The organism is Aliiroseovarius crassostreae (assembly GCF_049803815.1).
GTDB lineage: Bacteria > Pseudomonadota > Alphaproteobacteria > Rhodobacterales > Rhodobacteraceae > Aliiroseovarius > Aliiroseovarius crassostreae_A.
On the sequence record NZ_JBNAGI010000010.1, the window covers coordinates 1 to 52852 of the forward strand.

The 52852-nt window shown below is 59.0% G+C and carries 48 protein-coding genes; 22 read left to right on the top strand and 26 right to left on the bottom strand.

What is annotated here, in order from left to right; genetic code table 11:
• Window positions 1-190 precede the first annotated feature (190 nt).
• Together ACP15V_RS17215 and ACP15V_RS17220 are read right to left on the bottom strand one after the other, a co-directional pair.
• The gene (locus tag ACP15V_RS17215) at window positions 191-1297 is read right to left on the bottom strand and encodes a CaiB/BaiF CoA transferase family protein (protein ID WP_424944950.1); all 1107 of its coding nucleotides are present in this window, start codon (window positions 1295-1297) and stop codon (window positions 191-193) included.
• A gap of 9 nt (window positions 1298-1306) precedes the next feature.
• On the bottom strand, window positions 1307-1888 hold the full coding sequence (locus tag ACP15V_RS17220) for a cupin domain-containing protein (RefSeq protein WP_424944951.1): 582 nt from the start codon (window positions 1886-1888) through the stop codon (window positions 1307-1309).
• Between the two features lie 189 nt (window positions 1889-2077).
• Between ACP15V_RS17220 and gabT the strand changes: the two genes are divergently transcribed.
• The 6 genes from gabT to ACP15V_RS17250 all read left to right on the top strand — a co-directional run bounded on the left by gabT (window position 2078) and on the right by ACP15V_RS17250 (window position 11452).
• Entirely contained in the window at window positions 2078-3373 is a 1296-nt protein-coding gene (gene gabT, locus ACP15V_RS17225) for a 4-aminobutyrate--2-oxoglutarate transaminase (RefSeq protein ID WP_424944952.1), read from the top strand.
• Window positions 3374-3396: 23 nt separating this feature from the next.
• Window positions 3397-4611 carry an acyl-CoA dehydrogenase gene (locus ACP15V_RS17230; RefSeq protein ID WP_424944953.1) on the top strand — a complete coding sequence of 405 codons (1215 nt, stop codon included), beginning with the start codon at window positions 3397-3399 and terminating at the stop codon, window positions 4609-4611.
• A 159-nt stretch (window positions 4612-4770) separates the two neighbouring features.
• Window positions 4771-6216: an aldehyde dehydrogenase family protein gene (locus tag ACP15V_RS17235; protein ID WP_424944074.1), complete on the top strand. Its 1446-nt coding sequence runs from the start codon at window positions 4771-4773 to the stop codon at window positions 6214-6216.
• 4 nt (window positions 6217-6220) lie between these two features.
• A complete protein-coding gene (locus tag ACP15V_RS17240; protein WP_424944075.1) occupies window positions 6221-7096 on the top strand; it encodes a 3-hydroxybutyryl-CoA dehydrogenase in 876 nt (291 codons plus the stop codon).
• 146 nt (window positions 7097-7242) lie between these two features.
• Window positions 7243-8244, top strand: coding sequence for an efflux RND transporter periplasmic adaptor subunit (locus tag ACP15V_RS17245; RefSeq protein ID WP_424944076.1), 1002 nt, complete (start codon window positions 7243-7245; stop codon window positions 8242-8244).
• Window positions 8237-11452, top strand: coding sequence for an efflux RND transporter permease subunit (locus ACP15V_RS17250; protein WP_424944077.1), 3216 nt, complete (start codon window positions 8237-8239; stop codon window positions 11450-11452). The genes ACP15V_RS17245 and ACP15V_RS17250 overlap by 8 nt, the downstream gene beginning before the upstream one ends.
• Before the next feature lie 31 nt (window positions 11453-11483).
• On the opposite strand, the gene ACP15V_RS17255 is transcribed toward ACP15V_RS17250, so the two are convergent.
• Window positions 11484-11993, bottom strand: coding sequence for a DUF2478 domain-containing protein (locus ACP15V_RS17255; RefSeq protein WP_424944078.1), 510 nt, complete (start codon window positions 11991-11993; stop codon window positions 11484-11486).
• 122 nt (window positions 11994-12115) lie between these two features.
• Here ACP15V_RS17255 and ACP15V_RS17260 point away from each other — a divergent pair, with 122 nt between their 5' ends.
• Window positions 12116-12982 (top strand): urea carboxylase-associated family protein, encoded by an 867-nt coding sequence (locus ACP15V_RS17260; protein ID WP_424944079.1) that lies wholly within the window; start codon window positions 12116-12118, stop codon window positions 12980-12982.
• 209 nt (window positions 12983-13191) lie between these two features.
• Here the strand turns inward: ACP15V_RS17260 and deoD are convergent, their stop codons facing one another.
• A complete protein-coding gene (gene deoD, locus ACP15V_RS17265; RefSeq protein ID WP_424944080.1) occupies window positions 13192-13896 on the bottom strand; it encodes a purine-nucleoside phosphorylase in 705 nt (234 codons plus the stop codon).
• A gap of 192 nt (window positions 13897-14088) precedes the next feature.
• On the opposite strand from deoD, the gene ACP15V_RS17270 reads away from it, so the two are divergent.
• Window positions 14089-14643, top strand: a complete 555-nt coding sequence (locus ACP15V_RS17270) for a DUF4329 domain-containing protein (protein WP_424944081.1) — start codon at window positions 14089-14091, stop codon at window positions 14641-14643.
• A 202-nt stretch (window positions 14644-14845) separates the two neighbouring features.
• On the opposite strand, the gene ACP15V_RS17275 is transcribed toward ACP15V_RS17270, so the two are convergent.
• Entirely contained in the window at window positions 14846-16819 is a 1974-nt protein-coding gene (locus ACP15V_RS17275) for a protein meaA (RefSeq protein WP_424944082.1), read from the bottom strand.
• Window positions 16820-17083: 264 nt separating this feature from the next.
• On the opposite strand from ACP15V_RS17275, the gene ACP15V_RS17280 reads away from it, so the two are divergent.
• From ACP15V_RS17280 to ACP15V_RS17310, 7 genes are all read left to right on the top strand, one after another.
• Window positions 17084-18511: a 1-acyl-sn-glycerol-3-phosphate acyltransferase gene (locus tag ACP15V_RS17280; protein WP_424944083.1), complete on the top strand. Its 1428-nt coding sequence runs from the start codon at window positions 17084-17086 to the stop codon at window positions 18509-18511.
• A 196-nt stretch (window positions 18512-18707) separates the two neighbouring features.
• Entirely contained in the window at window positions 18708-19994 is a 1287-nt protein-coding gene (gene ccrA, locus ACP15V_RS17285) for a crotonyl-CoA carboxylase/reductase (protein ID WP_424944084.1), read from the top strand.
• A 261-nt stretch (window positions 19995-20255) separates the two neighbouring features.
• Window positions 20256-20495, top strand: coding sequence for a hypothetical protein (locus ACP15V_RS17290; protein WP_424944085.1), 240 nt, complete (start codon window positions 20256-20258; stop codon window positions 20493-20495).
• Entirely contained in the window at window positions 20440-21153 is a 714-nt protein-coding gene (locus tag ACP15V_RS17295; protein ID WP_424944086.1) for a helix-turn-helix transcriptional regulator, read from the top strand. The genes ACP15V_RS17290 and ACP15V_RS17295 overlap by 56 nt, the downstream gene beginning before the upstream one ends.
• Before the next feature lie 98 nt (window positions 21154-21251).
• Window positions 21252-21902, top strand: a complete 651-nt coding sequence (locus tag ACP15V_RS17300; protein WP_424944087.1) for an acyl-homoserine-lactone synthase — start codon at window positions 21252-21254, stop codon at window positions 21900-21902.
• Window positions 21903-22117: 215 nt separating this feature from the next.
• Entirely contained in the window at window positions 22118-23656 is a 1539-nt protein-coding gene (locus tag ACP15V_RS17305; RefSeq protein ID WP_424944088.1) for an ATP-dependent DNA helicase, read from the top strand.
• Complete coding sequence (locus ACP15V_RS17310; protein ID WP_424944089.1) at window positions 23649-24377, top strand: SDR family oxidoreductase; 729 nt, start codon at window positions 23649-23651, stop codon at window positions 24375-24377. Before ACP15V_RS17305 ends, ACP15V_RS17310 begins: the two co-directional genes overlap by 8 nt.
• A 226-nt stretch (window positions 24378-24603) precedes the next feature.
• Here ACP15V_RS17310 and ACP15V_RS17315 read toward each other — a convergent pair whose 3' ends face one another.
• The 13 genes from ACP15V_RS17315 to ACP15V_RS17375 all read right to left on the bottom strand — a co-directional run bounded on the left by ACP15V_RS17315 (window position 24604) and on the right by ACP15V_RS17375 (window position 36415).
• Window positions 24604-25371, bottom strand: a complete 768-nt coding sequence (locus tag ACP15V_RS17315; protein WP_424944090.1) for a TIGR02186 family protein — start codon at window positions 25369-25371, stop codon at window positions 24604-24606.
• Entirely contained in the window at window positions 25371-26288 is a 918-nt protein-coding gene (locus tag ACP15V_RS17320; RefSeq protein WP_424944091.1) for a sulfite exporter TauE/SafE family protein, read from the bottom strand. The genes ACP15V_RS17315 and ACP15V_RS17320 overlap by 1 nt, the downstream gene beginning before the upstream one ends.
• 39 nt (window positions 26289-26327) lie before the next feature.
• Window positions 26328-27152 carry a purine-nucleoside phosphorylase gene (locus tag ACP15V_RS17325; RefSeq protein ID WP_424944092.1) on the bottom strand — a complete coding sequence of 275 codons (825 nt, stop codon included), beginning with the start codon at window positions 27150-27152 and terminating at the stop codon, window positions 26328-26330.
• Window positions 27136-28101, bottom strand: a complete 966-nt coding sequence (locus ACP15V_RS17330; protein ID WP_424944093.1) for an ABC transporter permease — start codon at window positions 28099-28101, stop codon at window positions 27136-27138. The genes ACP15V_RS17325 and ACP15V_RS17330 overlap by 17 nt, the downstream gene beginning before the upstream one ends.
• 3 nt (window positions 28102-28104) lie before the next feature.
• Complete coding sequence (locus tag ACP15V_RS17335; protein WP_424944094.1) at window positions 28105-29229, bottom strand: ABC transporter permease; 1125 nt, start codon at window positions 29227-29229, stop codon at window positions 28105-28107.
• Between the two features lie 3 nt (window positions 29230-29232).
• Entirely contained in the window at window positions 29233-30861 is a 1629-nt protein-coding gene (locus ACP15V_RS17340; RefSeq protein WP_424944095.1) for an ABC transporter ATP-binding protein, read from the bottom strand.
• A 2-nt stretch (window positions 30862-30863) separates the two neighbouring features.
• Window positions 30864-31871, bottom strand: a complete 1008-nt coding sequence (locus ACP15V_RS17345) for a BMP family lipoprotein (RefSeq protein WP_424944096.1) — start codon at window positions 31869-31871, stop codon at window positions 30864-30866.
• A gap of 182 nt (window positions 31872-32053) precedes the next feature.
• Window positions 32054-32476 (bottom strand): GNAT family N-acetyltransferase, encoded by a 423-nt coding sequence (locus ACP15V_RS17350; RefSeq protein ID WP_424944097.1) that lies wholly within the window; start codon window positions 32474-32476, stop codon window positions 32054-32056.
• A 2-nt stretch (window positions 32477-32478) separates the two neighbouring features.
• Window positions 32479-33081 carry a tRNA (adenosine(37)-N6)-threonylcarbamoyltransferase complex dimerization subunit type 1 TsaB gene (gene tsaB / locus ACP15V_RS17355; protein ID WP_424944098.1) on the bottom strand — a complete coding sequence of 201 codons (603 nt, stop codon included), beginning with the start codon at window positions 33079-33081 and terminating at the stop codon, window positions 32479-32481.
• Window positions 33071-33634 (bottom strand): NifU family protein, encoded by a 564-nt coding sequence (locus ACP15V_RS17360; protein WP_424944099.1) that lies wholly within the window; start codon window positions 33632-33634, stop codon window positions 33071-33073. Before ACP15V_RS17360 ends, tsaB begins: the two co-directional genes overlap by 11 nt.
• 398 nt (window positions 33635-34032) lie before the next feature.
• Window positions 34033-34488: a universal stress protein gene (locus tag ACP15V_RS17365; protein WP_424944100.1), complete on the bottom strand. Its 456-nt coding sequence runs from the start codon at window positions 34486-34488 to the stop codon at window positions 34033-34035.
• 158 nt (window positions 34489-34646) lie between these two features.
• Window positions 34647-35522 carry a branched-chain amino acid aminotransferase gene (locus ACP15V_RS17370; RefSeq protein WP_424944101.1) on the bottom strand — a complete coding sequence of 292 codons (876 nt, stop codon included), beginning with the start codon at window positions 35520-35522 and terminating at the stop codon, window positions 34647-34649.
• Window positions 35523-35986: 464 nt separating this feature from the next.
• A complete protein-coding gene (locus ACP15V_RS17375) occupies window positions 35987-36415 on the bottom strand; it encodes a DUF1489 family protein (RefSeq protein WP_424944102.1) in 429 nt (142 codons plus the stop codon).
• A gap of 194 nt (window positions 36416-36609) precedes the next feature.
• Here ACP15V_RS17375 and ACP15V_RS17380 point away from each other — a divergent pair, with 194 nt between their 5' ends.
• From ACP15V_RS17380 to ACP15V_RS17390, 3 genes are all read left to right on the top strand, one after another.
• Window positions 36610-38865 carry an adenosylcobalamin-dependent ribonucleoside-diphosphate reductase gene (locus tag ACP15V_RS17380; RefSeq protein WP_424944103.1) on the top strand — a complete coding sequence of 752 codons (2256 nt, stop codon included), beginning with the start codon at window positions 36610-36612 and terminating at the stop codon, window positions 38863-38865.
• A gap of 139 nt (window positions 38866-39004) precedes the next feature.
• On the top strand, window positions 39005-39616 hold the full coding sequence (locus tag ACP15V_RS17385) for a hypothetical protein (protein ID WP_424944104.1): 612 nt from the start codon (window positions 39005-39007) through the stop codon (window positions 39614-39616).
• Window positions 39613-39807, top strand: coding sequence for a hypothetical protein (locus ACP15V_RS17390; RefSeq protein ID WP_424944105.1), 195 nt, complete (start codon window positions 39613-39615; stop codon window positions 39805-39807). The genes ACP15V_RS17385 and ACP15V_RS17390 overlap by 4 nt, the downstream gene beginning before the upstream one ends.
• Here ACP15V_RS17390 and ACP15V_RS17395 read toward each other — a convergent pair.
• The 4 genes from ACP15V_RS17395 to ACP15V_RS17410 form a co-directional block, all read right to left on the bottom strand.
• On the bottom strand, window positions 39795-40553 hold the full coding sequence (locus ACP15V_RS17395; RefSeq protein ID WP_424944106.1) for an amino acid ABC transporter ATP-binding protein: 759 nt from the start codon (window positions 40551-40553) through the stop codon (window positions 39795-39797). The genes ACP15V_RS17390 and ACP15V_RS17395 overlap by 13 nt on opposite strands.
• Before the next feature lie 10 nt (window positions 40554-40563).
• Complete coding sequence (locus tag ACP15V_RS17400; protein WP_424944107.1) at window positions 40564-41436, bottom strand: amino acid ABC transporter permease; 873 nt, start codon at window positions 41434-41436, stop codon at window positions 40564-40566.
• Between the two features lie 10 nt (window positions 41437-41446).
• The gene (locus ACP15V_RS17405; protein WP_424944108.1) at window positions 41447-42202 is read right to left on the bottom strand and encodes an amino acid ABC transporter permease; all 756 of its coding nucleotides are present in this window, start codon (window positions 42200-42202) and stop codon (window positions 41447-41449) included.
• Window positions 42203-42273: 71 nt separating this feature from the next.
• A complete protein-coding gene (locus ACP15V_RS17410; protein WP_424944109.1) occupies window positions 42274-43107 on the bottom strand; it encodes a transporter substrate-binding domain-containing protein in 834 nt (277 codons plus the stop codon).
• Between the two features lie 197 nt (window positions 43108-43304).
• Here ACP15V_RS17410 and ACP15V_RS17415 point away from each other — a divergent pair, with 197 nt between their 5' ends.
• A complete protein-coding gene (locus tag ACP15V_RS17415) occupies window positions 43305-44213 on the top strand; it encodes a LysR substrate-binding domain-containing protein (RefSeq protein WP_424944110.1) in 909 nt (302 codons plus the stop codon).
• Window positions 44214-44224: 11 nt separating this feature from the next.
• On the opposite strand, the gene ACP15V_RS17420 is transcribed toward ACP15V_RS17415, so the two are convergent.
• Window positions 44225-45121 (bottom strand): LysR family transcriptional regulator, encoded by an 897-nt coding sequence (locus ACP15V_RS17420; RefSeq protein ID WP_424944111.1) that lies wholly within the window; start codon window positions 45119-45121, stop codon window positions 44225-44227.
• A 173-nt stretch (window positions 45122-45294) separates the two neighbouring features.
• Here ACP15V_RS17420 and ACP15V_RS17425 point away from each other — a divergent pair, with 173 nt between their 5' ends.
• From ACP15V_RS17425 to ACP15V_RS17435, 3 genes are all read left to right on the top strand, one after another.
• Window positions 45295-46695, top strand: coding sequence for an aspartate ammonia-lyase (locus ACP15V_RS17425; protein ID WP_424944112.1), 1401 nt, complete (start codon window positions 45295-45297; stop codon window positions 46693-46695).
• Window positions 46688-48142: an aspartate/glutamate racemase family protein gene (locus tag ACP15V_RS17430; protein WP_424944113.1), complete on the top strand. Its 1455-nt coding sequence runs from the start codon at window positions 46688-46690 to the stop codon at window positions 48140-48142. The genes ACP15V_RS17425 and ACP15V_RS17430 overlap by 8 nt, the downstream gene beginning before the upstream one ends.
• A gap of 137 nt (window positions 48143-48279) precedes the next feature.
• Window positions 48280-49578 carry a dicarboxylate/amino acid:cation symporter gene (locus ACP15V_RS17435; protein WP_424944114.1) on the top strand — a complete coding sequence of 433 codons (1299 nt, stop codon included), beginning with the start codon at window positions 48280-48282 and terminating at the stop codon, window positions 49576-49578.
• A 488-nt stretch (window positions 49579-50066) separates the two neighbouring features.
• On the opposite strand, the gene argE is transcribed toward ACP15V_RS17435, so the two are convergent.
• From argE to ACP15V_RS17450, 3 genes are all read right to left on the bottom strand, one after another.
• Complete coding sequence (gene argE, locus ACP15V_RS17440; RefSeq protein WP_424944115.1) at window positions 50067-51248, bottom strand: acetylornithine deacetylase; 1182 nt, start codon at window positions 51246-51248, stop codon at window positions 50067-50069.
• The gene (locus ACP15V_RS17445; RefSeq protein WP_424944116.1) at window positions 51245-52429 is read right to left on the bottom strand and encodes a M24 family metallopeptidase; all 1185 of its coding nucleotides are present in this window, start codon (window positions 52427-52429) and stop codon (window positions 51245-51247) included. Before ACP15V_RS17445 ends, argE begins: the two co-directional genes overlap by 4 nt.
• 13 nt (window positions 52430-52442) lie before the next feature.
• The coding region (locus tag ACP15V_RS17450) for an aminotransferase class III-fold pyridoxal phosphate-dependent enzyme (RefSeq protein ID WP_424944954.1) at window positions 52443-52852 on the bottom strand (410 nt) is incomplete at its 5' end.

Sequence of the window (52852 nt, forward strand, 5' to 3'; positions counted from 1 at the left end):
GAAAACTAGAAAACTAGAAAACTAGAAAACTAGAAAACTAGAAAACTAGAAAACTAGAAAACTAGAAAACTAGAAAACTAGAAAACTAGAAAACTAGAAAACTAGAAAACTAGTTTTCTGGTTTTGTGAATAAAGCGAAAACAGGCTGGGGAAATGACCAGCCTGTTTTGATCTTTTTTGTTCGGTGGGTTTAATCTTTCGGCAGAACCGGTGCGGACTTTTTCAAGGCCAGTTCGGCATCCGAAAAGACCCAGGGCCCGCGCACCCCGCGCACGCCTTCCGGTGCAATTTCCAATTCACGGTGTTGGATCTGCGCGTCGTCAAACGCCTCGCCGATCGAGTTGATCGGACCGGCGGGCACAGTGGCGGCTTCCAACGCGTCCAACAGGTCAACCTTCTGCCACTTCTGCGTTTCGCGCTCGATCTCAATCGTTAGAACCTCGCGGTTTTCCACCCGCAGCTGATTGGTGGTGAAATCCGGATTGTCGCGCAAATCTGGCCGGTCAATCACCTCGCAAAACCGTTGAAACTGCCCGTCATTGCCGACCGCCAGAATAAAGTGCCCATCCGCCGTGGGCAGCACCTGATAGGGTGCGATATTCGGATGGGCGTTTCCGCGCCGTTCGGGGCTTTCTCCGGTCGCCAGATAGTTCATCGCCTGGTTGGCCAGCATCGCCGTGGCGCAATCCAGTAGGGACATGTCGATATGTTGGCCCTTGCCGGTGCGATGGCGCTGTTCAACCGCGGCCAGCACGCCGATGGTGCCATAAAGCCCGGTCACGATATCGGTCACCGCCACACCCACCTTCTGGGGCTGGCGATCCGGTTCGCCGGTGATCGACATCAGCCCTGACATGCCTTGCAGCAAAAAATCATACCCGGCGCGCTTGGCATACGGCCCGTCCTGGCCAAACCCGGTGATCGAGCAATAAATCAGCCGCGGGTTCAGATCTTTCACACTGTCATAATCCAGCCCGTATTTCGCGAGGCCTCCAACCTTGAAATTCTCGATCAGGATATCGGCATCCTTGATCAGCGCGCGGACCTGCTCTTGCCCCTCCGGCGTGCGGAAATCGCAGGTCACACACTCCTTGCCTCGGTTGGCGGCATAGTAATAGGCGGCGGATTTATCACCATCACGTTCGATGAACGGAGGCCCCCATTTGCGCGTGTCATCCCCCGCCGGGCTTTCCACCTTAATCACCTCGGCGCCCAGATCGGCAAGCGATTGACCGATCCAGGGGCCCGCCAGGATACGGGCGAGTTCGACAACTTTCAGTCCGGCAAGTGGGGTCATATTGGGTCCTTACAGATAGGGCGGGGTGCAGGCAGAGATCACCTTGCACACCCGGTCAGACATATTGCGAAACCGATGCGGCTCGCGCGAATTGAACAGATAGGCGTCACCGGCTTTCAGCACGCGGGTCTCATCTCCCACGGTGATTTCCAATTCGCCTTCGATCACGATGCCGCCTTCATTGGCGTCATGTTCGATCATGGTTTCCCCGGTATCGGCGCCGGGTTCATAGCGTTCGTGCAGGATCTGCAACCCGTGCAGCTTGGCGTCGCCCACCTGCTTGAGCGTGATCTTGCGCTGCGCGGCGTCATTGCCCTGATAAAGCAGTGATGTCAGGTCACGCAGTTCTGCGGGTGTATAGAAATTTTGCGATGTCGCCGGGGCATCGGGTTCAAAAAATTCCGACATTGAAATGCCAAATCCGCCCAGAATTTTGCGCAAACTGGCCACGGAAGGGCTGGATCGGTTGGTTTCAATCATCGAAATCTGCCCGTGCGGCACGCCGGCAGATTCGGCCAACTGCCGTTGAGACATGTTAAATTGCTGCCTCAGCTGCTTCAAACGGGTGCCAACGTCAAAATCATCAACCATTGCTCGTATCCTTTCATCGCTTTTGCCCAGATTGGGCGATTCAGCGATCCTTGTCCAAGCTTTGTCCAAACTTACCTCTAGCAATGCTCAATAAATTGAGCAATACAGGATGCGAGAATCAATGAATATGTGAATCGTTCCCCGCGAATTGGGGGCGACCACATCACGTCACTTGTGGAGGAGCCTCACGTGAGCAACACCGAAACCCTCAAAGCCCGCCGCGCCGAGGCCGTCGCCAATGGCGTCGCCACCCGTGGCATTTATGCCGTACGCGCAGAAAATGCCGAATTGTGGGATGCCGATGGCAAACGCTTTATCGACTTCGCCGCCGGGATCGCCGTGAACAACACCGGCCACCGTCACCCGAAGCTGATGGACGCCGTTGCGAAACAATCCGAGGCCTTCACCCATACCTGCTTTCACGTGGCCCCCTATGAAAGCTATATCGCGCTGGCCGAACGCCTGAACGCGTCCACGCCCGGTGACTTCAAGAAAAAGACCATGATGGTCACCACCGGTGCCGAAGCGGTGGAAAACGCCGTGAAGATGGCCCGCGCCTACACCGGTCGTTCCGGCGTGATCGCCTTTTCGGGCGCCTTCCACGGCCGCACCCTGATGGGCATGGCGCTGTGTGGCAAAGTAACCCCCTATAAAAAAGCCTTCGGGGCGATGCCGCCCGAGGTGCTGCACGCGCCGTTCCCGAATGAATTCCATGGTGTGAGTGTCGAACAGTCGCTTTCGATCCTGGACAATATGTTCAAAAGCTCGATCGACCCCGAACGCGTCGCCGCGATGATCATCGAACCCGTGCAGGGCGAGGGTGGCTTCAACATCGCCCAGCCTGAATTCCTGCGCGCCCTGCGCAAGATCTGTGACGATTACGGTATCATCCTGATCGCCGACGAGGTGCAGGCCGGCATCGCGCGGACCGGTAAACTCTTTGCGTTTGAGCACGCGGGCGTGGCCGCCGATCTGGTGACCATGGCCAAGGGCCTGGCGGGCGGCTTTCCGCTCTCAGCCGTCACCGGCCGGGCCGAGGTTGTCGATGCTGCCCCTGTGGGCGGCATCGGCGGCACCTATGCCGGGAACCCGCTGGCGGTGGCCGCGGCCAATGCCGTCTTTGACGTGATCGAAGAAGAGAACCTGTGCGAACGCGCCACCGAAATTGGTGACAAGGTCAAGGCGCGCCTGAACGCGCTGGCAGATCGCCAGGGCATGGAAGCCATTGGCGACGTGCGCGGCCTGGGCGCGATGATCGCCTTCGAACTGGTCACTGACCGTGACACCAACAACCCGGACCCCGCACTGACCCAGGCCATCGTGGCCGAGGCCGAAGCGCGCGGTCTGATCATCCTGCCCTGCGGCACCCGCGCCAATGCCGTGCGCCTTCTGCCGCCGCTGACCGTTCCGATGGAGCAGGTCGACGAGGCATTGGACATCCTCGAGGCTTCCATCGAAGCCGCCATCAGCAAAATTGCCGCGTAAGCCCGCGAAAAGGAGACATAGATATGGCGAAAGATCTTGCCCCCCAATCCCAGCCTGCGCTGGGGTCGTTCAACTGGGACGATGCGTTTTTGCTGGAAGACCAGCTGCAAGAAGACGAGCGCATGGTGCGCGATGCGGCGCGTGCTTATGCCGAGGACAAGCTCATGCCCCGCGTGACCGACGCCTTTGCCAAGGAAGAAACCGATCCGGAAATTTTCCGCGAGATGGGCGAAATGGGTCTTCTCGGCACCACCATCCCGGAAAAATTCGGCGGCATTGGCGCGGGCTATGTGACCTATGGTCTGGTTGCGCGCGAAGTGGAGCGGGTGGACAGCGGCTATCGTTCGATGATGTCGGTGCAGTCCTCGTTGGTGATGTACCCGATTTACGCCTATGGCACTGAAGAACAACGGGAAAAATACCTGCCGAAACTGGCCTCGGGCGAGTGGATTGGCTGTTTTGGTCTGACCGAACCCGACGCTGGCTCCGATCCCGGCAGCATGAAAACCACCGCGAAAAAGACCGATGGTGGCTATGTGCTGAACGGCAGCAAAATGTGGATTTCCAACGCGCCGATCGCGGACGTCTTTGTGGTCTGGGCCAAATCCGACGCCCATGAAGGGAAAATTAAGGGGTTTGTGCTGGATAAGGGCACCAAAGGCCTGTCCGCGCCGAAAATCGAGGGCAAACAGAGCCTGCGCGCGTCGATCACCGGCGAAATTGTCATGGACAATGTTGAGGTCGGCGAAGACGCTTTGCTGCCGGATGTCTCCGGTCTGAAAGGCCCGTTTGGCTGTCTGAACCGCGCGCGTTACGGCATTGCCTGGGGCGCGATGGGCGCGGCTGAGGCCTGCTGGCACGGCGCGCGTCAATATGGGTTGGACCGCAAGCAATTCGGTAAACCCTTGGCGCAAATGCAACTTTTCCAGTTGAAACTGGCGAATATGCAAACCGAGATCACCCTGGGCCTGCAAGCCGCGCTGCGGGTGGGCCGCCTGATGGACGAGGCAAAAGCCGCGCCGGAGATGGTGTCGCTGATCAAGCGCAACAATTGCGGCAAGGCGCTCGATATCGCGCGTCTGGCCCGCGACATGCATGGCGGCAACGGCATTTCGCAGGACTTCCACGTGATTCGTCACATGGTGAACCTGGAAACCGTGAACACCTATGAAGGCACCCACGACGTGCATGCCCTGATCCTGGGCCGCGCACAAACCGGGCTGCAGGCGTTTTATTAATTCCGCGCCTTAAAAGAATAACCGGCTGCTTATTCCTCTTGGCGGCCGGTTCTAGAGGAAAGCCGAACTTGATCTCCCCATGATGTCACAAGGGCTTTCCTCACCCCCTTTCCGACCCCGCCGAGTTCAAAGCTCGCCGTGGTTCCCCCACCATCAGATATGACGAGAGCGACCATGAAGCAGAACCTGATTGCCGGTGAATGGCTGGACGGCGTGGATGCCGCCCCGAACCTCAACCCCGCGGACCTGTCGGATGTGATTGGCGACTACGCCCATGCGTCCCAGGAACAGGTGGATGACGCGGTGGCGGCGGCCAATGCGGCGCTGCCAGCCTGGGCCAATGCCTCGCCGCAGGTGCGCGCGGATCTGTTGGAAACGGTCGCGGCCGAGATCTTTGCCCGCAAGGATGAAATCGGCACCATTCTGGCCCGCGAAGAGGGCAAGACCCTGGCCGAAGCAATCGGCGAGACCGCCCGTGCGGCGCAGATTTTCCGGTTTTTTGCGGGTGAAGCGATCCGGGTTGCGGGCGATGCGATTGCCTCGGTCCGTCCGGATGTGGACGTGGATGTGGTGCGGGAACCGGTGGGTGTGGTCGGCATGATCACCCCCTGGAACTTCCCCATCGCGATCCCCGCGTGGAAGATTGCGCCGGCGCTGGCCTATGGCAACACGGTGGTCTTTAAGCCTGCCGACCTGACGCCAGGCTCGGCCCATCTTCTGGCCGAAATCCTGCACAAGGCCGGCGTGCCCGCGGGCGTGTTCAACCTTGTGATGGGCCGTGGATCGGTTGTGGGGCAGGCGATTGTCGACCACCCCGGCGTGAATGCGATCACCTTCACCGGGTCCGTTCCCGTGGGCCGCAACATGGCGGTGGACGCCGCGCGCGGCATGAAAAAGCTGCAGATGGAGATGGGCGGCAAGAACCCAATGGTCATCATGGATGACGCCGAGATGGACATTGCTGTTTCGACCGTGCTGAACGGGGCGTTCTTCTCGACCGGGCAACGCTGCACCGCGTCCTCGCGCATCATCGTGCAGGCGGGCATCCATGACGCATTTGTCGACCGCCTGTCGGCGGAAATGCAGGCGCTGACCGTGGGCAATCCGCTGGACGTGGCCACGCAGATCGGGCCGGTGGTGTCGGAAGGTCAGCTGAACGGCAACCTCGGTTACGTGGATCTGGCCCGCGAAGAGGGGGCCGAGGTGATCGGCGGCGACCGTCTGAACCGCGACACCGAAGGGTTCTTCCAGGCCCCTGCGATGTTTGTGGGTGCCACCAACCAGATGCGATCAAGCCGCGAAGAGATCTTTGGCCCCTGCGCCTCGATCATCAAGGTTGCCGATTTCGACGAGGCGCTTTCCGTGTCCAATGACACCGAATTTGGCCTTTCCTCTGGCATTTGCACCTCAAACCTGAAATATGCGCGTGAGTTTAAGCGCAAGTCGCAAGCCGGGATGGTGATGGTGAACCTGCCCACCGCAGGGGTCGATTACCACGTGCCCTTCGGGGGGCGCAAAGGGTCCAGCTATGGCTCGCGCGAACAGGGGCGCTATGCGGCGGAATTCTACACCACCGTGAAAACCGCCTATAGCTTTGCGGGGTAAGAGGATGGACATTCAAACCGTTGGGGTGATCGGGGCAGGGCAGATGGGCAACGGGATTGCCCATGTCTTTGCCACGTCCGGCTACAAGGTTCTGCTGAACGATATTTCCGAAGATGCACTGGCCGCGGCCATGGCGCGGATCGAAAAGAACACCGCACGGCAGGTGTCAAAAGGCGCGCTGAGCGAGGCAACGCGGGACGCGGCGCTGGCCAATATCCGCACCACGTCTGAGCTGGGCGAATTGGGCGGCACCGATCTGGTGATCGAGGCGGCCACGGAACGCGAAGAGATCAAGGACCAGATCTTTGCCGGTCTCGCGCCGTCGCTGGGTGAAAACACGATCCTGACCACCAACACCTCGTCCCTGTCGATCACGCGGCTTGCCGCCAAGACCGACCGGCCCGAACGGTTCATGGGGTTTCATTTCATGAACCCGGTGCCGGTGATGAAACTGGTCGAACTGATCCGGGGCATTGCCACCTCGGAAGAAACCTATCAGACCCTGTTGGGGGTCGTTGACCGCCTGGGCAAAACCGCCGCCAGTGCCGAGGATTACCCGGCCTTCATCGTGAACCGGATCCTGATCCCGATGATCAACGAAGCCTGTTATGCGCTTTACGAAGGCGTGGGATCGGTGGCGTCGATTGATGCGTCAATGAAACTGGGCGCGAACCATCCGATGGGTCCGCTCGAACTCGGGGATTTTATCGGTCTGGACACCTGTCTGGCGATCATGAACGTGCTGCATGACGGGTTGGCCGATACGAAATATCGCCCCTGTCCGCTGTTGGTGAAATATGTCGAAGCGGGCTGGGTCGGGCGCAAGGCCGGTCGTGGGTTTTACGACTATCGCGGCGAGACCCCGGTGCCGACCCGCTGATCCTGGACCAGACCCGAATTCAAACCCATCCCGGTTCGCCCGGGGTGGGTTTTTTTATGGGAAATTGATCTCGCGCAGGGACAGGGGTTGAAATATATTCAAAAAAATGCATATGAAATCCAGACCGCGAACGGAAAGGACACCCCATGCTGCGCTTTTTGCTGACCACCCTGCCGCTTTTGGCGCTTCCCGCGCTGGCCCAGGCAGAGATTTCTCACACCGTGACCCCGGTCGTGATCCCGGAATGGAAAGCCGTTTTCGGCAAGGTCGAACCGCGTGATAATGTGCCCGCGCGCACGCGTTTGGGCGGCACGTTGATCGAGGTGCTGGTCAGCGAAGGGGATCAGGTCAGCGAAGGGCAGCAAATTGGCCTTGTGTCCGATGAAAAGCTCGCTCTGCGCCTGTCGGCGGTGGACGCAACGCTGACCTCTTTGAACGCGCAACTGGCCAATGCCGAGGCCGAGTTGACACGCGGTGAAAGCCTGGTGGAACGGGGTGTCGCCACCGCCCAGCGGCTGGATGCGCTGCGCACGCAGGTCGATGTGGTCAAAGGCCAGATCGCCGCGACCCGGGCCGAACGGCAAGTGATTGAGCAACAGGCCACCGAAGGGGCCGTGCTGGCGCCCATCGCCGGGCGTGTTCTGAGCGTCCCGGTGACCAAGGGGGCGGTGGTGATGCCGGGCGAGGCCATGGCGATGATCGGGGGCGGGGGGGTCTTTCTGCGCCTCGCCGTGCCCGAACGCCACGCGCATCATCTGGCCGAAGGGGCCGAGATCCAGATCGGCACCGACGGGCAGGCGCAGACCGGGCGGCTTGCCAAGCTATACCCGCAGATCGAAAACGGCCGAGTAATTGCCGATGTCGAGGTGGATGCGCTGGACGCCAGCTTTGTGAATGCCCGCGTGCTGGTGCGCCTGCCGGTGGGCAGCGCCGAGAAACTGGTGGTCCCGCTGGACGCCGTGGTCACCCGTATGGGGCTCGATTTCGTGACAATCCGCGGGAAAGAGGCCCCGATCGAACGGGCCGTGGTTCTGGGCGAACCGGTGACGGTTGACGGGACCCGGATGATCGAAGTGCTCACCGGTCTGACCGTGGGCGATGTTGTGATCGACCCGATCACCCCAATCACTGGGGGCAGCCATGAGTGACCAATCGCACAAAACGCCGCTGGGCATTGCCGGGGGGCTGACCAAGGCCTTCATTCAGTCGGCGCTGACGCCCCTGATGATCCTTGCGGCCCTTGCCGTGGGGCTGGTCGCGCTGGGGGCCCTTCCGCGCGAGGAAGAGCCGCAAATCTCGGTCCCCTTGGTGGACATCCACATGCAGGCCCCCGGGCTGCGCGCCGAAGACGCGATGAAGCTGGTGACCGAACCGATGGAAACCATCGTCAAGGGCTTGGGTGGGGTCGAGCATGTCTATTCCTCGACCCGCGATGATTACGCGATGGTCACCGCGCGCTTCTTGGTGGGCACCTCGTCGGATGCCGCCGTGTTGCGGGTGCATGACAAGGTGAATGCCAATCTTGACCGGATCCCGGTCGGGATCGACAAACCGCTGATCGTGGGGCGTGGCATTGATGATGTGGCCATCGTCGCGCTGACCCTGACGCCGGACCCCCATGCGGGCGACGTGACCGCGGGTGATATCACCCGCGTGGCGCGCGAATTGCAGGTCGAGATGTCCAAGATCCAGGATGTGGGCCTGACCTATCTGGTGGGCGATGCGTCCGAGGTGATCCGCATCGCGCCCGACCCGGAACGGCTCGCGCTTTATGGCATCACGCTGCAGCAGTTGACCGGCAAGGTTCAGGCCGCCAACCGCGCCTTTTCCACCGGGCTGATCCGGGACAAGGGCGAGCAAGTGGCGCTGGTCGCCGGCAAAACCCTGCGCGCGCCGGCTGAAATTGCCAACCTGCTGCTTACCGCCCGCGATGGGCGCGCCGTTTACGTGCGTGACGTTGCGGATGTGAGCTTTGTGCCCGACACGTCCCAAAGCATCGTCAGCCAGATCACCCGCGATGACCACGGCCTGCACCGCACCCCGGCGGTCACGCTGGCGATTGCCAAACGGGCCGGGGCCAACGCCGTGATCGTCGCGGAAGAGGTGCTGCATAAGGTCGAGGCGCTGAAAGGCAGCCTGATCCCCGACAGCCTGAACGTGGCCATCACCCGCGATTATGGCGAGACCGCCAATGAAAAGGCCAACGAGCTTCTGTTCCATCTGGGCCTCGCCACCATTTCCATCGTCGGGCTGGTGCTGTTGGCCATCGGGTGGCGCGAAAGCATCGTGGTCGCGGTGGTGATCCCCGTGACCATCCTGCTCACGCTCTTTTCCGCCTGGATCATGGGCTATACGCTCAACCGTGTGTCGCTTTTTGCGCTGATCTTCTCGATCGGGATCCTGGTGGATGACGCGATTGTGGTGATTGAAAACATCGCGCGGCACTGGGCGATGAAGGACAAGGCGGATCGGGTCACCAAGGCGATCCGCGCGGTGGCCGAGGTGGGCAACCCGACCATTGTGGCGACGCTGACCGTGGTGGCCGCCCTCTTGCCGATGCTCTTTGTGTCGGGCCTGATGGGGCCATACATGTCGCCCATTCCGGCCAACGCTTCTGCAGCGATGATCTTCTCGTTCTTCGTGGCGGTGATTATCACCCCGTGGTTGATGATCAAGATCGCGGGCAAGGCCCCCGCTCATGATCCCTCGCATGATCCTTCGGGCGAGGGCACCCATGGCGGGCGTCTTGGTGCGATCTACTCCGCCGTGGCCCGCCCGGTCCTGAAAACCAAGGCCCGCAGCCTGACCTTCCTGATCGCAGCCATTGTGCTCAGCTTCGGCTCGCTCGGGCTGCTGTACACCAAGGACGTCACCGTCAAACTGCTGCCCTTTGACAATAAATCCGAGCTTTCGGTGGTGATCGACCTGCCCGAAGGCGCGTCGGTGGAAGCGACCGATGCGGTGGCGCAGGATGTGGCGCGGCTGGTGATGGATTTGCCCGAGGTCATTTCGGTCGAAACCCATGCCGGCACCGCCAGCCCGTTCAACTTCAACGGTCTCGTGCGCCATTACTATCTGCGCGAAGAACCGCAGATGGGTGAGGTGGCGATCCTTCTGGCCCCGAAACATGACCGCGACCGCACCAGCCATGACATCGCGCTGGAGATCCGTGAGCGGATGAAGGCGCTGGATCTGCCCCCCGGTACCGCGATGAAAACGGTTGAACCGCCCCCCGGCCCCCCGGTGATCGCCACCCTGCTGGCCGAGGTCTATGGCCCCACACCAGAGGCGCGCCGCGAGGCCGCAACCAAAATCCGTCAGGCCTTTGAAAGCGTGCCTTACGTGGTTGACGTGGATGACAGTTTCGGCACGCAACCGCGAAAGCTCCGCGCCGAGATTTCCACCGATGCGCTGGAATTTCACGGCGTGCAGGAAGGCGACGTGTTCCAGACATTGGCGATGCTGAATGCGGCCAACACCGTGGGGTATTCTCATCGCGGCGAGGGGCGCAACCCGTTGCCCATCGTGATCGAACGCGACAAATCCGACAGGGTGCTGGATGAACGCTTCCTGTCCACGCCGATCCCTGCCAATACCCTGCCCGGTGCGCGTGGCGTGGTGGAACTGGGTGACGTCATCACCGTGACGGAAGAACGCGCCAGCTTCCCGATCTTTCGCCACAATGGCCGCGCCACCGAGATGGTGCAGGCCGAACTGGCGGGTGACTTCGAAGCGCCACTTTACGGGATGCTCGCCGTGGCCGAGGCGCTGGATCAGATGGATTGGGCCCCCGGCACCAAACCGGTCGTTCGCATGAACGGCCAGCCCGAGGATGAAAGCGTGGTGACGCTTTTGTGGGATGGTGAATGGGAAGTGACCTGGGTCACCTTCCGCGATATGGGCGCGGCCTTTGCCGTGGCGCTTCTTGGGATATACATCCTGGTGGTGGCGCAATTTGGCTCGTTCAAACTGCCCTTGGTGATCCTCACGCCGATCCCGCTGACTTTCCTTGGCATCATGGCAGGCCACTGGATCTTTGCCGCCCCTTTCTCGGCCACCTCGATGATTGGCTTTATTGCGCTGGCCGGGATCATCGTGCGCAATTCAATCCTGTTGGTGGATTTCATCCGTCACGCGGACCCGGCGCAGGACAAGACCGAGATCCTGATCGAAGCGGGCGCGATCCGGTTCAAACCGATCCTGCTGACGGCGATCGCGGCGATGATCGGCGCGGTGGTGATCCTGGCGGACCCGATCTTTCAGGGGCTTGCGATTTCGCTTCTGTTCGGGTTGCTCAGCTCCACCCTGCTGACCGTTCTGGTGATCCCGGCGATCTACAAGGTGTTCCGGACCTGAAAAACGAAAGGGCGCCACCTTGGCGCCCTTTTCATTCCGATCTGCCCGTGGCCTCAAGCGCCCAGGCCAACAGCGCGTCGGGCTCAGGTGGCAGTTCCTCCGCCTCACCCACATAGTCCAGAAAGGCCGCAACCGTGGTGCCTGCCACACCGATGATCGCGGGCATATTTTGCGACAGCGCCTCGCCCACCGCATGGCGAAACCCGCGCCCCTCGGCTTCCTGTTTGCCAAACTTGTTGACGATCAACAGGTCCGCGCCCTTTTCAATCTGCCGCTCCGTCGCCGCCACCGCGGTTTCCAGCGCCTCGGGGTTCAGTTTGCAGCCATTGGCGCCTGCGCCCAGATATTGGCTGATGCGGATCTTCGGCCCGTCGGGCAGCACCAGCACATCCATGTCACAATGAAACTCTTCCTCACGTTCCGTGTCCAACTGCACGGTCCCCGCAAGGCGCACGCCCCGGTCGGCCAGCGCCTCGGCAACGCCTGCCAAAAGTTCATTGGTTTTGCCGCGCCCCGGCGCGATCACATAGGCCAGTTTCATTGCATTTCTCCTGCAGCTTCTCGCATGCCAAGCAATGCGGGCCGTGTCAATTCACCTGCGCGTCAGGGCTTGATTTCGGATCCAACCCGTGCCCCAGTGCAGGGACAGTGAAGGAGCGCGCGATGAAGCTGGACACCCCCGAAACAATGCCCCCTCAGGATGCGGAAACCCGCAAGGCCATTGCGCCGGTGATCTGTTACCCGCCGGACACACTGACACCCGCGCCGCTGGATCTTTATCGCACCGCCCGCGCCACGGCGCAGAAGGTGGACGAGGTGTTGGTGCCTGCCCGCGATGCGCGCTGTTTTTCCGTGCCCGCGGGCAGTTTCTTTCGCATCACCTCGGTTGACGGCCCGCAGGTGGGGGACCTCAATCTGTGGAACGCGGGCGACATCCACGAACGCTTCTATTCCGGCAAAACCCGCGCCCTGCATGGCACCCACCTGTCAACCGGAGACCGCATGTGGTCGAGCTTTCCGGCCATGCGCCCGATGGCGACCATCACCGCAGATACGCTCGATTGGTACGGGTTCGACGATTTCGGTGGGTCGGTGCATGACGTGATCGGCACGCGCTGCGACCCTTACACCCACAACCTTCTGTCGGGCGGGCAATATCACCACTGCTGCCACTCCAACCTGACCCGCGCGCTGGCCGATCATCTGGGCGTATCCCCGGCCGAGGCCGAATCCGACGTGCATGATGTGCTGAACGTCTTCATGTGCACCGGATTTACCCGCGACACCGGCCAGTATTTCATGAAAGCCAGCCCGGTGCGCCCAGGAGATCACCTCGAATTTTTCGCCGAAATCGACCTCATCGGCGGGCTTTCCGCCTGTCCGGGCGGCGATTGCTCGTCGGAACACAGCTCCGACACCGCTGCCTGTTACCCGCTTTTGGTTGAGGTGTTCACGCCGGAAGAAGGCAGCCTTGCAGGATGGGCCCCGCCACCCGCGAATGGCTACGACCGCTCCCACGGGCGCCGATAGGCTTATTTTCTAATCATAAATATCCTGGGGTTCGAGGGCTTCCCGGAATTGATCCGGGGGATCAATTCGCCCGAAGAACGGGCGGAGCCCTGGGACAAAGCGTGGCGGGCAAAGCCCCTGCCGAGCGAAGCGAGGCCACGCCCAAGCCTGTCGACCGTCAGGTCGTAAAGGCGCGGGAGGCCCCCCGCGCCAAAACACATCACTGTGGATCAGGCAAAGGCCGCGTTCAGCGCGATCTCGACCATGTCGCCAAAGCTCTTTTCGCGCTGGTCAGACGGCAGCGCCTCGCCGGTCAGCAGGTGATCCGACACGGTCATGATCCCCAGCGCCCGCACGCCATAGCGATTGGCCAGCGTATAGAGCTCCGCCGCTTCCATCTCGACACCCAGAATACCGTGACGCTGCATCTGTTCGTCCAGATCCTTGCGCTCGGCATAGAAGGTGTCAGACGAATAAATCCCGCCCACATGCACGCCCACATCCGCCGATTTCGCCGCCTCAACCGCCGCCGCCAGCAGCGAATAATCGGCACAAGGGGCGAAGTTCAGCTCGCGAAACAGGGTGGAGCTGGGGGTGGAGGTCGAGGTGCAGGTCATTGCGATAATCACGTCGCGCACCTTCACATGATCCTGCATCCCGCCGCAGGACCCGATGCGGATCAGCGTCTTGGCGCCATAATCGCGGATCAACTCGTTGGCATAGATCGACATGGACGGCATCCCCATGCCGGACCCCTGAACCGTCACGCGGTTGCCGCGCCATGTGCCGGTAAAGCCGAACATGCCGCGCACTTCATTCACCAGCTCGGCATCATCCAGAAAGGTTTCGGCCACCCATTTGGCCCGATAGGGATCCCCCGGCATCAGCACGGTGTCTGCGATCTGGCCGTTTTCGGCCCCGATATGAACTGTCATGGCAACCTCGTCACGTCATGTCTGGTCTTGGGAAAGGTCGGGCTGTTAGCGCCCGACAGATGCCGGGCACCATGCGCCTGTTTGTCCAAAAGGTCAAACCGATGTGACGGGCTTCGTGGCCCTGCGGGGTTGACTTTGCGCGGCCCACGGTCCCTGTTGTTGTTTCGAGGATGCGAAGAGGGCAGAGCGCACATGCGACAGACACAGGCTTCACTAACATTTGCCATTTCACTGGCGCTCATTGGTCTGGCAAATGGAAGCCCGGCACTTGCGCAGGATAAAAATGAACTGGCGCTCGTCAAACGGATCTTTGCCCAGTTGCAACCGATCTCGATCCAGAAAAATCGCGAGTATTGCGGCTATATTGGGCGTGATGCGGACGGAAACCTTGCCTTCACCAAGGCCAAGCGCGGGCGCAAGGGCACCTGTGCCCCCAATGATCCGGACGAACTGGCCGTGGTGACCGCGTCATATCACACACACGGGGCGTACTCGCCCAATTACGTGAATGAACTTCCGTCTGCAGAAGATATGGAAGGGGACGAGGCCGAGGGGATCGATGGCTGGGTTGCCACCCCCGGTGGGCGGCTTTGGTATATCGACACGGAAGACATGGTCACCAGCCAGGTCTGTGGGCTGGGTTGCCTGCCGATGGATCCCGAGTTCGTCGAAGGGGATACTGGCAAGATCCTGCCAAGCTATCACTACAAGGAACTGGTGCAGAAGCTTGAGGATGTGAGCGGCTGATCCCGCCATTACATCGTCGCCAAGCATCTGCAAAGAAGAAACCCGCAGCCAAGGCCGCGGGTTTTTCGCTTGTTAAAGCGTTTCGAGATAAACTTGAGTCACAAGTTGATTTCGAAACGCCCGCAACATCAGTAGGTACCGAGCGTTTCGCCTCATTATTGTGTCTCAACAATAAGCCGAAACGCTTTAGATGTGCGGTGGGTTACTCTGCCGCCACGGTCTGCGGTGCAACCAAGGTGACAATGTCTTCCATGATCACGTTCAGTTCAAAATCCTTGGGCGTATAGACCTTGGCAACCCCCATAGCACGCAGGCGATCTGCGTCTTCGTCGGGGATGATGCCCCCGGCCACCACCGGGATATGGCCCAGCCCTTCGGCTTTCATCCGCTCCATCAGCTCTTCCAGAAGCGGGATGTGGCTGCCGGACAGGATCGACAGGCCGACCACATGCGCGCCGCTTTCCTTGGCCGAAGCGACCAGTTCTTCGGGGGTCAGGCGGATGCCGTCATAGGTGATGTCCATCCCGCAATCACGCGCCCGGGCGGCGATCTGTTCGGCGCCGTTGGAATGGCCGTCCAGCCCCGGTTTGCCCACCAGGAATTTGAGCTTCTCGCCCAGCTTCGCCGACACGGCGGCCACGCGTTCGCGGATGTCATCCAGCCCTTCGGTGCGGTTCGACGGGTTCTTTGATACCCCGGTGGGCGCACGATATTGACCGAAGGTCGCGCGCATCACTTCGCCCCATTCCCCGGTGGTCACACCAGCTTTGGCGGCGGCAATCGACGAGGGCATGATATTGGTGCCATCCTTGGCGGCCTGGCGCAGGTCAGCCAGCGCTTTGGCCACAGCGTCCGCGTCGCGGGTTTCACGCCACGCCTCAAGGCGGGCAATCTGATCCGCTTCGGCTTCCTTATCCGCCACCATGATCGCGCCGTCCCCTGCGGTCAGCGGGCTTTCGGCGGCTTCGGTCCATTTGTTCACGCCCACCACAGTGGTGTCGCCCACCTCGATCTTGCCGATCCGTTCGGCGTTCGAGTCAACCAGGCGCGACTTCATATATTCGATCGATGAAATCGCCCCGCCCATGCCATCAATCTGCGCCAGTTCTGCGCGTGCACCTTCCTTGAGTGCGGCCACTTTGCGCTCCACGGCCGGGTTGTTGTCGAACAGGTCTTCGTATTCCAGAAGGTCGGTTTCATAGGCCATGATCTGTTGCATCCGGAGCGACCATTGCTGGTCCCAGGGACGCGGCAGGCCAAGCGCCTCGTTCCAGGCCGGAAGCTGCACCGCACGGGCGCGGGCGTTTTTCGACAGGGTCACGGCGAGCATTTCGATCAGGATCCGGTAGACATTGTTTTCCGGCTGCTGCTCGGTCAGGCCCAGGCTGTTCACCTGTACGCCATAGCGGAAGCGGCGGAACTTCGGGTCTTCGACACCGTAACGTTCGCGGGTGATTTCGTCCCACAGTTCGACAAAGGCGCGCATCTTGCACATCTCGGTCACGAAGCGGATGCCTGCGTTCACGAAGAAGGAGATACGGCCGACCATGGCGGGGAAGGCCTCTTCCGGGACTTTTGTCTTGAGGTCATCGAGCACGGCGATGGCGGTGGCCAGCGCAAAAGCGAGCTCTTCTTCCGGCGTCGCGCCGGCCTCTTGCAAGTGGTAGGAACAGACGTTCATCGGGTTCCACTTGGGCAGATGTTCGCGCGTATAGGCGGCCACATCGGTGATCATCCGCAAGGAGGGCTTCGGCGGGCAGACATAGGTGCCGCGCGACAGGTACTCCTTGATGATATCGTTCTGCACCGTGCCCTGAAGCTTCGACACATCCGCGCCCTGTTCCTCGGCGGCGGCAATATAAAGGGCCAGCAACCACGGCGCGGTGGCGTTGATGGTCATCGAGGTGTTCATCTGCTCAAGCGGGATCTCATCAAAGAGCGCGCGCATGTCGCCCAGATGCGCCAGCGGCACACCCACCTTGCCCACTTCGCCGCGCGCCAGCACGTGGTCGCTGTCATATCCCGTTTGCGTGGGCAGGTCGAAAGCCACGGATAGACCGGTCTGACCTTTGGCCAGGTTGGTGCGGTAAAGGGCGTTCGACGCCTTGGCGGTCGAGTGGCCGGCATAGGTGCGGAACAGCCAGGGCCGATCTTTGGTGCGCTCTTCAGTGGTCATGGTGTGACTCGCTCTATGTTGCAGTGCAGCATTTTTCGCAGACGCAAGAATATTACGCAAGAGGGAAATTGAGAGTTCTGAATGTTGCGCGCGGGGGGCGGGCTCCCGCCGGAGGATCTGCGCCTTCGGCTGGTTCTCCGTTGGGGGTGGCCTCGCTGCGCTCGGCAATTTTCCATGCCTTCGGCGAAGGTATTTTTGGCAAGAGGAAGGGGGAGGGCGCGCCATGTCTTTACCTTTTCGCAGAATCCTGTGAAGGATTTTTGGATGACGCAGACGGTTGAGCTTCCACTTTGGGCCCTTGTGCTGATCCTCGGCTTTGCCGCGGTGACCTTTGCGTCGCATTTCCTGTTTCCCTCGGTGCGCTGGTTTTTCCGCAAGCGGCTGGAACGCGCGGTGGCGCGGTTGAATGAACGGTTGGAGCGGCCGATCGAGCCGTTCAAACTGGCGCGCCGCTATGACATGGTGCAGCGCTTGTCCTATGATCCGGAGGTCGCCCGCGCGATTGCCGAACATGCGGCAGAGGAAGGCATTCCCGAACAGGTGGCATTTGAGAAGGCGCGCGGGTACGCGCGCGAGATTGTGCCGCGGTTTTCCGCCACCGCTTATTTCGGCTTTGGCATCCGGTTGGCGAAACTCCTGTCGCGCGCCTTTTACCGGGTCCGCCTTGGCGCCTTTGATGAGGCCCGGCTGAAAGAGGTCAGCCCGGATGCCACCGTGGTTTTCGTGATGAATCATCGGTCGAACATGGATTACGTGTTGGTGACCTGGCTGGCGGCGGAACGCTCGCACCTGTCATATGCGGTGGGGGAATGGGCGCGGGTCTGGCCGTTGCGCGCGTTGATCCGGTCGATGGGGGCCTATTTCATCCGGCGCAAAAGCCGCAATGCGCTCTATCGTAAAGTGTTGTCGCGCTATGTGCGTATGGCCACCGATGGCGGCGTGACCCAGGCGATGTTTCCCGAGGGCGGGCTGAGCCTGACCGGCGAGGTGGGACCGCCCAAGATGGGTCTGCTCAGTTATATCATTGACGGGTTTGATTCCGAGACCAGCCGGGATGTGGTGTTTTTGCCGGTGGCGATGAATTATGACCGGGTTCTGGAGGACCGGGTGTTGGTGGCCGCCAATATCAAGGGGGCGCGCAAGTTCGGGTTGCGGTTCAAATATGTTGCGCGTCACGTGGGCACGCATCTGTGGCAGCGGATCACCGGGCGGTTTCACAGGTTTGGCTATGCCAGCGTATCATTTGGCGCGCCGCTGTCGCTGAAGGATTTCGTGCATCAGAATGACCAGAAGGTGCCTGAACGAATTGCACGCGAATTGATGGATCGGATCCGGGATGTGGTTCCGGTGCTGCCTGTGCCTTTGGTGGCTGCGGTGATGCTGGAAAAAGACAGCCACACCCGCGACGAGATCACCGACCGGTTTCAAACGCTCGCCGTGGATATGGAACGGCGCGGGGCACATATTCATATGCCGCGCAATGATCTGGATTACGCGGTAGAGGTGGGGCTGCGCCTGTTGATGATGCGCGGGCTGATTGTCGAGGATCAGGGGCGCTATCGTGTCAACGCACCCGATCGTGTTATCCTTGCCTTTTATGCAAACTCGATTGCGCATCTGTCTGACGCGATGACACCGGTGCATATATCCGACCTGTCGCCTGCGGACGTGGCGGATGCCGCGCAGCTTTAGGGCGGGTCTACGAATATGGTGGCTTTTCCCCATCTACGGGGAAAAACTTTACCTTTGCGTCACGCGCGACATAAAGTTACAAATTATGGCGGAATGTGGTTGCAATGTTGCTGAGTGATGCGTAATGCTGCAAATGCAGCCGCTTTTCTGCATTGCGGCAAAAGGAATCACTGCTTGTAGTTGACAGGAGGCCGACATGGCTTTGGACACGCAAACCGGCATCGCGGAATACGATGCACCGAAAAAAGATCTCTATGAGATCGGTGAAATGCCCCCGATGGGCCACGTGCCGAAACAGATGTACGCCTGGGCGATCCGCCGCGAACGTCAGGGTGAACCGGATAAGGCGATGCAGGTCGAGGTGGTGGACACCCCCGTACTGGACAGCCACGAGGTGCTGGTTCTGGTGATGGCCGCCGGTGTGAACTACAACGGCATCTGGGCGGGTCTTGGTGTGCCGGTCAGCATGTTTGACGTGCATAAACAAGATTACCATGTTGCCGGTTCTGATGCGTCGGGCATCGTTTGGGCCGTGGGTGACAAGGTGAAAAGCTGGAAAGTGGGCGACGAGGTTGTCATTCACTGTAACCAGGATGATGGCGATGACGAGGAATGCAACGGCGGCGACCCGATGTTCTCGCCCAGCCAGCGGATCTGGGGCTATGAAACCCCCGATGGGTCGTTTGCCCAGTTCACCCGCGTGCAGGCCCAACAGCTGTTGCGCCGTCCCAAGCACCTGACCTGGGAAGAAAGCGCCTGTTACACGCTGACGCTGGCCACCGCGTACCGGATGCTGTTTGGTCACCACCCGCATGAGCTTAAGCCCGGCCAGAACGTGCTGGTCTGGGGCGCTTCGGGCGGTCTGGGGTCCTATGCGATCCAGCTGATCAACGCCGCCGGCGGGAACGCCATCGGTGTGATCTCGGACGAAGACAAGCGCGAGTTTGTGATGGGTCTGGGCGCCAAGGGCGTGATCAACCGCAAGGATTTCAGCTGCTGGGGGCAACTGCCCACCGTGAACACGCCGGAATACAATGAATGGTTCAAAGAAGCCCGCCGGTTCGGCAAGGCGATCTGGGACATCACCGGCAAAGGCAACAACGTGGACATCGTGTTTGAACACCCGGGCGAAAGCACCTTCCCGGTGTCGAACCTGGTCTGCAAAAAAGGCGGCATGGTCGTGATCTGCGCTGGCACCACCGGGTTCAACTGTACCTTCGACGTGCGCTACACCTGGATGCATCAGAAGCGCCTGCAAGGGTCGCACTTTGCCCACCTGAAACAGGCGGCAGCGGCCAACCAGCTGATGATCGAACGCCGGATCGATCCCTATATGTCGGAAGTGTTCCCGTGGGATGAAATCCCCGCGGCCCACCTGAAGATGTACCGCAACGAACACAAGCCGGGCAACATGGCCGTGCTGGTTCAGGCACCGAAAACCGGCCTGCGGACGCTGGAAGACGCTCTGGAAGCTCGCGACTGATCGCGCCAACCAGACCACAAACCAATCCTGGCTCCCCCCGTGTGAAAGCACGGGGTTTTTTTCATGTCGTTTGCACTCTTTTAGGGCGAATCACTGCAGGATGTTCGCGCAAAACGAATCACCTTCCACAGCGAATTTGTGCCAATCCGCACAATGGGGATCAGAAAAAACAAAAGCTTAAAAATTTCTTCCTCGCTATTTTGGGGGAGTAAGAACCAGTGAATTAACGGTTTTTGTTTCTCATGCTAGGGTTGTGTTCAGATGGAACTTAAAACGGGGCTTTACATGTCGAATGATTGGATCATTGATGTTCTTACCGACCTGATGGCGTATGCCCGCAGAAACGACCTGACTGTAACCGCCGAAGCGTTGGATGACGCCCGACTGGTTGCCTTGACAGAGATTGCGAGCGCCGCTGATCGGAAAGCGGAGATGATGCAGTCCTATGAAAGACAGCCTGGAGCAGCAGCTCACGAACATTCAAAACGCGACCACGCTTGAAGGGCTGCAGGCCGCGACCGAAGCCTTGCGCGACCACTACAAGGTCTTGCATGTGGTCTATCACTGGGTGAATTCAATCGGGGAACGCTTTGGGGCGGGAACCTATTCCCCGGAATGGGTCGACCGCTATCTGGAAAAAGACTACCTGCGGATGGACCCGGTTATTTTCGGCTGTTTTCAGCGCTTTACTCCGGTGATCTGGAAAGAGCTCGACTGGTCGTCCAAACCCGCCCGCGCGATGCTGCAGGACGCGCTGGATCACGGGTTGGGCAACCAGGGGTATACGATCCCGATCCGCGGGCCATCCGGGCAGTTTGCGCTGTTCACGGTGAACAGTTCGGCGGAAGACACAGATTGGGCAGATTTCATCGACGAAAACGCCCGCGATCTGATGATCGTGGCGCATGAGTTGAACAAGAAGGCCCTTGAGTTCGAACAGTGGGGGGACGCTGCCACCACTCCGATGTTGTCCCCCCGCGAACTGGGCGCCATGTCTTGTCTGGCCAAGGGCATGAACCGGGCGCAGGCGGCGGCCGAGATGAAGATCTCGGAACATACGCTGCGGGTGTATATCGAAAGCGCGCGCCATAAACTGGGCGCGCTCAACACAACCCACGCGGTCGCCCGGGCCCTGTCGACCGGGGTCATCATCGTCTGAACCTTACCGCAATGTGAACCCAGCGCGCGCTGGGCTGGCGGGTGTTAACGCTTGTGGCGGCAATGTGTCCTCAGCTGATCGGACACAGGAGCCCCAAGATGCTGCGCTATCTCTATGCAAACGACCTTTCCCGCTTTCCCCTGCTGCGCGATACGATGTTTCGCGACCGGGCCGAACAATTTTCGAAACGTCTTGGGTGGGACGTGACGGTCAACGAGGCCGGGGAAGAGCGCGACCAATATGACGACCTGAACCCGCTTTACGTGATCTGGGAAATGGCCGATGGCTGCCATGGTGGATCGATGCGGTTCATGCCCACCGTGGGGCGCACCATGGTGAATGAGCATTTCAGCCACCTCACCGGCGGGGTGACCATCGAAAGCCCGCTGATTTGGGAATGCACCCGGTTCTGCCTGTCACCAAAAGCGGACAAGCGCGCATCAGCCGCGCTGGCGCTGGGCGCGGGCGAGCTGATGTTGGCCTTCAAGCTGAAGCATTACGTGGGGGTGTTTGATCCACGGATGCAACGGATTTATCGCCTGATGGGGCTGCAGCCCGAGGTGATCGGGATGGATGGTGAAGGGCGCGACGCAATCGGCGTGGGGCTCTGGTCGATGGATGAAAACGCGTTTGAACCGACCCTGAAACGTGTTGGCGTGACCCGCGAGATGAGCCGGGGCTGGCTGCGGTATTCGCTGTCGGGCAAACCCGCCACGGACCTTGGCGGCGCGATGGCCGAAACCGCGTAAGGGGCGCTGCCCCTCGCGCAATGCGCTCACCCCGGGATATTTCAAGACCAAAGATGGCAGTTGGCCTTTGCGCGCCCTTTCATCTTTGGTCCCAAATATCCCTGCCAGAGGCATCTTGTGTCCCGGAAAAGCGCGGCCATCGTGGTGTGGTTTCATTCGCAGCGGGGCGACGTTTCGGGCTTTCAGTGGCCCGGCGGGCGGGGTAGGGTCGCGACATGACGAGCCAGCCCCCCATCACCTTTTCTGAAGACCAGGCCGAGGCCCATGATCGCGTGGCGGATATGCTGCGCGGGGCGGGGGTGAACCTGGATGATGCGCTGTTGACCCCGATGGCGGATGGCAAGGCGCAGGTGTTTGCGGTGATGGGCAAGGCCGGGTCCGGCAAAACGATGCTGCTGGCCGAGCTATATAAAGCGTTGGAGGCGGCTGGGGTCGAGATTGTCTCGGGCGATTACGAGGGCAAGAAAAAGAAGGATCGGCGCACGTTGGCCATTCTTGCCCCCACCAACAAGGCGGCGTCTGTGTTGCGGATGCGCGGGGTGCCGGCGACCACCATTCACCGGATTCTGTACACCCCGGTCTATGACCCGGAATATGAAAAGATCGCGGAATGGCTGGCGGATACTGGTGAACGTCCCGAGATCGAAGGGTTGACGGATGAGGCGCTGGATCGGGCCTATGCGTTTTTCCAGACCAACAAATCCATTCCGGGGGCGCTGGCGGCGGCGGGCTTGCGCGGGTCGGATTTCATCACCGGCTGGAAGCGGCGCGATGATCCGCTGGATATCGGGTTTATCGACGAAAGTTCGATGCTCGATGACAAGCAGTTTGATGATCTGCGCGAGATTTTCCCAACGCTGATCCTGTTTGGTGACCCCGCGCAGCTGGCCCCGGTGGGGCAATCGGGCACGATGGTGTTTGACAAGCTGGGCGCGCCACGGAAGCTGGAACTCAGTCGGGTACATCGGCAGACCAAGGACAACCCGATCCTGGATCTGGCCCATGCGCTGTCGGACGACGGGCTGGGGTTTGACGCGTTTGAGCGGATGATCGAAGAGGCCGCGGCGCGCGATGAGCGGGTGCAACTGGCACCGCGTGTGAATGCCGACCTGATGGCGCGCTCGCCGGTGTTGGTCTGGCGCAACAAGACGCGGGTGCGATTGATCTCCGCGTTTCGCGGGGCTTTTGGTGCCCCGGCGGAGGAGCTTTTGCCCGGCGAGCCCTTGATCTGTGACGGGATCGAACTGCCGCTGAAACATCGCAAGAAACGCATCGACCTAGAGGCGCGCGGTCTGATCAAAGGTGCGCAATGTGTCTATCTGGGGCCGGGCAAGAAGCCGGGCTTTTCACGGCTGCATGTGATTGGGGCAGAGGACCCTCAGGTGTCGGCGGCCTCGATTGTTAAGATCGAATTGCCGGATGAGGAAGAGCCGTTCATTCCCTATGCCGCGCGCATGGGGGCGGCGTTTTTGCACGGGGCGGCGGTGACGATCCACAAGGCCCAGGGCAGTCAATGGCCCGACGTGCAGGTCTTTGCGCCCGACCTCTATGCGGCGGCCCAGATGGGCCGGTCAGAGGCCGGCATCCCCTTGTGGAAGCGGCTGGCCTATGTGGCGATTACGCGTGCTGAACAACGGCTGCATTGGGTCACGCGCTATGCGATGGCGCGGCCGACGGATGGGTTGCGCGTGGATGACCTGCGCGTCCCGGTCGCGCCGCTGCAATTGCAGTCCGAAGGGGGCGATGATGCCTAGCATTCTGATCACCGGGGCCAGTGCCGGGATTGGCCGGGCGGTGGCCACATATTTTCTGGACCATGGCTGGCAGGTTGGGCTTTTGGCGCGCCGTGAAGAGGTTCTGCAGGACATTGCGGAAGGCCATGACACTGCCGTGCTTCTGCCCGCAGATGTGTCTGATCCCACAAGCGTGCAGAAAGCCTTTGATCATTTTGCGGATCAGGCCGGGCGGCTGGATGTGCTCTTTAACAACGCGGGGATATTCACGCCAGCCGCCCCGATTGATGAGGTATCGGTGGAGGAGTGGCAGCAGGCGGTGAGTGTAAACCTGACCGGTATGTTTCTTTGCGCGCGGGCCGCTTTTGCGCAAATGCGGCGGCAGGATCCGCAAGGCGGGCGCATTATCAACAACGGATCGATTTCGGCCCATGTGCCGCGTGAAGGCGCGGTGACCTATACGGTGACGAAACATGGGATCACGGGGTTGACCCGGCAGCTCAGCCTCGATGGACGCCCCTTTGATATTGCCTGTGGGCAGATCGACATTGGCAATGCGCGGACTGACCTGTTGCAGGGGATCGTTGACGAAGCTGTGGCGAGAGGGGACGTGCCGCCGCCCACCATGGCGGTGGAAGACGTGGCATCGTCGGTCTGGCATATGGCCAATTTACCACCCGAGGCGAATGTTCATTTCATGACGGTGATCGCAACAAAGATGCCCTATATCGGCCGCGGATGACCCCAGCCCACGGAAACCTTGTTGACAGCCGGTGGCTTGGCCCGCATTTCGAAGAAAACTAGAAAACTAGAAAACTAGAAAACTAGAAAACTAGAAAACTAGAAAACTAGAAAACTAGAAAACTAGAAAACTAGAAAACTAGAAAACTAGAAAACTAGTTTTCTGGTTTTGTGATCCAGTGGGGCGGGGGAAGGGGCGCCGAACGCACCTTTGATTTCGGCAAGTCTTAACCGCGCTGGATAAAACGGAAAATCGATGAGGCGCCCCAACCGGCGGCGATCGCGATGAACAGCGACAGCAGGCCGTAAATCAGCGGTTGATTGTGGGCGAGATTATAAAGCCAGCGCTCCAACCCCACTTTCTGCACAGAAATCACCGTCTCGTAACTCGCCGCCACATACCCACCACGCGTCAACAGGATTCGGGTGCGATAATCGCCTTCCGTCAGGTTTGACGGCAGTGCGATCCGCGTGTCAAAAAGGGTGTCCTGGCGTAAGGTCACGTTGTTTTCAAGCAGCCGATAGGTGCCATCGCGTTCATGGATACGGATCAGCGCGCGGGTGAACTCGGTCGGATCCTCAATCGTAAATGGGCTGTTGCTGATCTGGATCGCGCGGCTGACCGACACCAGGTGGCGCAGGTCGTCCAGGGTGCTGATCGACTTGTCCAGCGTGGAGGAGGTGGACACCGCATAAAAGCTGGGGGCCGAGGCGATATCCAGCTTTTCGGTGTTGACCCAGATGCCGAACCGCTTGTCTTTTTTGCGCACGGTGACCGGTTTGTTGGGGCCTTCCACCACGACAACCACCTCAAGCGGTTCATCTGTCGGGGCGGGGCTTTCGCGTTTCACCGCGCCGAAAATCAGGATCTCTGAGCCCACAAAGGTTGCGTTGATCGAAACCATGTTCTGGCTCAGGCCAGCCACGACCTCTTCTTTGGCCAGTGCCGGTGTGACGCAGAGGATCAGGGCGAAGAGGGCGGTCAGGAAACGCATCAATGGCCCGCCCCCGCCCCGATTTCAAACAGTTCCGCAGGTTGGATCAGCAGGTCCAGCGCCAGCTTTCCGCAGACCGCAAGCACCATCACCGCGAGCAGGATGCGCAATTGTTCGGCCTTCAGCTTTACGCCAATCCGTGCGCCGATCTGTGCGCCAATGACGCCGCCAATCAACAGAAGAACCGCCAGCGCCATATCGACCGTATAGTTCGTGGTGGCGTGCAGCAGCGTGGTAAAGGCGGTCACGAAGATAATCTGAAACAGCGACGTGCCCACAACCACTTTGGTCGGCATGCCCAACAGGTAAATCATTGCGGGCACCATGATGAACCCGCCGCCAACACCCATGATCGCCGCCAGAATGCCCACCAAGACCCCCACAAGGATCGGTGGGATGACCGATATATACAGCCCCGAGGTGCGGAACTTCATCTTGAAGGGCAGGTTGTGCACCCAATAATGCTTGCGCCGCGTGGTGACCACCTTGCCGCCGCGTGTCTTCAGAATCGCGTTCAGGCTTTCCAGAAACATCAACCCGCCAATGATGCCCAGAAACAGCACGTAGGACAGTTTCACCAGCAGATCGACCTGCCCGATGGCTTTCAATGCGTTGAACAATTGCACCCCAAGGGCGGCTCCAATCAGGCCGCCCACAAGCAGCACGAGGCCCATCCTCAGATCAACGGTCTTTCGTTTGAAATGCGCGAGCACCCCGGAAAAGGACGAGGCCACGATCTGATTTGCCTCGGTCGCCACGGCCACTGCGGGCGGAATGCCGATGAAAAACAGAAGCGGTGTCATCAGAAATCCACCACCCACGCCGAACATGCCGGACAGGATCCCGACGATCCCGCCAAGACCCAAAAGCAGAAAGGCATTCACCGAAACCTCGGCGATCGGAAGATAGATTTGCATCAGCAGACCGAGAGTGTTGAAAAAGCGCGTTAATTGGGTTTATTGCGCAAATTCATGCTCCTCGTCACGGGTTAAATACCGCCGGACCAGTTTTTCCAGCTTTTTTGCGCCAAGTGGTGCCATGGCCTTGGTATGTTCGTGGCTGATCGCCTCGTCCGACAGGCCCTGCGCCATATTGGTTATGGTGGATATTCCCAGCGCGCGCAGTCCAAGGAACCGGGCGAGAATCACTTCGGGCACCGTCGACATGCCCACCGCATCGGCCCCAAGGGTGCGAATGGCGCGGATCTCGGCCGGGGTTTCAAACGACGGCCCCGAATACCAGGCATAGACACCGGGTTTTAGCGCGATGCCCTCTGCCTCGGCGATCCGTGCAAAATCGGCGAGCATATCGGCATCATACGCCCCGCCCATCGGCACAAACCGCGCATCCGACGGCTCGCCGATCAGCGGGTTGAGACCTGAGAAATTGATGTGATCCTCGATCAGCATCAGGTCGCCCGGCGGAATGTCCTGTCGCATGGACCCGGCGGCATTTGTCACGATCAGACGGTCGGCGCCCAGTGCCTTCAGCACCTCCAGCGGCAGGCGCATCACATCCGACTTGCCGCTTTCATAGTAATGGGCGCGCCCGCCGAAGACGGCCACACGGGTACCGCCAAGATTGCCCACCACAAGGTTCGGGTTGTGGCCCGAGACACCTGCATGGGGAAATCCGGGCAGGTCAGCATAGGGGATCGCCACGCCCTCCACCGCATCCGCCAGATGGCCCAACCCGGATCCAAGCACCAGCCCAACCTCAACCGGTTCAGGGCCCGCAAGGCCCCGAACCATCTCTGCAATCGCCTCAGCGTTCTTTGACATACGGCTCGCCCCCGGCTTTGGGCGGAATGGCCTTGCCGATGAAGCCCGCCAGGATGATCACGGTCAGGATGTAAGGCAGGGCTTCCATGAATTGTGAGGGCAGGGTGATCGGCCCCAACTCGATCTTGGGATAGCGGATCGCGATGGCCTGAAGCAGACCAAAAAGCAGTGTCGCCCCCAGCGCGGGCACCGGTTTCCACTTGGCAAAGATCAGGGCGGCGAGGGCAATAAAGCCGCGCCCGGCGCTCATTTCCTTGCCAAAACCCGAGCTCAGACCTGTTGCCAGATAGATCCCGGCCAATCCGCACAGGATGCCCGCAATCACCATCGCGGTATAGCGCAGGCGAATGACCGAAATCCCTGCTGTATCCACAGCCGCCGGGTTTTCCCCCACCGCGCGCAGGCGCAGGCCAAAACGGGTGCGGTAAAGCCCATACCAGACCGTCGGCACCAGAAGCAGCGCCACGTAAACCAGCAATGTATGCCCCGACAGAAGGTCGGAATAGATCGGGCCAAGAATGGGCACGTCCGACAGCGCATCGGCAAAGGGCAGGGTGATCGGGCTGAACCGCTCGCCCCCTTCCAGGGTCGGCGTGCGCCCGCCCAGGCCAAACCAGGTTTCACCGATCAGAACCGTCAGCCCCGAGGCAAGGAAGTTCAGCGCCACGCCAGAGATCAACTGATTGCCGCGAAAGGTGATCGACGCCAGCCCGTGGACCAGCGAGAACACCACCGACACGGACACCCCGGCCAGCAGCCCCAGCCAGACCGACCCGGTCATCGAGGCGATCGCCGCCGAGAAGAAGGCCGAGACCAGGATCTTGCCCTCCAGCCCGATGTCGAACACACCAGAGCGTTCCGAGATGAGACCGGCCAGACAAGCCAGCAAAAGCGGCGTTGCCATGCGCAGGGCGCTGTCGAGGATTTGGATGATGGTCAGAAAATCCATGACTTATGCCCCCTTCTGCGTGGCGGCGCTGCGCGCCTCGGCCCGTTTGGCGGCGCGGATAAAGGCGCGTTCCACCGGCATACGGATCATATTATCAAGCGCCCCGGTGAACAGGATCACCAGACCCTGAATGACCAGAACCAGCTCGCGCGGGATCGACATCCAAAGCGCCAGCTCGCCGCCCCCCTGATAAAGGAACCCAAACAACAGGGCGGCAAGGAACACCCCAAACGGGTGGTTGCGCCCCATCAAGGCCACGGCAATGCCGATGAACCCGGCCCCTTCGACCGAGTTCAGGATCAGCCGTTCGCTTTCGCCCATCGTGTTGTTGATCGACATCATACCGGCCAGACCACCGGACAGAAGCATGGCGATCATGGTGATTTTCACCGGCGAAATGCCCGCGTAGACAGATGCGCTGGCGCTTTCGCCAAAGGACCGGATTTCAAACCCCAGCCGCGAGCGGAACAACAGAAGATAAACGACGACACAGGCCACGAGCGCCACGATGAACGACACGTTCACCGGGGCGGATTTGGAAAAGGCGATGCCCAAGGGTGACAGAAGGTCGTGAAAGGTGGGCAGGTGGGTGCTTTCGGGAAACCGGGCCGAGGCCGGGTCCATTGCGCCTTTCGGGCGCAGCATGTTCACCAGAACATAGTTCAAAAGCGAGGCCGCGATGAAGTTGAACATGATCGTCGTGATCACCACATGGCTGCCGCGTTTGGCTTGCAGATAGGCCGGGATCGCCGCCCAAAGCGCGCCGAACAAGGCCCCGCCCAACATGGCAAACAGGATCGCGACCGACCAATGTGGGAAGGGGATGTAAAGGCACACCAGCGCCACGCCCAACCCGCCAAGGGCCGCTTGCCCCTCGCCGCCAATGTTGAACAGCGCGGCTTTGAAGGCAATCGATACAGCGAGGCCCGTGAAGATGAAATTGGTCGCGTAATAAAGCGTATAACCCCAGCCATAGCTCGACCCCAGCGCACCGGTGACCATCAGTTTGACCGCTTCAAACGGGTCCTGCCCGATCGCGGCGATCACCGCCATCGAGATCGCGAAGGCCAGCGTCAGGTTAAGGATCGGGATCAGGGCCACGTCTGCCCATTTTGGCATTTTTTCCATGTCCTAGTCCTCAGCCTCAGCGTATTTGGTGATGGTCCAGCCGGTCATTGCACGGGTATCCTTACCACCCAACCCCGCCATTAGACATCCAAGACCTGTTTCGGTCGCGGTCTGGGCGGGGCCTTCCCCCATGATATGACCGTCAAACATCACGGCAATGCGGTCAGACAGCGACAGGATTTCCTCAAGCTCCACCGACACCAGCAAGATCGCCTTGCCCTGATCGCGCAGTGCGACGATCTGCTTGTGAATGAACTCGATCGCCCCAATATCCACGCCGCGCGTGGGCTGGCCCACGATCAGCAGATCGGGATTGCGCTCGATCTCTCGCGCGACGATGATCTTTTGCTGGTTGCCGCCGGAAAAGCTTTTGGCGGCGAGGTTTGGGTGCGGCGGGCGCACGTCGAACCGGTCCATCTTGTCCTGCGTGATCTCGACCATCTTGGCGTTGTCCATCAACAGCGCGTTTTTCTGGATCTCGGGATCGTCGTGATAGCCGAACACCATGTTCTGCCAGGCGGGAAATTCCATGATCAGACCGCGCGCCTGCCGGTCTTCGGGCACATGGGCAATGCCGCGCGCGCGGCGCGACCGCGCATCGGATTTCTTGCCGGTCAGGTCCAACTCCTGCCCATTCAGGCGCACCGATCCGGTGGCGGGCGCATAGCCCCCCAACACTTCCATCAGCTCGGATTGGCCATTGCCGGACACGCCCGCAATGCCAAGGATCTCGCCCGCGCGGATCGTCAGGTCAATGCCCTTCACCCGCTCGACCCCCTGCTCGTCAACGACGCGCAGGTTTTCGATTTCAAGGATAGGCTCACCCGGGCTTGCGGGGACTTTGTCTACGGATAACAGGACCTTGCGGCCCACCATCATCTCGGCCAATTGCTCGGGCGAGGTATCCTTGGTCTTGACCGTGTCGGTCATCTGCCCGCGCCGCATCACCGACACGGTGTCGGTATATTCCATGATTTCGCGCAGCTTGTGGGTGATCAGGATGATCGTCTTGCCCTGCGCGCGCAGCCCGTCAAGAATGCGAAACAGGTGATCCGCCTCGGCAGGCGTCAGCACCCCGGTCGGTTCATCCAGGATCAGGATATCGGCCTGACGATACAGCGCTTTCAGGATCTCGACCCGTTGCTGTTTGCCCACGCCCAGATCTTCGATCAGCGCATCGGGATCCACTCGCAGCTCATATTCCTCGGCCAGCGCCTTCAACTCGCGGCGCGCCTTGGCCAGGGACGGGCGCAACAGCGCGCCTTCCTCGACCCCAAGGATCACGTTTTCCAGAACCGAAAAGTTCTCGACCAGTTTGAAATGCTGAAACACCATGCCAATGCCCGCCCGGATGGCGGCCTGGCTGTCGGGGATCTGGGTCTCAACCCCGTTGATGAATATCTGCCCTTCGTCGGCCTTGTAAAACCCGTAAAGGATGGACATCAGGGTCGATTTGCCCGCGCCGTTTTCGCCGATGATCCCATGGATCGTACCCGGCTGCACGGAAATCGAGATGTCCTTGTTCGCCTGCACCGGTCCGAACGCCTTGGATATACCACGGAGCTCAATGGCCGGGGAACCTGAGGGAGCAGCAGTTGCCTGCTGCCCCGGTTCGTATGCCTGTTCGGTCATGATCAGAAATCAAGCACCGGGCAGCTATCGTTGGTGTAATAGGCCACCACCTCGATGTCGCCGGCGATGATCTTGGCTTTGGCCTCTTCGGCCGCCATTTTCATCTCTTCCGAAACCAGCTCGGCATTGTTTTCATCCATGGCATAGCCAACACCATCCTCGGCCAGACCCAGACGCACCTGCGTGCCGGTTTCCAGCGCGTCACCTGCTTTCATGGCTTCATAAACGGCCACGTCCACACGTTTCAGCATCGAGGTCAGAACCTTGCCCGGATGCAGATGGTTCTGGTTGCTGTCCACACCGATTGACAGAACGCCATCCGCGTCGGCAGCGGCCTGCAGCACACCAATGCCGGTGCCACCTGCAGCGGCATAGATCACGTCAGCCCCCTGGGCGATCTGCGCCTTGGTCAGCTCGCCACCACGCACCGGGTCATTCCAGGCGGTGGGGGTGTTGCCGGTCATGTTGGCCACGATCTTGATATCCGGGTTGGTGGCCAGCGCGCCCTGGGCGTAACCACAGGCAAAGTGGCGGATCAGCGGAACGTCCATGCCGCCGATAAAGCCAACCGTGCCGGATTTCGAGGCTTTGGCGGCCAGGATGCCAACCAGGTAGCCGCCCTGATGTTCTTCAAAGGCAATCATCTGCACATTGGCGGGGATTTCCGGCATGAACCCATCGATGTTGACGAATTTGGTGTCCGGATAGTCAGCGGCCACATTGGCGACCGGATCGGCCATGGCAAAGCCGGTGGTCACAATCGGGCTGGCGCCAGCTTCGGCGAAACGGCGCAGGGCCTGTTCGCGCTGGGCTTCGGACTGCAGTTCGATTTCCAGGTATTTTCCGCCGGTTTCATCCGCCCAGCGTTGCGCACCGCGGAAGGCCGCTTCGTTGAAGGATTTGTCGAATTTACCGCCCAGGTCGAAGATGACAGCCGGATCGGCCAAAGCGGCGCCGGCGGTCACGGCAACTGCGGCAGCAGCGCCAAGAAGGGACTTCATCAGGGTCATGTGGTTCTCCCGTTTTTGTTGTCTGGGATGGGATGGTCGAAATTTTGACCATCTGGTGTGATTCCCAATTTGCGGCGATGTTATCGCTCGCGAAAGATCATCCGGGATTTTGCTCAGAGGGCAAGGGGAGGGTCAATATTAAGTTGTCAACAAAGGCCAATTCTGCCCGTTTTTCATAGCGGTTAACCCAAGGTCACCTGTTTTTGCATCACGATTGCATCCTGTTTGGACCCATCCGCCCGGGTGTAATAACCGACCCGCTGGCCGGATTCGATCCATTCCGCCCGTTGATAGAGCGCGCGCGCCGGCAGGTTGTCTGCGGCGACCTCCAGAAACAAAAGCTCTGCCCCACGGGCGGCGCTGGCCTGTTCAAAGCGTTGCAAAAGGGACCGGCCCAACCCCCGGCCGCGCGCCCCTGGCAGGACCGCAATGGTCAACAGCTCGCTTTCCCCGGCAATTTCGCGTCCCAATGCGAAACCGTCATCGCAGGCTTCGACAAAGGTGAAGGGCGAGGAGAGAAGAGCAGCAAACTCCGCCGCTGACCAACCGCGCGCCTGCGCGAAACTGGCGGTGTGGATGCGGGATAGATCAGCCGGGTCGACCATGGTCAATCCAGAATCACAGGGGCCGGATCCCGTGGCGGGGCGGCGTCGGCCGCGCGGATGTACAATGGGGCCGGGCGGGGGATGTCGTTGCCCTTGATCAGTCGCACCGCCGCCAACTGTGCAATGGCCGGGGCAATCTGTGGGTCTGCATCTGGCCCAATCATATCTCCGGCCAAAGTTGCAGCTTCTTCGCTGGACAATAAGGAGGGGACGTCACTTACCCCCAGCTTCTGCGCGTAAACATGATCGCGGCGCGCATCCACCAAGGACCAGATTGGGCGGACCAACCCATAGGCCTGCGCCTCAAGCCGGGAAATGCCAATGGCGGGTTTGCCCAGCGACAGCGCCAGGCCGCGCGCCGCAGAAACCGAGATGCGAATGCCGGTGAAATTGCCGGGGCCCACGCCGACACCAATCGCGTCCAGGTCGGACCATGCGGCATCCCCATCTGCGAGCACCTCTTCCAGCAGCGGCAACAGCCGTTCCGCCTGCCCCTTCGCCATGTCCTCGTGGCGCTGGGCAACAATCTGCCCCCCGCGCAGCAAAGCGGCCACGCAATGCGCGGCCGATGTGTCAAATGCCAGAATGGTGGGGTCAGGCCGCAACGGGGCGCACCTCGACCACTTCCGGGATGTAGTGTTTCAGCAGGTTCTCGATGCCCATTTTCAGGGTCAGGGTCGAGGACGGGCAACCCGCGCAGGCGCCCTGCATGTGCAGGTAAACAATGCCGCGATCAAAGCCGTGAAAGGTGATATCGCCGCCATCCTGGGCCACGGCGGGACGCACGCGGGTGTCCAGCAGCTCTTTGATCTGCTCAACAATCTCGCTGTCTTCGCCGGTATGTTCGGCATGGCCCGACGCGGCTTGCCCATCCGCAGCCATCACCGGCGCGCCGGATTGGAAATGTTCCATGATCGCGCCAAGGATGGCGGGTTTCACATGATCCCACTCCACCTCATCCGCCTTGGTCACGGTGACGAAATCCGCGCCGAAAAAGACGCCGGTCACACCATTGACCGCAAAGATGCGGGTCGCAAGCGGTGATGCGTCGGCGGCGTCTTTCGACGGGAAATCAGCGGTGCCCGCGCCCAAAACGTCCTGCCCGGGCAGGAATTTCAGCGTGGCAGGGTTCGGGGTGGATTCGGTCTGGATAAACATGGCGCGCCTTTCGGAAGCGTTCCGGCCCGCCGCGAGGGGCCGGTCTGGAACGTATGAGTTGGAATGGATATGCGCCTGAGGGGGCAAACTGTCAAGGTTTGGGCGTCCTCCGCTTCGCTTCGTCGCGCTGCTGGTGGCTCACGTCGTGAGCCTGTTTCAGGGGCTTTGCCCCTCGGACTGCGTCCTCACCCCAGGATATTTCCAGACCAAAGATGAAGCAGGCTCACCATCTTTGGTCTGGAAATATCCTGGGGGAGAGCCGGAGGCTCGGGGGCGAAGCCCCGGATTGGAAACCGGCCGAGCGGCGCGAGGCCCCCCAAGCCTGTCGACCGTCAGGTCGCAAAGGCGCGGGAGGGCCCGTAATCAATGGAACTCCTAGCGGCAGTTGCGCTGTCGGATCAGGTGATTTCTTCCAACCGATCCTTGGACATTTCGCCGGGCACGATGGTCATTGGCACGGGCAGTTCAGCAGATGCGCGCATCATCTGGGTGATGATCGGGCCGGGGCCGGATTTGCCCGATCCTGCGCCCAGCACCAGCACGCCGATTTCCGGGTCTTCGCGGATCTGCGCCATGATCTCGGGCACTGCTTCGCCTTCGCGGATCACCAGTTCGGGGTCCACGCCCTGCCGGTCACGCATCCATTTGGCGAAAACCTCGAAATGCACCGTGATCCGTTCGCGGGCCTCTTCGCGCATGATATTGCCCACGCCGATCCAGTGGTTGAATTCGTCCGGCGGAATGACCGAGAGCACCTCGACCCCCCCACCGGTTTTGGCGGCGCGCATGGCGGCAAAGCGCATGGCGTTCAGGCATTCGCGGCTGTCATCAAGGATCACGAGAAACTTGCGCATATTGGTCCCTTACCCGGCGCGCCCTCGGCGGGCGGGCCTTCAAACGGGCTCAGTCTGCCTGAGGGGCGCGGTTCTGTCCAATGCTTTCGCGCGGATCCCCGCGCGGTTCCCCTGGGCCCGCGGTGGGGCATGGGGCGGGTGCCGGGGACCGTCGCCGATCAGCTGGCCCGGCCATCGTCAGAATGGGCCCAATCCCAGTAGAGTTCCCGTGCGCGTGTCGTGATCGGGCCGATCTCGTATTGGGTGCCGTCAAATTCGGTCACCGGGGTGATCTTGTGCATATTGCCGGTCAGGAACACCTCGTCGGCCTTGCGGAAATCGTCGAAGGTCAAGGTGCATTCATGCACGGTGACGCCATCGGCGCGCAGGTTCTTCATGTGGCGCGCGCGGGTGATGCCGGCCAGGAAGGTGCCATTGGCGCTCGGGGTAAAGACCTCGCCATCGCGCACCATAAAGACGTTGGATGAGGCACTTTCCGCCACATTGCCCAACGCATCCGCGACCAGCGCATTGCCATAGCCCTTGGAGACGGCCTCGGCAATCATCCGGGCGTTGTTGGGATAAAGGCAGCCCGCCTTCGCGTTCACCACCGCGCTTTCCAGCACCGGGCGGCGGAACCGCGTGGTGGTCAGCGTGGTGCTGGCCGTATCAGGCGCCAGCGGCACTTCTTCCAGGCTGATCGCAAACCCGGTTGAGTTCTCTTTCGGCAAGATCCCCAGCGTGCCGCTGTCCACGCCCCAATACATGGGGCGAATGTAAATGGCCTGATCGGACGAGAACGCCGACAGCCCCTCGCGCACAATCGCGACCATTTCGTCGGTGGTCACGGTGGGGGTCAGCATCAGCGCCGCCGCCGACCGGTTCACCCGGTCACAATGGGCCACCAGATCCGGGGTCACGCCCCGGGCATATCGCGCCCCGTCAAACACGGTGCTGCCCAGCCAGCTGCCATGATCGGCGGCCTTCATCACCGCAAGATCTCCGTCGTGCCAGGTGCCGTTGAAATAGGTGCGGATCGTGCTGCTCAGTGCCATGGAAGGGGCCTCGTGCCGAGTGGAAGGGTAGGGTTGGCGGCGATCCTAATGCGTTTCGGGCCAGTGTCCAGCCAGTGTCCGGCCAGTGTCCAGTCGCAAGGAAACGGGTCCTCTCTCGGGGCCAGGACAAACCCCGAGAGAGGGGCGCATGCATATGGGGAAAGGACGGGCACGCGCGCGGCCCGCACAACGCCTGTCCGGACGGGTGGACCGGAGAGGTTTGGAGCAGACGGGCAGGGGCAGGCTAGCCGGGGAAGGAAACGATTCTGTGACACCGTGCTTTGAGACACCGAGCTTTGAGACACCGGGCTTTGAGACGGGGCGGTGTCACAGGCTTTGTTGACCGCATCTCTAGGGCCGGTTGGCTCAGGACCGGTTGGCTTAGGACCGGGTGGCTGATCCTGCGGCGCCAATTTCCTTTGAAGGAGATTGCCCGGAGTTTCTGAAAACTCCGCGCCCCCGGATTATCGGATGCCAATTTCAGCCAGAGCCGAGGCCAGATCGGCGGGCAGGTCGTCATCACCTTCGCGCATCTTAGGCAGGTCACGCGGGGCGTCTTCGGGTTTCAGGTAGCGCCAGCCCTGAAAGGCGCGGCGCGGTTGGGCCTCGGTGCGGATCACCTCGTTCGACAGAACAATGCCGCAGCGGCGGATCCCGTCCTGTCCGATCACCTCTTCCAGCCGCAAGACCTCTTGCCGCGCCAAGACCTGCCCCTTAAAGACCCAGTAAAGCGAGCCGCCGTTCAACAAATCGGATTCGCGCTTGGGCCACATGCGGGTCACATGCATCGGGTTGGGGCGACCGGTCTCGCCCCGGCGCATCGCCTGCCAGGCGGTGAGGTCTTCAACCTTTTCTGCACCAACGCAGAGTTTTAGCAGATTCACATAGCTCATAGGGTTTACCATATATATGTGGCAGATCTGCTGCGACACACTAAATGTTGTTGATTTTTGATTTTGGCTGGTGACAGCCCACACCCGTTTGTTATAAATGACATCCCTGACAGGAAGGGGCAAGTCGCTGCCAAAAATCGGCTCCCCGAAAGAAATCAACAAGATAGACACAAGTTAGACAAGAGAGAGCCTGAATGACTCGTTTTGCCGCCCCCATCGCCGAACAAATCTGGGATATGAAATACCGCCTGAAAAAAGCGGATGGGGAGGCTGAGGACAAGACGGTCGAAGACACCTGGCGCCGTATTGCCCGGTCGCTGGCGGAAAACGAGCCTGATCGCGAAGGCGAGTTTTTCGAAGCGCTGGAAGATTTCAAATACCTGCCCGCAGGCCGGATCACCGCGGGGGCCGGCACCGGCCGGTCGGTGACACTTTTCAATTGTTTTGTGATGGGCACGATCCCGGACAGCATGTCGGGCATTTTCGATATGTTGAAAGAGGCCGCGCTGACCATGCAACAAGGCGGCGGCATCGGTTATGATTTCTCGACCATTCGTCCGCGCGGCGCGGATGTGAAGGGCGTTGCGGCAGACGCCTCTGGCCCGCTCTCGTTCATGGATGTCTGGGACGCGATGTGCCGCACCATCATGTCGGCAGGGTCGCGCCGGGGGGCGATGATGGCGACCATGCGGTGCGACCACCCGGATATCGAAGATTTCATCACCGCAAAATCCGATGCCGCCCGCCTGCGCATGTTCAACATGTCGGTGCTGGTGACCGATGATTTCATGAAGGCCGTGAAAGAAGACGGCAGCTGGGATCTGCAATTTGGCGACAAGGTCTATCACACGGTCGAGGCCCGCGATCTGTGGAACAAGATCATGCGCGCGACCTATGATTACGCCGAACCGGGTGTGATTTTCATCGACCGCATCAACCAGATGAACAACCTGAATTACTGCGAGCAGATCGCGGCAACCAACCCCTGCGGCGAACAACCGCTGCCGCCCTATGGCGCTTGCCTGCTCGGCTCGGTCAACCTGGCCCGTCTGGTGAAAAACCCGTTTGAGAAAAACGCCAAGCTCGACCCGAAGGCGCTGGACAAGCTGGTGCGCACTGCGATCCGCATGATGGACAATGTGGTCGACGTGTCGAAATTTCCGCTGGAAGCACAGCGTCAGGAAGCCCAGGCCAAGCGCCGTGTGGGGCTTGGTGTGACCGGTCTGGCCGATGCGCTGCTGATGCTGGGTCTGCGGTACGGCTCGGACGAGGCCGCCGCCCAGACCGAAGCCTGGATGAAGCTGATCGCCCGCGCGTCCTACCTGGCGTCGGTGGATCTGGCGAAGGAAAAAGGCCCGTTCCCGCTGTTTGACGCAGACGCCTATCTGAACTCCGGCAATATGCTGCAGATGGACGACGACGTGCGCGAGGCGATCCGCGAACACGGTATCCGCAATGCGCTTTTGACCTCGATCGCCCCCACCGGCACCATCTCGCTTTACGCGGGCAATGTCAGCTCGGGGATCGAACCGGTCTTTGCCTATGCTTACACCCGCAAGGTGCTGCAGCCCGACGGCACCCGCACCGAGGAAGAGGTGGTCGATTACGCCGTTCAGATGTGGCGTGACAAATTTGGCGACAAGGAGCTGCCCGATTACTTTGTGAACGCCCAGACGCTGGCCCCGGCGGACCACGTGAAAATGCAGGCTGCCGCGCAGAAATGGATCGACAGTTCAATTTCGAAAACCATCAACTGCCCGGAAGATATCAGCTTTGATGCCTTCCAGTCGGTCTATATGCAGGCGTGGGAACTGGGCTGCAAAGGCTGCACCACCTATCGCCCGAACGATGTGACCGGGTCGGTTCTGTCGGTGTCGGAAGACAGCGAAAAGGCACCCGAGATCGAAACTGGCGCGGATGTGGTGTACCTGTCCGAACCGCTCGATCGTCCGCAATCGCTCGAAGGGCACACCTACAAGGTGAAATGGCCCGACAGCGAACACGCGATTTACATCACCATCAACGACCTTCTGATCAACGGCCATCGCCGCCCGTTCGAAGTGTTCATCAACTCGAAGAACATGGAGCATTTCGCCTGGACCGTGGCCCTGACCCGGATGATCTCCGCCGTGTTCCGTCGCGGTGGCGAGGTGAGCTTTGTGGTCGAAGAACTGAAAGCCGTGTTCGACCCGCGTGGTGGGGCCTGGATGGAAGGGAAATACATCCCGTCGATCCTCGCGGCCATTGGCGGCGTGATCGAACGCCACATGGTCGCCACCGGCTTCCTGGAAGCTGAGGGTATGGCGCCGAAAACCGACCCCCATGCCGAGGTGATCGCCATCAACGACGCCCCGCGTGGCCCGGCCTGCCCCAGCTGCGGCCAGTTCGACATGCGCATGGTCGAAGGCTGCATGACCTGCGGCAGCTGCGGCCATTCCAAATGCGGCTGACCCGCGCAATTGCGCAGGTTTCTGTGGCGTGTCACGCGAGATGGCCTAAACGTTTCAATAGGTCATTTTAGGCTCGTGATATGAGAAAACGGCCTCGGATTTCTTCCGGGGCCTTTCTCCTGTCTAGCGGAGTTGATGAATGGCGATAGCGCTGCTGGTACATCGTGGCCAGCAAGAAGTGGAGATGAGACAGAAACCCGGAAGCTGCAATCGCCGTGGCCGAAATGCTAGGCGTGGAACTGGAACTGAATGCTACCTGCATGACCATTCCCATTGCTTGGATCATCAGGACCTTGGCCTTATTGAGGTCAATCTCGATGGCGTCTGGGTTGTCGCCCGACCCCTGGCAAAAGGGTTTGATGGTCTGTCGCTGGATCTGTGGACCGAGGCCTGCAGCAATCTGCGCCGCCGTTTTGAGGCGGAGGCAGAACTGACGCAGGATATCATTGATCAGGCATTCGCAGACTTCTCGGAGGAGGATCGCGCTGCCTCTCAACGGCTCGGGCTCTCAGCGCTTGCGCCGACAAAGGCAGACGTTGAACGCAATCGGGAGCATCTCTGGCTTGGGTTGGAGGTCGTGGCGGGCATCACCCCTACGGTTTCCAGGAAAAAACGAGGCCTTCTTGATGGTGTGATCGCCAGGGCTGAGGTGGCACCACGTCAGCTGCCGGAGATCACTTCTGCGGAGGATGACGCGGAGAAGACCATGCCGATCTCACGTCCGCACTGGCGCATGGAGGACGGGCAATGACACATATGTCCCGTGAGGAGGTCAGCCACATCGTGGCTGACCTTGAACACCGCTTTATCGCCCATGACACTTATCTGGAACTCCGGGATCAGGTTGATGACATTCTCTACCGACGCAAAGCGCATACAGCTGCTGGCAGGGTAAACGCCCCTTGGCAAGTTTTTTGGTGCGGTGGTTACTATAGGATTTGACTGAGGAACAGCTTAGTTCGCTCGTCTTTAGCGTTGTCAAAAAACGTATCTGGTGACCCGTGCTCCACGATTACGCCCTTGTCCGTAAAGTAGATGTGGTCAGCTACTTCACGTGCAAAACCCATTTCATGGGTCACCAAGATACAGGTCATCCCGTCTTCGGCGAGGTCTTTGATCGTGACAAGAACCTCTTTGACTGTTTCCGGATCAAGCGCAGCTGTCACCTCGTCAAATAACATGATGTCCGGCCGCATTGCCAGTGAACGAGCGATTGCTACCCTCTGCTGCTGACCACCGGAAAGTTCACCTGGATAGGCGTCTTCTTTGCCTTCCAGGCGCACCTTCTTCACCAATGCTCGCGCACGTTCTTCGACCTCTGTTTTGTTTTCTTTCAACACCAGTACCGGTGCCATCATGATGTTCTGCAAAACGGTCTTATGAGGGAACAGATTGTATTGTTGGAAGACCATACCAACTTTCTTGCGCAGCTCCAGCTTATCAAGATCTGGGTCATGGACCTCCTGACCTTCAACCGTGATAGAGCCGCCCTGGATGTCATTTAGTGCATTGATGCAACGGATCAGCGTGGATTTTCCAGAACCAGATGGGCCGATGATACAAATCACTTCGCCTTTCTGAATATCCATGCTGATGCCCTTTAAAACCTGAAGAGCGCCAAAGGACTTTTGAACGTTTGTGATTGAAACGATGGGCTGGTCGGGGGTCCAATTTGGATTGGCAGTCATGTGTGCCTCCTTATAGTTTAACCGCGAAACGACGTTCAAGCCGCAGGGTCAGACGGGCAATCGGGTAGCAATAGGCGAAGAATAGGATCAGGACGAACCCATAAAACGGCGCGAGCAATTCTGGCAGGTTGTCTTCGGCTTCAATGGCCTGACGGGTCAGATTCACCACTTCTTCCACACCCAGGATCGAGACCAGCGGCGTTGCCATAGTCAGAATGGCATACCAGTTCATCCAAGGCGGGATCATGCGCTTGAAACACTGTGGCAGGATAATCCGCCACATAACCTGACGGCGTGTCATGGCCAGGCTTTCCGCGGCTTCCCATTGTGTTGTTGGCACAGAACCCACTGCACCGCGCACAATCTCTGAGATATTTGCGACAATTGGCAGCGACAGGCCAATGACGGCCTTAATCCAGGCCGGGAAGAAGAAAGAGTTTCCAAAAATCGTGATCTCAAATGGCAATGCCAACATCACGATGAACAGCAAAACCAACCACGGAGAGTTTCGAAAGAGCTGCGTGATCGCCCAGCACAGCCAGCGCAGTGGTTTGAAATGCGAGATCTGCCCAAGGCCAATCGCCAAACCACCAAGCGTACCTAATACAAGGCAAAGGAAAGAGATGAGGATGTTGAACAGGAAGCCCTGCGTGATCAGAAACGGCGCCCAACGCCACAGCGCGCCCAGAGGATCCACCCCATTTGCAGTCTGCGCATAGACGATCTGGGGCCAAATTGCAGCCAGGGCCAAGGCGGCAAAAGGTGACCATGCTGGTAAAGACCCGATTGAGCGGGACAGTGTCATCGGATCATAAGTTGTAGAGCGTGCGGTATCGACGGGTTTGAGAACCGCGAAACTGGAGTTTTTTGTGAGAGTTTTCATCAGAGATCTCCTAGTTGCCATATCCGGGGATGCGCAGAGCGCGTTCCCAACGGGTCATGGCAAAGACGAGGATGCCCACCATGCCGATATAGACGACAAACATCAGCAGCATTGCCGGGTACTGTGCGGAGGGGTAGTCATTCCAGATTGTCACGCACTGATAGAGCAGTTCCGGTACCGCAATCGCAAAGGCCTGTGTCGTGGTTTTCACCAGGTTGACCAAGTTGTTACTCAGCGCTGGAAGCGACACTCGGACCGCCAGAGGCAACACTATATAGCGGTACGTTTGCAGTCGTGTCAGACCCAGAGATTCAGAGGCTTCTTGCGTGGAATGCGGCACCGCTTCGATCCCGGCGCGAAAGATCTCGACGTTGAAGGCTCCGGCGAAGAAGGAAAGCGAAATGATCGCCCATCCCACGTTGGAGATAATCGGTACTTCAAGCCATCCATCCGGGCTATAGGTCGGAGTGAAAGCGCCAAGTGCAAAATAAAAGAACAACAGCTGCACAAAGGGTGGCGTGTTACGGAACAGTTGGATGTAGCCCTGAACGATCGAGCGCGCGATGCGCCGGTTCGAGCCCTGCAGCCAAGCCCCAACAATCCCAATGATCACACTGAAGAACACGCAAGTTATCGAAAGCCAAACAGTGTATTTCAGGCCGGTCCAGATCTTGGCAGCCTGTTTTTCTTCGTAGAAGAAAATGAAGTTCCATCGAGGATTAAACTGGGCAAACTGCTGAAAGAAATCAGCGAAGTTGTCAAGCATGGGGTCTTTCTCCCAAAAAAATGGGCCCAACTGAATTAGGATGCTGTCGGGCCCAGAGTTACAGGGAGGTATTATTCAGCGAGCCAGTCAGCGAGACGTTCGTTTTCGCGTTGCAAGTAGGCGGTGGCTTGGATGCCCCATTTCTCCTCCAGTTCAATCAGGCGCCCGGATTGGTGCCAGTTGTACTGCATGCCAGACATGAAGCGACCGAAGACGCAATCACGCTCTGCAATCGGAACCGCCAGAGCCCAGGGATTATCATCTTCAGATACCAGCGGCATTTCAAAATCATCGAAATTGCCTGAGGCCAGATCGGCTGCGATGACACTGTCATCGTACACCCAAGCGATACATTTGCGATCACGCAGTGCTTGCTTGGCTTCCGCGTTGCCGGTGAAAGCAACGATGGTCGCGCCATAACGATCTTCGAGGATTTGGTTGTAGAAGGCACCTTGCTTGCCGCAAACTGGTTTGCCTTCAAGTTCGGCCCAATCAGTGATGCCCAACTCCTTTGGCGCCATGATGTTGGTGCCAGAGGAATAATAGTTCGGGCCAACAACACCTACGATCTCGCGACGGTCCGCGCGATCAGACATTGTGGCGATCATCAAATCGATGCGACCGCCTTCCAGAAACTGCATGCGGTTTGAGGATTGAACGCCGACAAGTTCCAATTCCACACCCAGTGTGTCGGCGACTTCCTGTGCCATATCAGCTTCCATGCCGATAAGGTCTCCGTTTTCACCACGGAAACCCCAAGGCTTGGTGTCCGCCTTCACACCGACAACGATAGTGCCGCGGTCATGGATCTTGTTCCAGGTCTCGTTTGTGCACTGCTCCGCAACCGCTGCGACGGTTGAGCCGAGCAAAGAAGCAATGGTCAGTGCTGCTGTGGTTTTTTTCATTTGGGTCTCCTAGTTGGCTTAAGACTGGCGTCTCGATTTATGTCCACCGGTCGATGCCGATGGCGCTTTATGAGCCTTAGGTTGGGGTGTTTGTCGCAAAATTGACCAGCGCAATCTTTGCAAGCGCATTGCAAAGATTGCAACGCGTAGCGACTTTCCTACCCGCTACACTTTTATGGGCATAAAGGAGATCGAGAATGGAAATAGCTTGGCTGGAAGATTTTCTAGCGCTGTCCGCGACTGGCGTTTTTGCCAAAGCCGCCGACGCTCGCAATATCAGTCAGTCCGCGTTCACACGACGGATCAAAAATCTGGAACATTGGGTTGGAGCGCCTTTATTTGACCGGAGCGTTCACCCCGTCAGCCTGACGCCTGCAGGCGAGGCCTTCAAAAGAACGGCCTATGAGACCGTCAAAGTGCTGCGGGATACGCGTCAGGATCTACTACAGCTTTCGCGCCGAGAAGGAGAAGTCCTTAATTTTGTTGCACTTCATACGCTTGCAATCTCCTTTGTCCCATCTTGGCTCAAAGGAATCTCTGAATCCATGGGCCCCATCAACTCGCGCTTTCAGGTCGAAAATTTCTCCGATTGTGTTGAAGCGCTGATCGCTGGAAACACTGATTTCATGCTGTGCTACGATCATCCATCGGTTCCAACCATGACCAATGACGCCCGCTACCCGTGGATCAGAATCGCGCAGGACCAGCTGGTTGCTGTGTCAGGTGCGGATGCCAATGGTACGGCGATCTTTAGCTTCGCGCAGGAGAGTAAGATTCCGTTTCTCGCCTACTCGCATGAGAGCTTTCTGGGTCGCCTTAGCGAGATTGCAATCAAACGCGCAGGGGTGTTTGAAAAGCTGGAAACTCGGTTGGAAAACTCTGTCGCCGAGGCACAGAAAGCAGCCTGCATTGAAGGCTTGGGCGTCGCTTGGTTGCCCGAAGCCACTGTCAAGCAATCACTTCGTGACGGTGACTTAGTGCGAATCAGCGATGCAAATTCAGAGCAAAAGATGTCGATCAAACTCTTTCGGAATATTGAAAAAAGTCGAGCTCCTGTCGAGCGGTTTTGGACCTTGGTTGACAGTAGTTGCATGCGGCCTGTCTAATCAACTTTTGACTACCCGCTCTTTTGCGCAAGCCTCCAAAAGCGCTCCAATTGCGGGCGGGACCGTTCGATGGATCGATAAAGCTTAATATCAACCGCCAGCTCAAACTCGGGTTTGCTTATTTTTTTGAGTAGCCCTGCTTCGATCTCCCGCTCTGCTGCCTTCGCCGGAAGAAAGGCCACGCCGTGACCTTCCAGACACGCGGACTTCAGGGCTTCTGACATGGAATTCTCATAGACCGAATGCAATCGACCCAAAAAATTACCCCGTTCAATACAGACGTTACTAATACGCCCTAAAAAAGTATCCGGCGGATATGCAAGGAATGGCAGCGGGTCCTTTTGATCGAAATGGAACCTTGGCTTTCCTCGGTGGTTCACACCGCTGATCGCGATCACGGTATCTTTGGCGATCGTTGTCGATGGGTAACGATGTTCGTCTGAAATCGAAATCACCGATGGGTGATAATAGCACAACATGAAATCGGCATTGCCGCTCAGAATCGCCTCTGCGCACCCTGAAAAGTTTTCGGCAACCAATCGGGTTTTTACCAGTTCAGTGTCAGCACACATCCCAGTTAGCCAGGACGGAAAGAAAGAAATTGCTAGGGTGTGCAGGGTGACGAAGTCCAAAGTTTCAGCTTCTCTGAAAGTTAAATCCCGGATGTCTTCTTTCGAAAGGGTCAATCCCTTGATGGTATCAACCGCCGTTTGCTTAAAAGCTTTCCCAGCAGGGGTCAGTTCGACCGGGTGAACACTTCGGTCAAATAGAGGCGTGCCAGCCCAATGTTCCAGGTTTTTGATCCGTCGGGTGAACGCAGACTGACTGATATTGCGAGCATCCGCTGCGCGAGCAAAGATACCCGCCGAAGATAGCGCTAAAAAATCTTCCAGCCAGTCCAACTCCATGCCTAGCCTCCTTTCGTTTACTTGTTCAGACTGCACGACTGTTGCGCATTTCGCAATGCCATTGCGGTAGTTGTCATGGAAGCTAGGCGTCAGGCTAAATATCCTGTGTTCATTTCTTCAAACACGCCTCGTCTGCATACATCGCTTATCCGGGCAACCGAAAGGTATGAGTTATGACCGCAATCCGCACCGAAACCGACAGCTTGGGAGCAATCGGCATTCCAGCGAACGCTGCCTGGGGTGCTCAAACCCAACGCGCAATCGCCAACTTCCCAATCACAGGTGTTCCGATCAGCCATTACCCGGAACTTGTCATTGCCCTCGCGCAAGTCAAAAAATCCTGCGCCCTGGCCAACAGTGAACTCAACGGACTGTCTGATGAAAAGGCCAACGTGATCGTCGCGGTCTGTGATGAAATTATCGGTGGGGCGCATCACGACCAGTTCGTGGTCGATGTCATGCAGGGAGGGGCGGGTACGTCGACCAATATGAACACCAATGAAGTTGTCGCAAATCTTTGCCTTGCGAAGATGGGTCACCGTTTCGGGGACTATGCCCATCTTCACCCCAATGATGATGTCAATCGCGCGCAATCAACCAATGACGTCTACCCAACCGCCATTCGTCTCGCTGTACTCTCAAAAATCAGCCCGCTGATTGAAGTCATGTATGAGCTCACGCGCAGTTTCGATAAAAAGGGGGCGGAATTTGACTCCATCACCAAAGTGGGGCGTACGCAGCTGCAGGACGCTGTTCCTATGTCTTTAGGTGCGGAGTTCCGCGGATTTGCCACCACAATCCGAGAAGACGTTCAGCGTCTGCGCGATCTTTCGCAGTTGCTGACTGAAGTAAACCTCGGCGGCACTGCGATTGGTACGCGGATCAACGCACCTGCAAATTTCGGTGAAACGGCTGTTTCCCATCTACGCGAAATCACTGGCGAGCCGCTTGGGGTTGCATCGGATTTGATTGAGGCATCATCGGATCTCGGTGCGTTTGTTATGTTCTCCAGCACATTAAAGCGTGTCGCGATCAAGCTCTCTAAAATTTGTAATGACTTGCGGCTGATGTCCTCTGGCCCTCGCGCTGGCATTGGCGAGATTATGTTGCCGCCGGTTCAAGCTGGATCTTCGATAATGCCAGGTAAGGTGAACCCGGTGATCCCCGAAGTGGTGAACCAGGTCTGTTATCAAGCCATTGGCAATGACCTGACTGTCACCATGGCCGCCGAAGCTGGCCAGTTTCAACTCAATGCCATGGAACCTGTGATCATTCACAAGGTGCTTGAAACCATGGGCAGCCTCACCAATGTCATGGCCGTTCTGCGTGAGCGCTGCGTTGATGGGATCGTTGCTGACGAAGTCCGCTGCAAGAGCTTGCTCGAAAACAGCCTCGTGCATGTCACCAGTCTCGCGCCAGTCATTGGGTATGAGGCCGCAACCAAATTGGCAAAACATGCTCAATCCCAAGGGCTCAGCCTCGCGGCGGCAGCAGCGCCCGCTCTTTCAGAGCAGGAGGCGATACTCGCGAATGAACACTTAACCCATTTGACGGAGCGGACTGCCAATGGCTGAACGTAATTCACTTCGACTTGGTATTGTTGGTGGTTTAGGCGCCGTTGCGGGTGCTGACCTGCTGTATCGCATCGTCAAGTCAACCCCTGTGCGGTCCGAAGGCGATCACCGAGAACTGGTCTTTGAGCAAAAGCCCATGCGTGAACCCAGTGCGCCGATGGACAATGACTACAGTCCAACGCACCGCAAATTATACGTGTTCGACACGCTCACGCATCTTGAGGCGGAAGGTTGCGAAGCAGCCATATTGCCATGCTTTGTGACGCATAGTTTCTTAGGCGAGCTTCAAGATGAGCTGAAGCTCAAACTGATTAGTATGACCGATGCAATTAAAGATGCTGTTCAGGCAATGCCGGTTCCTCCGAAAATGGTGGGCGTGATCACCACGCCATATGTGCGCAAATCGCGTTTGTTTGATGCGCTGTTTGGAGAGGATGTTGATGTTGTTTACCCTAGCATTGATGCCGAAACAGATGTGATGCAGTCGATCTATGGTCCCAATGGTTTCAAATCCGGGAACTATGACAATCAGATCATCCAACCCCTCAACGCTGCGCTTCAAGACCTCTCGCATCAAGGCGCTGACCTTTTTGTACCGGGTTTAACAGAGATTCCGATCCTCTTTGATCAAATCACCATGCCAGCCAATATGACGGCTCTGAACACCGCTGAGGTCTATGCTCAACATGCGCTGAAAGCGACGGCGGCCGAGCGGCAAAAACGCTTTAAGGTGGGTGTCGTGGGCGGTGTTGGTCCGGCGGCAACGGTTGATTTTCTGTCCAAGCTTGTGGGTGGCACCGAGGCTGTGCGCGATCAAGATCACATCAAGGTGCTGGTTGAACAGAACCCGCAAATCCCTGATCGGACTGAAAACCTTATTGCGGATGGCGTTGACCCGACTGTCGCCCTCTATTCGACCTGCAAAAAGCTGGAACGCGGTGGCGCGGATATTGTTGCGATCCCCTGCAATACAGCTCATGCCTATGTTAATCGCATCCAGTGTCATCTGGGTATTCCTATTGTCAGCATCCTGTCATCGACGACGGATTTTATACGTGCGACATCCCCAGAGACACGCAAAGTTGGGATTTTGGCCACTAATGGCACGATTCAAAGCGGTCTTTATCAAGAGGCTCTAACCGAAGCCGGGCTTGATTTCATCGTTCCTGACGAAGACCATCAAGAGCTGGTCATGGCCTCCATTTATGGCTCTGAAGGCGTGAAGGCAGGCTTTGTCGAAGGGATTTGCAAAGAGCAAATTGCCAAAGCTTTTGCGCATTTGGTCGATCAAAGGGCAGAGGTGGTGATTCTTGGTTGTACGGAGTTGCCTTTGATTGTGACGGGAAATGTCCAAGATATGGGCGCAATCCCGGTGGATCCGACTAAGGTTCTTGCCGAAAAATGTGTGAGGCTCGCGCGCGCTGCGGCTTCGCGGCCCAAAACCTAGAAGTCAAAGGAATAACTCAACGGCATTGCAAACTATGCAATGCCGTTTCTGCATTCGCAACACAGTTTTGCGCGCGGGAATGCTAAAAATACTTACTTTTATGGGTTTTGCCCCTTGCAAACTGGAAAGGAGTGACTATGGCCTCAGCTCAACGAAAAACGGGGTTGTTCGCCCCATGGTGGAATTTGCTCTTGTGGCAGCAAATCGTTATCGCGCTAGTGCTTGGCGTTATTGTCGGCGCTATCCTGAACACAACCGGCAATGAATCAATAGCGGTCTCGATTAAACATGTGGGAACACTGTTCCTCTCCTTGATTAAGATGTTGATCGTTCCGCTGATCTTTGTATCGCTCGTTTGTGGGATGACTTCCGTCAGCGACATGGCGCGTATGGGCCGGATCGGCCTAAAATCTGTCGTTTTTTATCTCTGCACAACGGCTTTTGCGATTGCTATTGGCTTGGCACTTGGGACTCTCTTCCAGCCAGGCGTGGGGATTGACCTTGGAGCCGCCGCTGCAATGGAGCCAAAATCAGCACCACCGTTTATCGATCAGTTGATCGCAATTGTTCCTAAGAACCCAATTGCGGCAGCCGCTGATGGGAAAGTACTCCAGATCATCTTCTTTGCCATCATGTTCGGCTTGTCGATCAACCTTGTAGGTGACGCAGGAAAACCTGTCCGGGACTTTTTCGAAGCTCTGAATTCTGTCATCTTGAAGCTGACTGAGATAGTTATCGCCTTTGCACCATACGGCGTGTTTGCCCTGATGGCTTGGGTTGCTGGCACTTACGGTCTTGACCTTTTGTTGCCTTTGGGAACGATCATCGCGGCACTCTATATTGGCTGTATTTTCCACGCATTGTTCGTTTATGGTGGTCTCGTAACTTTCCTAGGCCGCCTGAACCCCGTGCGTTTCTTCCAGGGAATCGTTGAGCCTCAGATTGTCGCCTTTACCAGCACCTCCAGCTCTGGAACGCTGCCGGTCACAATGACTGCAGTGCAGAAGAACTTGGGTGTGAACCGCTCGGTGGCCAGCTTTACACTGCCCTTGGGCGCGACCATCAACATGGACGGTACAGCGATGTATCAAGGCGTTGCAGCGCTCTTCGTAGCACAGGCTTTCGGTGTTGAACTCGGCATGTCCGAATATATCACCATCATCCTGACCTCCACGTTGGCGTCCATAGGCACCGCAGGTGTTCCCGGCGCGGGCTTGGTCATGCTGTCTCTGGTTCTAACTTCGGTTGGACTGCCACTTGAAGGTGTCGCAATCGTTGCGGGTATCGACCGCATTCTCGATATGGCGCGGACATCTTTGAATGTGACCGGCGATGCAGCATGCACCGTTCTGATTGCAAAGTCCGAAGATCAAATCGATATGGAGGCGTATAATACGCCACACGTGTTGGCAGCACCCGACATCTCAAAAGCGTAATTGACAACTTTGGTGCCCCCAGTTTGCGGGGCACCATTTATGCTCAATGGTCGTTGCGAAGGGTTCCGCCAGGCAAGCAGACATAGGTGCAAGTGCAGCGAAAGCCCGGTTTGTCCCGCACTGCTGACTTTCAGAAACGCTTCGGCGAACAGCGGCTCGCCTAATCGTTGTTAAGGCGCTTCTATTCAGGTTGTTGGTTCGGTCTGGTAGAACCCAGAGCAACCGAGTGAGGATTTGCTTTTCATGGGTGTCTGCGAGGCAATCAGTAACTCCACTAGATGTAGGTAGTTCATTGCGAAGTTTTTGGTCAGCATGCCGTGCTGCTGTGATAAGAGTGTGTTGATACAAAAAGGTTTTTCGTGTGTGGGTAGGTAATGTCAAGTGGAGCGCCACAGTTTCCCGCTCCGGGGGGCAAAAGATATCGTGACCGGAACGCGGCGCGACAGAAACGTGAAAGAGGCCGGGGTGAAAGCTCCGGCCATTTTCTGTCAGGTCTGTGTTTCGAACGCCCGGTCGAGCTTCTGCAACAGGTCCAGGCAGCGCGACAGTTGCTCTGTCGCAAGAAACTCATCCGCCTTGTGGGCCTGCTCAATCGATCCGGGGCCGCAGACAATGACATCCATGCCAAGCGCCTGAAAGATCCCGGCCTCGGTGCCGAAGGGCACCAGATCGGCCGTGTTGGCCCCGGTCAGCTCTGACACGATGCGTTTGGCGTCGTTCTTGTCCGTGGGGGTCAAACCGGCCACCTCGCCGACGATTTCGGTGTCAATCCGGGCGTCGGGATAGACGGCCTGCATGGCTGGCAACAGGGTCTGCGCGCAATAGTCCGCCATGGTGTCTTTCACGAAACGGGCATCTGTTGGCTGCACCGGGCGCATTTCCCAGTCGACCTGCGCCTTTGGGGCAATGACATTGTGAACGCTGCCCCCATGCACGGCCCCCACATTGATGGTGGTCCAGGGCGGGTCGAACCGGCTGTCTGCGGGGACCCGCGCCTTCAGTTCTTCGCGCAGCTCCAGCAGCCGCGCCACGTAGCGCACCGCATATTCCACCGCGTTCACCCCCAGATCCGGGGCGGACCCGTGCCCTTCCAACCCCTGAAACCGGGTGGTGTATTCGCTGCATCCCTTGTGGCCTTCAATGACCCGCATCGACGTGGGTTCGCCGATGATTGCCATGGCCGGGCGAATGCCCCGCTCGGTAAGCGCCTGTGCCAGATGACTCGCCCCGATACAGCCCACCTCCTCGTCATAGGTGAAGGCAAAATGGATCGGGCGGCGGCGGGCGGTTTTGGCAAATTGCGGCGCCATCGCCAGCGTGGCGGCGATGAACCCTTTCATGTCACAGGTGCCGCGCCCGTAAAGCCGACCGTCCGCCTCGACCATCGCAAACGGATCAGACGACCAGTCCTGATCGGAAACCGGCACCACGTCGCTGTGGCCGGACAGAACCAGCCCGCCGTCGACCTCTGGCCCAATCGATGCAAACAGGTTGGCCTTTTGCCCGGTTGGATCGTGAAACACGTCAACCCGCGCCCCGCAGGCGCGCAGGAGATCCGCCATATAGTCGATCATCGCCAGATTGCTGTCCGCGGACACTGTGGGAAAAGCAATCAGGTCAGCAAGGATGCGTTTGGTCTGCTCCAGCGTGGTCTCATTTGGCATGGTCATGGCTTTACAAAAAGCTTGCGATCCACGCTGCACATTGGCTCGGCTGCGCCGTCTTCCCGGATCAGGATGGTTTCCGTGGTCTCAAGCCCCCATGTGTCCATCCAGAGTGCAGGCATGAAGTGAAAGACCATGCCGGGTTCCAATATGGTCGCGTCCTCGGCGCGGATCGACGCGGTGCGTTCCCCCCAATCGGGCGGGTAGGACAGGCCGATGGGATAGCCCATCCGGCCCGACCGTTCGATACCATGTTTCGCAAGCACCGACATGAAGGCATTGGCAATGTCACAGGTGCGGTTGCCCGCGCGTGCCGCCGCCAGCCCGGCCTCGATCCCCTCCAACTGCGCCGCTTCGGCCCGCAGCATTTCATCCGTGGGCTGGCCCAGAAACACCGTGCGGCAGAGCGGCGCGTGATAGCGGCGATAACAGCCGGAAAGCTCGAAAAACGTGGCCTCACCCTTGACCATCGGCGCGCCGTTCCACGTCAGATGCGCGGCGGTGGCATCAAGGCCCGAGGGGGTCAGCGGCACAATCGCCGGGTAATCACCCCAGTCGTCCCCAACCCCGGTGATGCCCGCGTGCAGGATATCCGCCACCAGATCGTTTTTGCGCACGCCCGGCGCGGCGCGGTCGATGGCGGTCTGCATCACCTTTTCGGTGATCCGGGCGGCCTTGCGGATAAAGGCGATTTCCGCGTCGGATTTCACCAGACGCTGCCAATTGACCAGCGCGGTGGCGTCGATCAGGTCGGCCTTGGGCAGCTCGGAGGCCAGCACCGCATGGGCCTTGGCGGAGTAATAATAGTTCTCCATCTCGACCCCGATGCGCGCCGTTTCAAACCCGCGCGCGACAAGCTGCGCGGCCAGATCCTGCATCGGGTGGACCTCGGTCGACTGCACATAGTGGTCGCCATAGCCAAGGATATTGGCGTGATCCATCCAGCAGGTGCGCCGCCCGCCCATCATGTCCATATGGCGGCCCCACCAGATCGGTTCGCCCTCTTTCGTCACGATCACGCCCTGATGCACGTAAAAGGACCAGCCGTCATAGCCGGTCAGCCAGGCCATGTTTGACGGGTCGGTCACAAACAGCACCTCCAACCCGGCCCGGTCCATCGCGGACCGGGTTTTTGCCAGACGGCGCTGGTATTCTGCAGGCGCAAACGCTGCGTTGGTCTGTGTCATGCTTCCCTCCCCTTTATCCCAAAACCGCGCGGACGGCGCGGGTGGTGGCCGCAACAATCTGGTCCGCCTCGTCCCGCGTCAGGCAGAAGGGCGGGGCAAAGCCCAGAATGTCGCCCTGCGGCATGGCGCGCGCGATGATGCTGTCTTGCTCCAACAGTTTGGCGGCGATCTGCGGCCCGATCTTGTCAGCGGGGTCAAAAAAGAGGCGGCTGTCTTTGTCTTGCACAAATTCGACGGCGCACAGCATCCCTTCGCCGCGCACCTCGCCCACCTTGGCGTGATCCCCCAGCGCCTCGGCCATGGTGGCGTTCAGATAGGCCCCGACCGTGCCCGCGTTTTCCACCAGCTTCAGATCGTCGATCAGCTTCAGGTTCGCCACCCCGGCGGCAGCCCCGATCGGGTGCGCCGAATAGGTCCAGCCAT

What these genes read in the sequence shown, in the direction of transcription:
- deoD (WP_424944080.1), bottom strand. Translation starts at nt 13,896, where the DNA reads ATGACAGTTCATATCGGGGCCGAAAACGGCCAGATCGCAGACACCGTG.
- ACP15V_RS17425 (WP_424944112.1), top strand. Translation starts at nt 45,295, where the DNA reads ATGACCGCAATCCGCACCGAAACCGACAGCTTGGGAGCAATCGGCATT.
- ACP15V_RS17345 (WP_424944096.1), bottom strand. Translation starts at nt 31,871, where the DNA reads ATGACCCTGATGAAGTCCCTTCTTGGCGCTGCTGCCGCAGTTGCCGTG.
- ACP15V_RS17445 (WP_424944116.1), bottom strand. Translation starts at nt 52,429, where the DNA reads ATGACACAGACCAACGCAGCGTTTGCGCCTGCAGAATACCAGCGCCGT.
- ACP15V_RS17385 (WP_424944104.1), top strand. Translation starts at nt 39,005, where the DNA reads ATGGCGATAGCGCTGCTGGTACATCGTGGCCAGCAAGAAGTGGAGATG.
- ACP15V_RS17230 (WP_424944953.1), top strand. Translation starts at nt 3,397, where the DNA reads ATGGCGAAAGATCTTGCCCCCCAATCCCAGCCTGCGCTGGGGTCGTTC.
- ACP15V_RS17320 (WP_424944091.1), bottom strand. Translation starts at nt 26,288, where the DNA reads ATGCAAATCTATCTTCCGATCGCCGAGGTTTCGGTGAATGCCTTTCTG.
- ACP15V_RS17240 (WP_424944075.1), top strand. Translation starts at nt 6,221, where the DNA reads ATGGACATTCAAACCGTTGGGGTGATCGGGGCAGGGCAGATGGGCAAC.
- ACP15V_RS17360 (WP_424944099.1), bottom strand. Translation starts at nt 33,634, where the DNA reads ATGTTTATCCAGACCGAATCCACCCCGAACCCTGCCACGCTGAAATTC.
- ACP15V_RS17245 (WP_424944076.1), top strand. Translation starts at nt 7,243, where the DNA reads ATGCTGCGCTTTTTGCTGACCACCCTGCCGCTTTTGGCGCTTCCCGCG.
- ACP15V_RS17280 (WP_424944083.1), top strand. Translation starts at nt 17,084, where the DNA reads ATGACGCAGACGGTTGAGCTTCCACTTTGGGCCCTTGTGCTGATCCTC.
- ACP15V_RS17435 (WP_424944114.1), top strand. Translation starts at nt 48,280, where the DNA reads ATGGCCTCAGCTCAACGAAAAACGGGGTTGTTCGCCCCATGGTGGAAT.
- ACP15V_RS17410 (WP_424944109.1), bottom strand. Translation starts at nt 43,107, where the DNA reads ATGAAAAAAACCACAGCAGCACTGACCATTGCTTCTTTGCTCGGCTCA.
- ACP15V_RS17290 (WP_424944085.1), top strand. Translation starts at nt 20,256, where the DNA reads ATGGAACTTAAAACGGGGCTTTACATGTCGAATGATTGGATCATTGAT.
- ACP15V_RS17400 (WP_424944107.1), bottom strand. Translation starts at nt 41,436, where the DNA reads ATGAAAACTCTCACAAAAAACTCCAGTTTCGCGGTTCTCAAACCCGTC.
- ACP15V_RS17415 (WP_424944110.1), top strand. Translation starts at nt 43,305, where the DNA reads ATGGAAATAGCTTGGCTGGAAGATTTTCTAGCGCTGTCCGCGACTGGC.
- ACP15V_RS17260 (WP_424944079.1), top strand. Translation starts at nt 12,116, where the DNA reads ATGAAGCTGGACACCCCCGAAACAATGCCCCCTCAGGATGCGGAAACC.
- ACP15V_RS17430 (WP_424944113.1), top strand. Translation starts at nt 46,688, where the DNA reads ATGGCTGAACGTAATTCACTTCGACTTGGTATTGTTGGTGGTTTAGGC.
- argE (WP_424944115.1), bottom strand. Translation starts at nt 51,248, where the DNA reads ATGACCATGCCAAATGAGACCACGCTGGAGCAGACCAAACGCATCCTT.
- ACP15V_RS17300 (WP_424944087.1), top strand. Translation starts at nt 21,252, where the DNA reads ATGCTGCGCTATCTCTATGCAAACGACCTTTCCCGCTTTCCCCTGCTG.
- ACP15V_RS17350 (WP_424944097.1), bottom strand. Translation starts at nt 32,476, where the DNA reads ATGGTCGACCCGGCTGATCTATCCCGCATCCACACCGCCAGTTTCGCG.
- ACP15V_RS17310 (WP_424944089.1), top strand. Translation starts at nt 23,649, where the DNA reads ATGCCTAGCATTCTGATCACCGGGGCCAGTGCCGGGATTGGCCGGGCG.
- ACP15V_RS17270 (WP_424944081.1), top strand. Translation starts at nt 14,089, where the DNA reads ATGCGACAGACACAGGCTTCACTAACATTTGCCATTTCACTGGCGCTC.
- ACP15V_RS17315 (WP_424944090.1), bottom strand. Translation starts at nt 25,371, where the DNA reads ATGCGTTTCCTGACCGCCCTCTTCGCCCTGATCCTCTGCGTCACACCG.
- ACP15V_RS17365 (WP_424944100.1), bottom strand. Translation starts at nt 34,488, where the DNA reads ATGCGCAAGTTTCTCGTGATCCTTGATGACAGCCGCGAATGCCTGAAC.
- ccrA (WP_424944084.1), top strand. Translation starts at nt 18,708, where the DNA reads ATGGCTTTGGACACGCAAACCGGCATCGCGGAATACGATGCACCGAAA.
- ACP15V_RS17380 (WP_424944103.1), top strand. Translation starts at nt 36,610, where the DNA reads ATGACTCGTTTTGCCGCCCCCATCGCCGAACAAATCTGGGATATGAAA.
- ACP15V_RS17275 (WP_424944082.1), bottom strand. Translation starts at nt 16,819, where the DNA reads ATGACCACTGAAGAGCGCACCAAAGATCGGCCCTGGCTGTTCCGCACC.
- ACP15V_RS17250 (WP_424944077.1), top strand. Translation starts at nt 8,237, where the DNA reads ATGAGTGACCAATCGCACAAAACGCCGCTGGGCATTGCCGGGGGGCTG.
- ACP15V_RS17390 (WP_424944105.1), top strand. Translation starts at nt 39,613, where the DNA reads ATGACACATATGTCCCGTGAGGAGGTCAGCCACATCGTGGCTGACCTT.
- ACP15V_RS17215 (WP_424944950.1), bottom strand. Translation starts at nt 1,297, where the DNA reads ATGACCCCACTTGCCGGACTGAAAGTTGTCGAACTCGCCCGTATCCTG.
- ACP15V_RS17255 (WP_424944078.1), bottom strand. Translation starts at nt 11,993, where the DNA reads ATGAAACTGGCCTATGTGATCGCGCCGGGGCGCGGCAAAACCAATGAA.
- ACP15V_RS17420 (WP_424944111.1), bottom strand. Translation starts at nt 45,121, where the DNA reads ATGGAGTTGGACTGGCTGGAAGATTTTTTAGCGCTATCTTCGGCGGGT.
- ACP15V_RS17325 (WP_424944092.1), bottom strand. Translation starts at nt 27,152, where the DNA reads ATGTCAAAGAACGCTGAGGCGATTGCAGAGATGGTTCGGGGCCTTGCG.
- ACP15V_RS17335 (WP_424944094.1), bottom strand. Translation starts at nt 29,229, where the DNA reads ATGGAAAAAATGCCAAAATGGGCAGACGTGGCCCTGATCCCGATCCTT.
- ACP15V_RS17330 (WP_424944093.1), bottom strand. Translation starts at nt 28,101, where the DNA reads ATGGATTTTCTGACCATCATCCAAATCCTCGACAGCGCCCTGCGCATG.
- ACP15V_RS17305 (WP_424944088.1), top strand. Translation starts at nt 22,118, where the DNA reads ATGACGAGCCAGCCCCCCATCACCTTTTCTGAAGACCAGGCCGAGGCC.
- ACP15V_RS17340 (WP_424944095.1), bottom strand. Translation starts at nt 30,861, where the DNA reads ATGACCGAACAGGCATACGAACCGGGGCAGCAGGCAACTGCTGCTCCC.
- ACP15V_RS17405 (WP_424944108.1), bottom strand. Translation starts at nt 42,202, where the DNA reads ATGCTTGACAACTTCGCTGATTTCTTTCAGCAGTTTGCCCAGTTTAAT.
- ACP15V_RS17220 (WP_424944951.1), bottom strand. Translation starts at nt 1,888, where the DNA reads ATGGTTGATGATTTTGACGTTGGCACCCGTTTGAAGCAGCTGAGGCAG.
- ACP15V_RS17295 (WP_424944086.1), top strand. Translation starts at nt 20,440, where the DNA reads ATGAAAGACAGCCTGGAGCAGCAGCTCACGAACATTCAAAACGCGACC.
- ACP15V_RS17235 (WP_424944074.1), top strand. Translation starts at nt 4,771, where the DNA reads ATGACGAGAGCGACCATGAAGCAGAACCTGATTGCCGGTGAATGGCTG.
- ACP15V_RS17375 (WP_424944102.1), bottom strand. Translation starts at nt 36,415, where the DNA reads ATGAGCTATGTGAATCTGCTAAAACTCTGCGTTGGTGCAGAAAAGGTT.
- ACP15V_RS17370 (WP_424944101.1), bottom strand. Translation starts at nt 35,522, where the DNA reads ATGGCACTGAGCAGCACGATCCGCACCTATTTCAACGGCACCTGGCAC.
- ACP15V_RS17395 (WP_424944106.1), bottom strand. Translation starts at nt 40,553, where the DNA reads ATGACTGCCAATCCAAATTGGACCCCCGACCAGCCCATCGTTTCAATC.